The organism is Pseudomonas sp. ADAK18 (assembly GCF_012935695.1).
Taxonomy (GTDB): Bacteria; Pseudomonadota; Gammaproteobacteria; order Pseudomonadales; family Pseudomonadaceae; genus Aquipseudomonas.
On the sequence record NZ_CP052859.1, the window covers coordinates 1,015,950 to 1,072,107 of the forward strand.

The 56,158-nt window shown below is 59.5% G+C and carries 52 protein-coding genes and 4 tRNA genes (1 of these 56 running past the window's edge); 34 read left to right on the top strand and 22 right to left on the bottom strand.

From position 1 onward, the window contains the following. Positions 1-62 precede the first annotated feature (62 nt). On the bottom strand, positions 63-314 hold the full coding sequence (locus HKK55_RS04695) for a hypothetical protein (protein WP_155583227.1): 252 nt from the start codon (positions 312-314) through the stop codon (positions 63-65). 157 nt (positions 315-471) lie between these two features. On the opposite strand from HKK55_RS04695, the gene HKK55_RS04700 reads away from it, so the two are divergent. The 4 genes from HKK55_RS04700 to HKK55_RS04715 all read left to right on the top strand — a co-directional run bounded on the left by HKK55_RS04700 (position 472) and on the right by HKK55_RS04715 (position 4,186). After that, the gene (locus tag HKK55_RS04700) at positions 472-948 is read left to right on the top strand and encodes a PaaI family thioesterase (RefSeq protein ID WP_169353576.1); all 477 of its coding nucleotides are present in this window, start codon (positions 472-474) and stop codon (positions 946-948) included. Then, positions 945-1,397: a PaaI family thioesterase gene (locus HKK55_RS04705; RefSeq protein WP_169353577.1), complete on the top strand. Its 453-nt coding sequence runs from the start codon at positions 945-947 to the stop codon at positions 1,395-1,397. Before HKK55_RS04700 ends, HKK55_RS04705 begins: the two co-directional genes overlap by 4 nt. Before the next feature lie 89 nt (positions 1,398-1,486). Continuing rightward, positions 1,487-3,391, top strand: a complete 1,905-nt coding sequence (gene htpG, locus HKK55_RS04710) for a molecular chaperone HtpG (protein WP_169353578.1) — start codon at positions 1,487-1,489, stop codon at positions 3,389-3,391. A 66-nt stretch (positions 3,392-3,457) separates the two neighbouring features. Beyond that, positions 3,458-4,186: a dienelactone hydrolase family protein gene (locus HKK55_RS04715; RefSeq protein ID WP_169353579.1), complete on the top strand. Its 729-nt coding sequence runs from the start codon at positions 3,458-3,460 to the stop codon at positions 4,184-4,186. A 116-nt stretch (positions 4,187-4,302) separates the two neighbouring features. On the opposite strand, the gene HKK55_RS04720 is transcribed toward HKK55_RS04715, so the two are convergent. Further along, positions 4,303-5,175, bottom strand: coding sequence for a pirin family protein (locus tag HKK55_RS04720; protein ID WP_169353580.1), 873 nt, complete (start codon positions 5,173-5,175; stop codon positions 4,303-4,305). Between the two features lie 62 nt (positions 5,176-5,237). Next, positions 5,238-5,654, bottom strand: a complete 417-nt coding sequence (locus HKK55_RS04725; protein ID WP_155583221.1) for an OsmC family protein — start codon at positions 5,652-5,654, stop codon at positions 5,238-5,240. Between the two features lie 150 nt (positions 5,655-5,804). Here HKK55_RS04725 and HKK55_RS04730 point away from each other — a divergent pair, with 150 nt between their 5' ends. Both HKK55_RS04730 and HKK55_RS04735 read left to right on the top strand, forming a co-directional pair. Next, positions 5,805-6,269: a DUF3859 domain-containing protein gene (locus HKK55_RS04730; RefSeq protein WP_169353581.1), complete on the top strand. Its 465-nt coding sequence runs from the start codon at positions 5,805-5,807 to the stop codon at positions 6,267-6,269. 136 nt (positions 6,270-6,405) lie between these two features. Further along, entirely contained in the window at positions 6,406-8,031 is a 1,626-nt protein-coding gene (locus HKK55_RS04735; RefSeq protein ID WP_169353582.1) for a methyl-accepting chemotaxis protein, read from the top strand. A gap of 159 nt (positions 8,032-8,190) precedes the next feature. Here HKK55_RS04735 and fabB read toward each other — a convergent pair whose 3' ends face one another. The 5 genes from fabB to HKK55_RS04760 all read right to left on the bottom strand — a co-directional run bounded on the left by fabB (position 8,191) and on the right by HKK55_RS04760 (position 15,135). Beyond that, on the bottom strand, positions 8,191-9,411 hold the full coding sequence (gene fabB, locus HKK55_RS04740) for a beta-ketoacyl-ACP synthase I (protein ID WP_155583218.1): 1,221 nt from the start codon (positions 9,409-9,411) through the stop codon (positions 8,191-8,193). Between the two features lie 11 nt (positions 9,412-9,422). After that, positions 9,423-9,938, bottom strand: coding sequence for a 3-hydroxyacyl-[acyl-carrier-protein] dehydratase FabA (fabA, locus tag HKK55_RS04745; protein WP_003210552.1), 516 nt, complete (start codon positions 9,936-9,938; stop codon positions 9,423-9,425). Between the two features lie 248 nt (positions 9,939-10,186). Further along, a complete protein-coding gene (locus HKK55_RS04750; protein WP_169353583.1) occupies positions 10,187-12,088 on the bottom strand; it encodes an ATP-binding protein in 1,902 nt (633 codons plus the stop codon). After that, on the bottom strand, positions 12,085-13,017 hold the full coding sequence (locus HKK55_RS04755) for an ABC transporter substrate-binding protein (protein WP_169353584.1): 933 nt from the start codon (positions 13,015-13,017) through the stop codon (positions 12,085-12,087). Before HKK55_RS04755 ends, HKK55_RS04750 begins: the two co-directional genes overlap by 4 nt. After that, the gene (locus HKK55_RS04760) at positions 13,018-15,135 is read right to left on the bottom strand and encodes a TonB-dependent siderophore receptor (protein WP_169353585.1); all 2,118 of its coding nucleotides are present in this window, start codon (positions 15,133-15,135) and stop codon (positions 13,018-13,020) included. 195 nt (positions 15,136-15,330) lie between these two features. On the opposite strand from HKK55_RS04760, the gene HKK55_RS04765 reads away from it, so the two are divergent. The 9 genes from HKK55_RS04765 (at position 15,331) to HKK55_RS04805 (ending at position 23,958) form a co-directional block, all read left to right on the top strand. Next, entirely contained in the window at positions 15,331-16,356 is a 1,026-nt protein-coding gene (locus HKK55_RS04765; protein WP_169353586.1) for an NAD(P)H-dependent glycerol-3-phosphate dehydrogenase, read from the top strand. A 7-nt stretch (positions 16,357-16,363) separates the two neighbouring features. Beyond that, positions 16,364-16,714 (top strand): DUF4389 domain-containing protein, encoded by a 351-nt coding sequence (locus HKK55_RS04770; protein ID WP_178123297.1) that lies wholly within the window; start codon positions 16,364-16,366, stop codon positions 16,712-16,714. Next, positions 16,711-17,160, top strand: a complete 450-nt coding sequence (gene sixA, locus HKK55_RS04775; RefSeq protein WP_169353587.1) for a phosphohistidine phosphatase SixA — start codon at positions 16,711-16,713, stop codon at positions 17,158-17,160. The genes HKK55_RS04770 and sixA overlap by 4 nt, the downstream gene beginning before the upstream one ends. Positions 17,161-18,000: 840 nt before the next feature. Then, on the top strand, positions 18,001-19,668 hold the full coding sequence (locus HKK55_RS04780) for an AMP-binding protein (RefSeq protein ID WP_169353588.1): 1,668 nt from the start codon (positions 18,001-18,003) through the stop codon (positions 19,666-19,668). Between the two features lie 30 nt (positions 19,669-19,698). Further along, positions 19,699-20,142, top strand: a complete 444-nt coding sequence (locus HKK55_RS04785; protein ID WP_169353589.1) for a hotdog fold thioesterase — start codon at positions 19,699-19,701, stop codon at positions 20,140-20,142. 97 nt (positions 20,143-20,239) lie between these two features. Continuing rightward, on the top strand, positions 20,240-21,049 hold the full coding sequence (locus HKK55_RS04790) for an alpha/beta fold hydrolase (protein ID WP_169353590.1): 810 nt from the start codon (positions 20,240-20,242) through the stop codon (positions 21,047-21,049). Then, positions 21,046-21,900: an alpha/beta hydrolase gene (locus HKK55_RS04795; protein WP_169353591.1), complete on the top strand. Its 855-nt coding sequence runs from the start codon at positions 21,046-21,048 to the stop codon at positions 21,898-21,900. Before HKK55_RS04790 ends, HKK55_RS04795 begins: the two co-directional genes overlap by 4 nt. 102 nt (positions 21,901-22,002) lie before the next feature. Continuing rightward, positions 22,003-22,821, top strand: a complete 819-nt coding sequence (locus tag HKK55_RS04800) for a DUF4892 domain-containing protein (RefSeq protein ID WP_169353592.1) — start codon at positions 22,003-22,005, stop codon at positions 22,819-22,821. 72 nt (positions 22,822-22,893) lie between these two features. Next, on the top strand, positions 22,894-23,958 hold the full coding sequence (locus HKK55_RS04805; protein WP_169353593.1) for an AI-2E family transporter: 1,065 nt from the start codon (positions 22,894-22,896) through the stop codon (positions 23,956-23,958). A 41-nt stretch (positions 23,959-23,999) separates the two neighbouring features. On the opposite strand, the gene HKK55_RS04810 is transcribed toward HKK55_RS04805, so the two are convergent. Then, entirely contained in the window at positions 24,000-25,037 is a 1,038-nt protein-coding gene (locus HKK55_RS04810; RefSeq protein ID WP_169353594.1) for a cell wall metabolism sensor histidine kinase WalK, read from the bottom strand. Beyond that, positions 25,037-25,801 carry a response regulator gene (locus HKK55_RS04815; RefSeq protein WP_169357782.1) on the bottom strand — a complete coding sequence of 255 codons (765 nt, stop codon included), beginning with the start codon at positions 25,799-25,801 and terminating at the stop codon, positions 25,037-25,039. The genes HKK55_RS04810 and HKK55_RS04815 overlap by 1 nt, the downstream gene beginning before the upstream one ends. A 281-nt stretch (positions 25,802-26,082) precedes the next feature. On the opposite strand from HKK55_RS04815, the gene pyrF reads away from it, so the two are divergent. After that, on the top strand, positions 26,083-26,781 hold the full coding sequence (gene pyrF, locus HKK55_RS04820; protein WP_149411479.1) for an orotidine-5'-phosphate decarboxylase: 699 nt from the start codon (positions 26,083-26,085) through the stop codon (positions 26,779-26,781). A 72-nt stretch (positions 26,782-26,853) separates the two neighbouring features. Here the strand turns inward: pyrF and HKK55_RS04825 are convergent, their stop codons facing one another. Further along, entirely contained in the window at positions 26,854-27,861 is a 1,008-nt protein-coding gene (locus HKK55_RS04825) for an NADP-dependent oxidoreductase (protein WP_169353595.1), read from the bottom strand. 226 nt (positions 27,862-28,087) lie between these two features. On the opposite strand from HKK55_RS04825, the gene HKK55_RS04830 reads away from it, so the two are divergent. From HKK55_RS04830 to HKK55_RS04840, 3 genes are all read left to right on the top strand, one after another. Further along, positions 28,088-28,849, top strand: a complete 762-nt coding sequence (locus HKK55_RS04830) for an SDR family oxidoreductase (RefSeq protein WP_169353596.1) — start codon at positions 28,088-28,090, stop codon at positions 28,847-28,849. Positions 28,850-29,053: 204 nt separating this feature from the next. Then, positions 29,054-30,478, top strand: a complete 1,425-nt coding sequence (locus HKK55_RS04835; RefSeq protein ID WP_169353597.1) for a PLP-dependent aminotransferase family protein — start codon at positions 29,054-29,056, stop codon at positions 30,476-30,478. A 115-nt stretch (positions 30,479-30,593) separates the two neighbouring features. After that, positions 30,594-32,561 (top strand): methyl-accepting chemotaxis protein, encoded by a 1,968-nt coding sequence (locus HKK55_RS04840; protein ID WP_169353598.1) that lies wholly within the window; start codon positions 30,594-30,596, stop codon positions 32,559-32,561. Positions 32,562-32,597: 36 nt separating this feature from the next. Here HKK55_RS04840 and HKK55_RS04845 read toward each other — a convergent pair whose 3' ends face one another. After that, entirely contained in the window at positions 32,598-33,410 is an 813-nt protein-coding gene (locus HKK55_RS04845; RefSeq protein WP_169353599.1) for an alpha/beta fold hydrolase, read from the bottom strand. Positions 33,411-33,548: 138 nt separating this feature from the next. Further along, entirely contained in the window at positions 33,549-34,307 is a 759-nt protein-coding gene (locus HKK55_RS04850) for a hypothetical protein (RefSeq protein ID WP_237151315.1), read from the bottom strand. Positions 34,308-34,677: 370 nt separating this feature from the next. Between HKK55_RS04850 and HKK55_RS04855 the strand changes: the two genes are divergently transcribed. The 4 genes from HKK55_RS04855 to HKK55_RS04870 all read left to right on the top strand — a co-directional run bounded on the left by HKK55_RS04855 (position 34,678) and on the right by HKK55_RS04870 (position 35,090). Beyond that, positions 34,678-34,753: transfer RNA gene (locus tag HKK55_RS04855), tRNA-Glu, on the top strand. 2 nt (positions 34,754-34,755) lie between these two features. After that, a tRNA-Gly gene (locus HKK55_RS04860) sits at positions 34,756-34,831 on the top strand. A 104-nt stretch (positions 34,832-34,935) separates the two neighbouring features. Next, a tRNA-Glu gene (locus HKK55_RS04865) sits at positions 34,936-35,011 on the top strand. A 3-nt stretch (positions 35,012-35,014) separates the two neighbouring features. After that, positions 35,015-35,090: transfer RNA gene (locus HKK55_RS04870), tRNA-Gly, on the top strand. 125 nt (positions 35,091-35,215) lie between these two features. Here HKK55_RS04870 and HKK55_RS04875 read toward each other — a convergent pair. The 5 genes from HKK55_RS04875 to HKK55_RS04895 all read right to left on the bottom strand — a co-directional run bounded on the left by HKK55_RS04875 (position 35,216) and on the right by HKK55_RS04895 (position 40,237). Continuing rightward, positions 35,216-36,955 (bottom strand): dipeptidase, encoded by a 1,740-nt coding sequence (locus tag HKK55_RS04875; protein WP_169353601.1) that lies wholly within the window; start codon positions 36,953-36,955, stop codon positions 35,216-35,218. A gap of 179 nt (positions 36,956-37,134) precedes the next feature. Continuing rightward, complete coding sequence (locus HKK55_RS04880; RefSeq protein WP_169353602.1) at positions 37,135-38,373, bottom strand: phospholipase D-like domain-containing protein; 1,239 nt, start codon at positions 38,371-38,373, stop codon at positions 37,135-37,137. 50 nt (positions 38,374-38,423) lie between these two features. Beyond that, the gene (locus HKK55_RS04885) at positions 38,424-39,071 is read right to left on the bottom strand and encodes a MotA/TolQ/ExbB proton channel family protein (RefSeq protein WP_169353603.1); all 648 of its coding nucleotides are present in this window, start codon (positions 39,069-39,071) and stop codon (positions 38,424-38,426) included. A 36-nt stretch (positions 39,072-39,107) separates the two neighbouring features. Then, entirely contained in the window at positions 39,108-39,827 is a 720-nt protein-coding gene (locus HKK55_RS04890; RefSeq protein ID WP_169353604.1) for an energy transducer TonB, read from the bottom strand. A 2-nt stretch (positions 39,828-39,829) separates the two neighbouring features. Next, positions 39,830-40,237: a biopolymer transporter ExbD gene (locus HKK55_RS04895; protein WP_169353605.1), complete on the bottom strand. Its 408-nt coding sequence runs from the start codon at positions 40,235-40,237 to the stop codon at positions 39,830-39,832. A 188-nt stretch (positions 40,238-40,425) separates the two neighbouring features. Here HKK55_RS04895 and HKK55_RS04900 point away from each other — a divergent pair, with 188 nt between their 5' ends. Together HKK55_RS04900 and HKK55_RS04905 are read left to right on the top strand one after the other, a co-directional pair. Further along, positions 40,426-40,980: a GNAT family N-acetyltransferase gene (locus HKK55_RS04900; protein WP_169353606.1), complete on the top strand. Its 555-nt coding sequence runs from the start codon at positions 40,426-40,428 to the stop codon at positions 40,978-40,980. Then, entirely contained in the window at positions 40,977-42,563 is a 1,587-nt protein-coding gene (locus HKK55_RS04905; protein ID WP_169353607.1) for an alkaline phosphatase, read from the top strand. Before HKK55_RS04900 ends, HKK55_RS04905 begins: the two co-directional genes overlap by 4 nt. Here the strand turns inward: HKK55_RS04905 and HKK55_RS04910 are convergent, their stop codons facing one another. Further along, positions 42,564-43,190, bottom strand: a complete 627-nt coding sequence (locus HKK55_RS04910; RefSeq protein ID WP_169357783.1) for an alanyl-tRNA editing protein — start codon at positions 43,188-43,190, stop codon at positions 42,564-42,566. A gap of 90 nt (positions 43,191-43,280) precedes the next feature. Between HKK55_RS04910 and HKK55_RS04915 the strand changes: the two genes are divergently transcribed. Continuing rightward, positions 43,281-44,213: a LysR family transcriptional regulator gene (locus HKK55_RS04915; protein ID WP_169353608.1), complete on the top strand. Its 933-nt coding sequence runs from the start codon at positions 43,281-43,283 to the stop codon at positions 44,211-44,213. A 70-nt stretch (positions 44,214-44,283) separates the two neighbouring features. Here the strand turns inward: HKK55_RS04915 and HKK55_RS04920 are convergent, their stop codons facing one another. Both HKK55_RS04920 and HKK55_RS04925 read right to left on the bottom strand, forming a co-directional pair. Then, on the bottom strand, positions 44,284-44,691 hold the full coding sequence (locus tag HKK55_RS04920) for a PA2817 family protein (protein WP_169353609.1): 408 nt from the start codon (positions 44,689-44,691) through the stop codon (positions 44,284-44,286). 74 nt (positions 44,692-44,765) lie between these two features. Further along, positions 44,766-47,213 carry an acyl-CoA dehydrogenase gene (locus tag HKK55_RS04925; protein ID WP_169353610.1) on the bottom strand — a complete coding sequence of 816 codons (2,448 nt, stop codon included), beginning with the start codon at positions 47,211-47,213 and terminating at the stop codon, positions 44,766-44,768. Positions 47,214-47,415: 202 nt separating this feature from the next. Between HKK55_RS04925 and HKK55_RS04930 the strand changes: the two genes are divergently transcribed. The 4 genes from HKK55_RS04930 (at position 47,416) to HKK55_RS04945 (ending at position 50,598) form a co-directional block, all read left to right on the top strand. Continuing rightward, positions 47,416-48,075 (top strand): transglutaminase family protein, encoded by a 660-nt coding sequence (locus tag HKK55_RS04930; protein ID WP_169353611.1) that lies wholly within the window; start codon positions 47,416-47,418, stop codon positions 48,073-48,075. Positions 48,076-48,130: 55 nt separating this feature from the next. Then, positions 48,131-48,754, top strand: a complete 624-nt coding sequence (locus HKK55_RS04935; RefSeq protein WP_169353612.1) for a glutathione S-transferase family protein — start codon at positions 48,131-48,133, stop codon at positions 48,752-48,754. A 135-nt stretch (positions 48,755-48,889) separates the two neighbouring features. Next, positions 48,890-49,822 (top strand): ABC transporter ATP-binding protein, encoded by a 933-nt coding sequence (locus HKK55_RS04940; protein WP_169353613.1) that lies wholly within the window; start codon positions 48,890-48,892, stop codon positions 49,820-49,822. Next, a complete protein-coding gene (locus tag HKK55_RS04945) occupies positions 49,819-50,598 on the top strand; it encodes an ABC transporter permease (protein ID WP_169353614.1) in 780 nt (259 codons plus the stop codon). The genes HKK55_RS04940 and HKK55_RS04945 overlap by 4 nt, the downstream gene beginning before the upstream one ends. An 823-nt stretch (positions 50,599-51,421) precedes the next feature. Here the strand turns inward: HKK55_RS04945 and HKK55_RS04950 are convergent. Beyond that, positions 51,422-51,967 (bottom strand): TetR/AcrR family transcriptional regulator, encoded by a 546-nt coding sequence (locus tag HKK55_RS04950; protein ID WP_169353615.1) that lies wholly within the window; start codon positions 51,965-51,967, stop codon positions 51,422-51,424. Between the two features lie 90 nt (positions 51,968-52,057). On the opposite strand from HKK55_RS04950, the gene HKK55_RS04955 reads away from it, so the two are divergent. The 4 genes from HKK55_RS04955 to HKK55_RS04970 all read left to right on the top strand — a co-directional run. Continuing rightward, positions 52,058-53,251: an MFS transporter gene (locus tag HKK55_RS04955; protein WP_169353616.1), complete on the top strand. Its 1,194-nt coding sequence runs from the start codon at positions 52,058-52,060 to the stop codon at positions 53,249-53,251. A gap of 48 nt (positions 53,252-53,299) precedes the next feature. Then, complete coding sequence (locus tag HKK55_RS04960) at positions 53,300-53,611, top strand: cupin (protein WP_169353617.1); 312 nt, start codon at positions 53,300-53,302, stop codon at positions 53,609-53,611. 106 nt (positions 53,612-53,717) lie between these two features. Continuing rightward, positions 53,718-54,872 carry a TDT family transporter gene (locus tag HKK55_RS04965; RefSeq protein ID WP_169357784.1) on the top strand — a complete coding sequence of 385 codons (1,155 nt, stop codon included), beginning with the start codon at positions 53,718-53,720 and terminating at the stop codon, positions 54,870-54,872. A 67-nt stretch (positions 54,873-54,939) separates the two neighbouring features. Continuing rightward, a protein-coding gene (locus HKK55_RS04970) for an MFS transporter (RefSeq protein WP_169353618.1) crosses the window boundary here: on the top strand, positions 54,940-56,158 show its 5' portion. Its footprint extends 656 nt past the window's final position; the window shows 1,219 of its 1,875 coding nt (coding positions 1-1,219); the start codon lies at positions 54,940-54,942; the stop codon falls past the right edge of the window.

A 56,158-nucleotide genomic window follows, 5' to 3' on the forward strand; every position in this document is an offset into this window, starting at 1 on the left:
CTACTTGAGCGGGCTTTCTTTTGCAACACGGTTGTTAAACCACGGCATTCAAGTCGTCAGACTCAAGAACCGGTTGCAGGTGTTGCAGGTGCTGCTTCTTTTACTGCTGCTTCGTTCGATTCTTGCTGGGCTTTGGCAGCATCAGCGTTTTCTTTTGCAGCTTCGTTCACTTTATCCTGAGCTTCGCTCATTTTCTGTTGAGCTTGTTCAGCATGTTGGTTGGCATCCTGAGCTTTGTCCTCGGATTTTTTATCGCAGGCAGCGAGGCCCAGAGCGGCGGCCAACATCAAGGAAATAGCTAAAGTCTTGCGCATGGGGTGTTTCTCCTTATTGAAGATATCTACTGGCCTTTCGAGCCTGTGGTGAGCGCTTAGTTCCTTTAATCCCACAGATATATAAGCGTTTTCGTCATGGAACTTTCATCCGGGATTACAACTCATCCAGATTAACACTAATAAGAGTCGCTATCGAATGACCGAAAACCTTCTTTTAGAGCGTGCCATGCGCTTTGTTTCAGCGTTGCGCCACTGCCAGGTACTGGGAATCCAGGTTCACGATGCCGGCGGGGAGGGCATGACGCTGGTCCTGCCGTACAGCCAAGATATCGTAGGTGATCCGCAGACCGGCGTGATCCATGGTGGCGCTCTGACGTCGTTGATGGACACGGCCTGTGGCATGGCCACCTTGTGTGTGTTGCCGGAGTTCGAGGTCTGTCCGACCTTGGACTTGCGGATCGACTACATGCACCCCGCAGAACCCCATAAGCCGGTGTTTGGCTTCGCCCAATGCTATCGGGTGACCACTGACGTGATCTTCACCCGCGGCTTTGCCTATCAGGATGACCCACAACAACCGATTGCTCACGTGGTGGGCACGTTCATGCGCATGGGCAAGCGGCTCAAGGGGGCGCAAGGATTGGGCCGCGCCATCAAGGGGGAGCAGGCATGACGCATCAATTCAGGAGCCGGCTGGAGCAAGCCCACAGGCGCGGTGACTATGAGGCGGTACTCAACTTGATTCCCTATGCAAAATTGATTGGCATCGAGTGCACGCGCCAGGGAGACGAGTTGCTGTTCCGCATGCCTGCCAACAAGGACAACATTGGTAACCCCATATTGCCGGCGATCCACGGCGGAGTAATCGCAGGCTTTATGGAATTGTCGGCTGCGTTGCATTTGCTGGTGTTCACGGGCGCGCCGGGCGTTCCTAAAATCATCGACTTTTCCCTGGATTACCTGCGGGCCGGGCAGTTTCGTGACACTTACGCCAAATGCCAGGTGTGGCGCCAGGGGCGGCGGGTAGCCAACGTGGCGATCACCGCGTGGCAGAGCACCCAGGCGGAACCCATCGCCACCGCCCGAGCCCATTTCAAAATCCAGGAGCATGCCCGCCCTTGAAATCCTGGTCTTAGCCCCCAACTTTGATGACAACCCGCCGCCAACCCTCAAGGGCGCGGCCACTGCCATCCAATTGGAGTTTGATGACCATGAGTGTGGAAACTCAAAAGGAAACCCTGGGCTTCCAGACCGAGGTGAAGCAACTGCTGCACCTCATGATCCATTCGCTGTATTCCAACAAGGAAATCTTCCTTCGCGAATTGATCTCGAACGCCTCTGACGCTGTCGACAAATTACGTTTCGAAGCCCTGTCCAAGCCTGAGTTGCTGGAAGGTGGCGCGGAACTGAAAATCCGTGTGAGCTACGACAAAGACGCGAAAACCGTCACCCTCGAAGACAACGGTATTGGCATGAGCCGCGACGATGTGATCACCCATCTTGGGACCATCGCGAAATCCGGCACCGCTGATTTCATGAAAAACCTGTCGGGCGACCAGAAAAAAGATTCACACCTGATCGGTCAGTTCGGTGTGGGCTTTTACTCGGCCTTCATCGTTGCCGACGAGGTTGAAGTGTTCAGCCGCCGTGCCGGCCTTGCTGCCAGCGAAGGTGTGCACTGGTCTTCCAAAGGCGAGGGCGAGTTTGAAGTCGCTACCGTTGAAAAGGCTGATCGCGGCACCCGTATCGTCCTGCACCTGAAATCCGGTGAAGACGAGTTCGCCGATGGCTGGCGTCTGCGCAACATCATCAAGAAGTACTCCGACCACATCGCGCTGCCGATCGAGTTGCCGAAAGAACAAACTGCGGCTGAAGGCGAAGACGCTCCAGCCCAGGAATGGGAAGTGGTCAACCGCGCCAGTGCCCTGTGGACTCGTCCTCGTACCGAAGTCAAAGACGAGGAATACCAGGAGTTCTACAAGCACATCGCTCACGACTACGAGAACCCGCTGAGCTGGAGCCACAACAAGGTCGAAGGCAAGCTGGAGTACAGCTCGCTGCTCTACGTACCGGCCCGTGCTCCGTTCGACCTGTATCAGCGCGAAGCGCCAAAAGGTCTGAAGCTCTACGTACAGCGTGTGTTTGTCATGGATCAGGCGGAGTCGTTCCTGCCGTTGTACCTGCGTTTCATCAAAGGCGTGGTTGACTCCAATGACCTGTCGCTGAACGTGTCGCGGGAAATCCTGCAGAAAGACCCGATCATTGATTCCATGAAGTCGGCGCTGACCAAGCGCGTGCTCGACATGCTGGAAAAATTGGCGAAGAACGAGCCTGAGCAATACAAAGGCTTCTGGAAAAACTTCGGCCAGGTCATGAAAGAAGGCCCGGCGGAAGATTTTGCCAACAAGGAAAAAATCGCCGGCCTACTGCGTTTTGCTTCCACCTTGGGTAATGACGGCGAGCAAGTCGTGTCCCTGGCCGAATACCTGGCACGCGCCAAGGAAGGTCAGGACAAGATTTACTACCTGAGCGGTGAAACCTACGCTCAGGTCAAGAACAGCCCGCACCTGGAAGTCTTCCGCAAGAAAGGCATCGAAGTGCTGTTGCTGACCGACCGTATCGACGAGTGGCTGATGAGCTACCTCAGCGAGTTCGACGGCAAGAACTTTGTCGACGTGGCGCGTGGTGATCTGGACCTGGGTAACCTGGATTCGGAAGAAGACAAGAAAGCCGCCGAGGAAGTGGCCAAGGCCAAAGAAGGCCTGGTTGAGCGGATCAAGACTGCCTTGGGCGATGCCGTCAGCGAAGTGCGGGTTTCCCACCGTCTGACCGATTCCCCGGCGATCCTGGCCATTGGTGAGCAGGACCTGGGCATGCAGATGCGCCAGATCCTGGAAGCCAGCGGTCAGAAGGTTCCGGACTCCAAGCCGATCTTCGAATTCAACCCGGCTCACCCGCTGATCGAGAAACTCGACAGTGAACAGAGCGAAGAGCGTTTTGGCGACCTGTCGCACATCCTCTTCGACCAGGCAGCCCTGGCTGCTGGTGACAGCTTGAAAGACCCGGCCGCTTATGTGCGCCGACTGAACAAGTTGTTGGTTGAACTGTCGGTTTAACACCGTTGTAGAAAAACCCGCTTCGGCGGGTTTTTTCGTTCTAGTGCTACTCAACTGGAGTAAATGATGAGCCAAGTCACTGTGCGTTCCGTGGTCTATCAGATTGATGGCCAATCTTATGAAAGCCGCCTGGCCTTTGATGCCAGCCACAAAGGTCCGCTGCCAGGGCTGTTGATGGCGCCGAACTGGATGGGTATCAGTGCGGGTGCCGAGGACATTGCCAAGGCGGTGGCTGGCAAGGGCTACGTGGTGCTGATCGCCGACCTCTATGGGCAGCGTGTTCGTCCATCCAATGGCGACGAAGCCGGCGCGGCGATGATGCCGTTGAAGAATGACCGGGCCTTGCTGAACAAACGCATGCAAGCGGCGCTTGAGCAACTGCAAGGCCAGACCGAAGCGGCCGTTGATACGTCGAAACTGGCGACCTTCGGTTTCTGTTTCGGTGGTTGCTGCTCCCTGGAGCTGGCCCGTACCGGTGCGCCATTGAAGGCTGCCGTGTCGTTCCACGGTACCCTCGATACGCCAAACCCGGCGGATGCGAAGAATATCAAGGGTTCAGTACTGGTATTGCATGGTGCTTGCGATCCGCTGGTGCCGAAAGAGCAATTGCCGGCGTTTGAGGATGAGATGAACGCTGCCGGTGTGGATTGGCAGTTGCTCAGCTATGGCGGTGCGGTGCATTCCTTTACCGACCCGCATGCCAATGTGCCGGGCAAGATGATGTATGACGCGAAGACTGCTGGCCGGGCGTTTGTGTCGATGCATAACTTGCTGGATGAAGTGTTCAAGGGCTGATAACCAGGTTGCCTGGGCCGGCCCATCGCGGGCAAGCCCGGCTCCCACAGGGGAACACCAGTCAACTGTGGGAGCCGGGCTTGCCCGCGATAGCTACCTGGTAGGCGATAAATCTCTCAAGCCTTGCTGCCCGGCAACTCAATCCGCTCACTTTCCCCCGGCACCGTCGGCCAATCCCCGGCCGCCCAACGCCGCCGAGCCTGGTCGATCAATAGCGGATCACTGGCGACAAAATTCCAATTGATCCGCCTCGGTCCATCCAACGGCGCACCGCCAAACACCACCACATGGCAATCGGTTTCGGCAAACAGTGCGATGCTCTGGCCTGCGGGCAACACCGCCAGGTTGCGGACCTCCAGCGGTTCACCGTCCAGTTGAGCATCACCGGCCAGCACATACACCGCGCGTTCCTGATGCTCGTCAGGGATCAGCAGCGTCGTGGCCGTCTGCATCTCTATCTCGGCATACAGCGTCGGTGACAGTACCGGTACCGGCGACTCCAGGCAGAAGCCGCTGCCGGCGATCAGGCGAATCTTCACCCCAAGGTTGTCACTGACCGGCAGGCTCGCGGCGGGATGATGGCTGTAGTGCCCAGGGCCTAGTTCCTGCTCCTTGGGCGAGGCCAGCCACACTTGCAACCCGTGCAGGTTGAAACCGCTGGCCTTGAGGGCTTCTGGCGTGCGTTCGACGTGGGCGATGGCGCTGCCGGCTGTCATCCAGCTGACGTCTCCGGCCTTGACCACCTGGTCGGAGCCCAGGCTGTCCTTGTGCATGAGTTCGCCTTCAAACAGGTAGGTCAGGGTGGACAGGCCGATATGGGGATGCTGACGGATGTTCATGCCGGTGCCCGGGGCGTAGCGGGTTTCGAGCATATGGTCGAAGAACACGAACGGTCCGACGCTACGGCATTCCCTTGAAGGCAGTGGGCGCAGGATCGGTTGGCCTTCGACATCTTCGGCGCGAGGGCGGATCACGGTCACAGTGGTCATGGTGCGTCCCAATCTGAGCGGGTTAGGCTTGGGAGCATAACCCGCTCGATGGGATGTTGCCGCTATTGGCTGAAGGCACCTTCCGAAAGCCGGGTCTCGATAGTGACCTCAGCGGTGGTCATCAGCTTGTGTACCGGGCAGCGGTCGGCCACGCGGTGCAACTCATCGCGCTGGGCATCGGTCAGCACACCCTTGAGGGTCAACTTGACGTTGAGCTTGTATTTGCCTTTCTGCTCTTCGCTGCTGTCATGGGTGACTTCAACGGTAACGCCCGTCAGCGGGATGTCCTTTTTCTGCGCGTAAAGCTTGAGGGTCAAGGCCTTGCACGAAGCAAGGGCTGCATCGAAGTAATCATGAGGCGAGGGCGCCGAGTCGTCGCCACCGAGACTCTTGGGCAGGTCGGTAAACAACTCGTGTTTATTGACATGAACGCTGTGGCGGAAGTTTTCGTTGTTCAGCGTGTTGACGGTAACAGGCATGGAGAACCTCACAAGGTGGCAGGACAGGAGTGATGCAGTTATAGAGCATGCTGGCACGTTGGTGTTCCCACAATGTTGCCCTATCGTGTTTGTCATCCTCCCGTCACACCGGCCTCATAAGCTCCCGCCATCTCAAACAAGGAGCGAACCATGCACTTCACCCGTTCAGGCGCCCTGGTAGCGCTGATGATGATCAGCGGCCTGGCCAGTGCCGAAGTCCGTATCGATGGCCCGGTGGAATACGGTGTGTTTGATGGTCCGAACGCCGAGCTGCAATCGGGTGAGCGCGTACTGCGTCGCAGCAATGAGCACATCCAGCCGACTGAAATGGTCCCGGCCAAACTGGGCACCAAGTTCGGCCTGCGTTATCAATTGCTCGGTAAGGTCGCCGAGGGTACGCCGCTGACCTTGCTCTATTTCACGCCAGGCATTCGTACTCCGGATGGTGCGCGCCACGACAAATTCGAAGTCACTCAGAAACTGGTACCCGGTGCGCCTCAAGACGTAATGGCCTACGAGTTCACCGAAAGCCACGAAGTGGTGCCGGGGGAATGGCGTTTCATGGTGTTCCAGGGTGACCGGCTGCTGACCCAAAAGAGCTTTACCGTTCGCTGAATCGCTAAGCTCCGGACCGGGCGATGAGAAGGCATTTTGATATCGCTTTTTCGTCTTACATAAAATGAGCAAGACGCCGATACCTTTCAGGAGCCTCGCTGCAGGTGATGCAGCGTTTTTGGAAGGAGCCGAAGCAATGAGTATCAGAAGTCTCAATATCGCCCCCCGAGCGGGACTGGGGTTTGGTCTGCTGGCGTTGATGGTGTTTGCCCTGGGAGGCTTTGCCTTGCTGCAGATGGGCAATATGCGCCAGCAGTCGGACCAGGTGGAAAACAACTGGCTGCCCAGTGTGATGGCGGTCGGCGAGATGAATCAGGATCTGTTGCGCGTCCGCGCCCTGACCTTGCGTCTACTGCTCAATCGCGATCCGCAGGCGTTGGCGCTGAATGAGCAGAAAATCACCGATATAAAAAATGGTTTGCATAGCGCGCAGTCTTTGTATGAAGGGCTGATTGTCCTGCCTGAGGAGACGGTGCTGTTCAACCGCTTTAAAATCGAACAGCAGCAATACTTGCAGCGCCAGGAGCAAGTCATGGCGTTCTCTCGGCAAAACCAATTGGAGGACGCCCTCAAGGTGGTCAATGGCGAGATGAATCAATTGGCTGACGCGATGGCCGGCACCCTTCATGAGTTGGTTATTCTCAACAAAGTCAGTGCCAATCAGGCGGCGACGCTCGCGCAGAGTGTGTTCAGTCGATCCCGAAGCTGGGTGATTGGCATGATCGCGGTGACGGCCCTTATCACCATCGGCTTGGCTTTGCTGTTGACTCGCAGCATCGTGCTGCCCCTGTCCCAGTCGTTGAAAGTGGCCCAGGGCGTGGCCAGCGGCGATCTGACGGGTGAGATCACTGTCAGCGGCAAGGATGAGCCGGCGCGCCTGCAGCAGGCGCTCAAAAGCATGCAGGAGAGCCTGCGTGAAACCATCCGGCGTATTTCCGACTCCTCCAACCAGTTGGCATCTGCTTCTGAAGAGCTCAGTTGCGTCACCGAAGATGCCACCCGTGGCCTGCATCAGCAAAGCCAGGAGATCGAACAGGCCGCCACGGCGGTCAACCAGATGACCGTGGCGGTGGAAGAGGTCGCGAGCAACGCAGTGGCGACTTCCCAGGCATCCCGGGAATCCGATCGCATTGCCCAGCACGGTCGCGAACAGGTGCACCAGACCGTGTTATCCATCGAATCCCTGGCTGAAGATGTGACGGCCAATGCGACACAGGTCGAGGACCTGGCGCAAAAAGTCTACGGCATCAGCAAGGTGCTGGATGTGATTCGCTCGATTGCCGACCAAACCAACCTGCTGGCTTTGAACGCGGCGATTGAGGCAGCGCGGGCTGGTGACGCCGGGCGCGGTTTTGCGGTGGTGGCGGATGAAGTGCGGGCCTTGGCCCATCGCACTCAGCAGTCGACCCAGGAAATCGAACAGATGATTAGCGGGATCCAGCAGGGCACTGATCAGGCGGTCAGTTCTATGCAACAGAGCAACACTCGGGCGCGTTCGACGCTGGATGTGGCTAAGGCGGCCGGTACGGCATTGGAGGAAATTGCTTCGGCATTTACGCTGATCAACGAGCGTAACCTAGTGATCGCCAGTGCTTCGGAAGAGCAGGCGGCGGTGGCCAGGGAGGTGGATCGTAATTTGATGAATATCCGCGATCTGGCGCAGCAGACATCGGCGGGAGCCACCCAGACGAGTGCGGCGAGTCAGGAGTTGTCGCGGTTGGCGGTGGATCTTAATACGATGGTGGCGCGATTTTCGGTGTAGGGCTTGAAATCGAGTTGGCCCATTCGCGAGCAAGTCGAATCGTCGCACCGCCGCTCCCACACTTGACCGTGTACATCCTGAAGGAATGCGGTCGAAATGTGGGAGCGGCGGTGCGACGATTCGACTTGCTCGCGAAGCAGGCGACTCGGTTTGCGAGGCTTACTTGCCCTGCCAGCGTTTCAGCACCAGGGTGGCATTGGTGCCACCAAAGCCGAAGCTGTTGCTCATCACGGTGTTGATGGTCGCATCTTCACGGGTCTTGGTCAGGATCGGCATGTCAGCCACTTCCGGATCCAGTTCCTCAATGTTGGCAGAACCTGCCATGAAGTTGCCTTCCATCATCAGCAAGCAGTAGATCGCTTCGTGAACGCCGGCGGCGCCCAAGGAGTGGCCAGACAGGCTCTTGGTAGAGCTGATCGCCGGTGCCTTGTCGCCGAATACTGCACGTACGCCTTCCATTTCCTTGGAGTCGCCGACCGGAGTCGAGGTGCCGTGGGTGTTCAGGTAGTCGATCGGGCCGTCAACAGTGGCCATGGCCATCTGCATGCAGCGGATCGCACCTTCGCCGCTTGGCGCAACCATGTCGTAGCCGTCGGAAGTAGCACCGTAGCCGACGATTTCCGCGTAGATCTTCGCACCACGAGCCAGAGCGTGTTCCAGCTCCTCGACTACCACCATGCCGCCACCGCCGGCGATGACAAAACCGTCACGCTTGGCGTCGTAGGCGCGGGAGGCCTTTTCCGGGGTTTCGTTGTATTGGGTGGACAGGGCGCCCATGGCGTCGAACAGGAACGACTGGCTCCAATGTTCTTCTTCACCACCGCCAGCGAACACGATGTCTTGCTTGCCCAACTGGATCTGCTCGACTGCGGTACCGATGCAGTGAGCACTGGTGGCGCAAGCGGAGGAGATCGAGTAGTTCACGCCTTTGATCTTGAACGGCGTGGCCAGGCAGGCGGAAACGGTGCTGCCCATGGTCCGCGTGACGCGGTACGGGCCAACACGCTTGACGCCTTTCTCGCGCAGGATGTCCAGCGCTTCCATCTGGTTCAAGGTCGACGCGCCGCCGGAGCCGGCGATCAGGCCGGTACGCGGGTTGGACACCTGGTCGTCGGTCAGGCCGGAATCAGCGATCGCGTCCTTCATGGCCAGGTAGGCGTAGGCGGCTGCGTGGCCGACGAAGCGATAGATCTTGCGATCGATCAGCTCTTCGAGGGGCAGGTCGATGGAGCCGGAAACCTGGCTACGCAGACCCATTTCGGCATATTCCGGGTTGAAGCGGATGCCAGGGCGACTTGCACGCAGGTTAGCGGAGACGGTCTCTTTGTCATTGCCCAGGCACGAAACGATGCCCAGACCAGTGATAACGACGCGGCGCATGCGGATAACCCTTAAAAGTTGTCAGTGGAAGTGAATACGCCGACCCGAAGGCCTTCGGCAGTATAAATCTCGCGACCGTCGACAGTCACCGAACCATCGGCAATGGCCAGGTTCAGCTTGCCCTTGAGGACGCGCTTGATTTGAATGTTGTAAGTGACTTTCTTGGCGGTCGGCAAGACCTGGCCAAAGAACTTCACTTCGCCCGAACCCAGGGCCCGGCCACGGCCCGGCAGGCCTTGCCAGCCGAGGTAGAAGCCGACCAACTGCCACATGGCGTCGAGGCCCAGGCAGCCCGGCATTACCGGATCGCCTTCGAAATGGCAGGCAAAAAACCACAGGTCAGGGGTGATATCCAGCTCGGCGACCAATTCACCTTTGCCGTACTTGCCACCCTCTTCGCTGATATGGGTGATGCGATCCACCATCAGCATGTTCGGGGCGGGCAGTTGCGCGTTACCTGGGCCGAACAGCTCACCGCGACTGCAGCGCAGCAGATCTTCCCGAGTAAAGGCGTTTTGTTTGGTCATGCGAGCTCCTCAATAGTCCCATGCGGCAGGGTAGGGCAAATCTTCCCGACCGACTGAAGCGTTCATGCCTCATATCGGCAGCCTACACATAGACTATTGCGTTGTAGTGAAAGTCACAGCGTCAAGGGCATGAATGTACACTTGTGCACTGAAATTATAAACCGGGCCGATTTACAGGCCCGTTCGGGTGCCTAAGACTGCCGCACTTTCGCCTTTCACGCCAGTCGCAGTTGGCCGATGGTGTCCATCTACTGAACCCAGCGTTGTAGGATTTGCTGCAAATCCGTACGTTTGAACGGCTTTGCCAGGTAGTCGTTCATTCCGGCGGTCAGACAGGCTTCGCGGTCGCCCTGCAAGGCGTTGGCGGTCAGGGCGATGATCGGCAGATCGGCGCAGCCGGGCAGTTGGCGAATCTGCCGGGTGGCTTCGTAACCGTCGATCAGTGGCAGCCGGCAATCCATCAGGATCGCGGTGAAAATCAGGCTTTCGGCACTGCGAATCGCCTCGGCGCCGTCGGTGGCGATGCTGACCTCGAACCCCAGGCTGCGCAGCATGGCTTCAACTACCGTGCGGTTGACCGGGTTGTCTTCCACCAACAAGACGTTGCGTCCCTCGCCGGCACTGGCTTTACCTTGGGTGTCCGGTGCGATGACCGGCAGGCTCTGCTGGTAGATCGCCAGGGGGATTTCCAGGGTAAATACCGAACCTTGGCCTTCCTCGCTCTGGGCACGCAAGGTTCCGCCCATCCGTTCGGCCAGAGTGCGCGCGATGGGCAAGCCCAGGCCAGTGCCGCCGTAACGTCTTGAGATAGAGCTGTCGGCCTGTTGGAACGCGTCGAACATCAGCTCCAGGCGCTCGGCCGAGATGCCTATCCCGCTGTCGCGCACGGTGCAGGTGAACCACAGCAGTTCATGGTCAAGCGTCTGCCAGTGAGGCTCGACGGTGACGGTGCCACGCTCGGTGAACTTCAGGGCGTTGCCAATCAGGTTCACCAGAATCTGCCGGATCCGCGTCGGGTCACCCTGAACCTGCAACGAGTCCATGCCCCGCGGTATCGATAACTCCAGCACCAGCCCGCGTTGTACGGCGCTGTGCTGGAAGGCCTGGGCGCAACTGTTGATCAACTCGACCAGATTGAACGGGATGTGCTCAAGCTCCAGGGCCGCGCGCTCGATGCGTGAGAAGTCGAGGATATCGTTGATGACTTTGAGCAGGTGCTCGGTGGACTCGGAGGCCAGCGCCGCATATTCGGTTTGCTCCTCGGTCATGTCGGTGGTTTCCAGCAGTTGCAACATACCCAGCACGCCGTTCATCGGAGTGCGCAGTTCGTGGCTCATCATCGCCAGGAAATCTGACTTGGCATTGTTGGCCCGCTCGGCCTCTTCGCGGGTCTGGATCAGTTGGGCCATGGCCTGGTGCTGTTCGCGGCTGGCCTGGTTGAGGCCTTCGGCGAGGTTGTTGATGTGACGGGACAGGTCGCCCAGTTCCGAGTCATCGACGATGGGCAGTGGCGTTTTGTAGTCGCCCTGCTGAATGGCCTTGACCGCATGCCCCATGGCGCTGATTGGCTGCGACAGGCTGGCGGCCAGTCGCCGCGCCAGCAAGAAGGTAAACAGCAGGGCAAACAACGCGAGGATCCCGGCCTTGAACAGAATCTCCTGCTGGCGCTGGCTGAAGGCATCGTTGGACATGCCGACGATCACTCGGCCCAGATAGTCCGCTCGGGGGGCCTTGGGTTGCGCGCTGTTGTCCTGGAAGAAGTCATTGCCCAACTGGATATGTTGCAGGCGTATCGGCGCCTGGAACACTTTCACCGACAGCGAGCGGTCGTGTTTTTCCGAGGGCTGTTCGACGTAGACCAGGATGTTCTCCGTACTGTCCTGGATTTCCAGGAAGCGCACGTGGGGTGTGGCCAGGGTGGCGCGCAACAGGCTTTCCAGCACATCGTTGTTGCCGGAGATCACGCCGTACTCGGTGGCCGGGGCCAGTTGGTTGGCGATCAGTTGACCGGTGTGGTCGAGTTCCTGGCGCAGGTCCTGAATCCGCACGAAGGTGAAAAAACTGATCAGCAGCAGCGTCAGCAACAAGGCCGGGCCCAGGGTGATGATCTGGGTGCGGGTACTGATGTCCCAACGGCGACGGAAGGTCATGGGCGTTTTTCTCCTTCGGCCAATCGGACTGCGACTGCGGCTTCGTCCACCTGTTCGATCCCCAGTGAGCGCGCGACTTGCGGGTTGCCCACGACTTTGAAGTGTTCCGGGTACAACGAGCGTGGCCAACTGGACGGCGAGTGATCCAGCAGGCGGTCGAGTACGTCCAGCCAATCGCTTTGATCGCTGTAGGTGCTGGCCAGGCTGCCGGCCTTGACGAAGCCTGCGTTGGGCCCGATCAACGGCAATTGCCTGGCATAACTACTTAGCAGCAGGTTCTTTGCGGTTTTCGGGTTGTACAGCTGGGGATCGTCCAGGCCTAGCAGAACATCACTGCTCTTGAACAAAGTTTGCAGCGGGCGGCTGTCATTAATGTTGTCCCAGGGCTGGGAGACGATTTCCAGTCCCATGGACGAGGCGTGCTGGCGCAGTTCGTGGAGCAGGAATTCACTGTCGATGCCGTACAGGACACCGATGCGCCGCGCCTGGGGCAGGATGTCGGCGATCAGGCGTAGTTGGCGCTCCAGCGGTGGGTCGCTCCATAACAGACTGATCCTTGGCGGCACGTTATGCCCCAGGTGCTGGCGGGCCTGAAGGCGGCTGATGCGCAGCACCAGGGTCGGCGGGCCCTGATTGTCCTGCAAGCGCCAGTCGAGGCTTTTCAGGTCCAGCAGGATCAGGCGGGTAGTGTTCGGCAAGTGAGCGGGTGCGGGAAGGTCTCTGAGTGGCGTGAATGTCACACTGTCTTCCGGGCGCTGTTGGCCCAGGGCCTGTACGAAAGCCTGTACTCCAGGGCCATCCTCGGCAGCGGTCAGCAGGATCTCGGCCGCCCATGTCGGGGTGGCGAACAGCAGGCTTGCGAGCAATAGGCAGCGCCGCCAGACGCGGGCGGCGAAGAAGCGGGTCATCCGTGACGGAGGGTGGTTCATCTAGAACTCTAACTCCGCACTGAAGTAGAGCACGTGGCGCTGGTCGTAGTTGTTGTCGGCCCAGGTGGTGGGCTGGTTATCGAGCCGTTGCTGCAACATGCCGGCCAGCTCCAGGTTGGCTTTGCCCAAGGCAATGCGCTTGGCTACCCGCATATCGACCCGTTCGAAGCGATATTGGTTGAGGGCGTCGTCGCCATAATAGAACAGCGCACTGGACCAGCCTTGGCCCCACTCGCGCAGCCAGCCGACGGAGCCGCTGTTGCGGGCGGTCTGCTGTTGGTCGAGCGGATTGGTGGCACTGGCATCGACATAAGCATAGGTCAGGCGCAGCCGGTCGGCCGCGCTCACGCGCCAGTCGAGCTGGGTTTCGGTGCCGGTAAAGCGTGAGCTGTTGGCGTTGCTGGCGATGTACTGGTTGTTGCGCAGTGGCTCGCTGATCATGTCGGTGATTTCGTCATAGAACAGCTTCACGTCGACGTTCAGCCCGATATCAGCAAAAAAACCGTTGTAGCCCAGCTCCCGGGAGCGCATCAGTTCTTTGTCGAGGTTACCCGGGCCACGGGTCTTGACGAAGTACTGGCCAGAGTTCTGTCCGTAGGCCGGCGAGCTGAGATTGGTAACCCGATAGCTCCAGTTGACGTTGTTCTCAAACATGTCAGGGGAACGGATGGCTTCGGAGTACACCGCCCGCAGGCCATGGCGCGGGTTGATCAGGTAGTTGACGGCGACCCTTGGGGTCAACGAGTTGCCGCTCAGGCGGGTGTCCTCGAACATCGCGCCACCCTGTAGCAGCCAGTGTTCGCTGGCCCGCCATTCCAGATGACCGAACAGGCGCCAGGTGTTGTCGTCCAGGGTGCCGTTGAAGTAGGTGTCGGAGTCGGCGCGGTCGTAGCGGTAATTCATGCCGCTGACCAGGCGCAGGCTGTCGGTGAGGCTGAGGGTGTCCTGCAGCTCCAGGTCGTAGCGGCTTTCCCGGGTGCTTTGGTCGATGTTGCCGCAGACGCTGTCTTTGCCGCCACCGTTCTTCCATTGGTCCAGCACCTGGTTCGCCAGGGCCTGTTCGGCAGCGCTGCCCGGCGGTGCGCTGGTGTAGTTATCCATGTGCCGCGCCAGTTTCTCGGCGTAGTTGGAATTGAGTTGCCACAGTTGCGTCAGCTCAGGGCTGAACGAGACCTTGGCGTCGCAGGCTTTCCATATTTGCCGGCGATCCCATTGCTGGGCCGACCCTTGGATGTACAGGCTGTGCTCGGGGCTGAAGTCGAAGTTCCAGCGTAACGAACCCGCGTAGTCCTTGGCGGAGACGTCGGAATTGGTGCCGCCTTCGGTAATCCCATCGAATACCGGCTTGTAGGTATAAGGGCGCTGGTTGCTTCCTTCCTTGGCGTTGAATTGCCAGTCGATACTCTGTTGCTGATTCAAGGTCTGGCTGACGGCCAGGCTGAAGCGGTTCAGACGGCGACTGTCGCGCCGATCGGCGCCGAGGGCATCGCTGTCGAAACCATCATCCTGCTGGCCGGAAACTGACAGCCGCAGGTTGCCGGTTTCCCAGCCCACACCTTGGCTGGCGTAGTAGTCATTGATTCCCCGTTCGCCTTGGGTGATTTTCATCCGCGTGCCCTGGCTGTTGGCCGGTGAGCGGGTGAGGATGTTGACCACCGCCATCAGCGCGTTGGCGCCATAGCTGACAGTGTTGGGGCCTCGAAAGACTTCGATGCGCTCGATGTCTTCCATGGCCACCGGGATGTCGCTCCAGTCCACGGTGGCCAAGCCTGCGCGATACACCGAGCGGCCGTCGATCAGGACCTGCATGCGCCGCGCGTCGCTGGCGTTGGTGCCGTGGTAGTTGACGGCCGCCTGGTTGCCGGTGGTGTAGCCGACCATCATCCCGGGCACCAGCCGCAGCAATTCAGCAATGTCCCGCGCGCCGCTGGCCTTGATCAGCTCGCTGTCGATCACCGTCATGCTGCCGGGCACGGCGGCGGCCGACTGCTTGAGCCGAGTGGCGGTCAAGACCTGCGGCAGCGGCTGGCTGTCGAGGAAAAGATCGTCGGCCAGCAACGGTCCGCTGAACAGCAGCGCCAGAACGAGGGATGAACGAGGAGGAGGGCCCAAATACACGGCACGGCCTTGATAATATCGAATAGCCGCCCATGTTAACTGAGGCGAGGGCTTTTGCCAGTCGTCGCCCTTGCAATTACCGCGTGTAAACACGCCATTTTCCGACAAACGCGGGAATTTACGCGGGGGCTGGCCGCAGGCGGGTCGCCCCGTATAATGTCGCCATCGCCACTGGTATGGATTAACGGATTGCATATGACTGAACAGCGCCCTATTGCGGTCCTGGGAGGCGGAAGTTTTGGTACCGCCGTGGCTAACCTGTTGGCTGAGAACGGCCATCGGGTACTCCAGTGGATGCGTGATCCCGAACAGGCCGAGGCCATTCGGGTCAATCGTGAAAACCCTCGCTACCTTAAAGGCATCAAAATTCACCCGGCGGTCGAGCCCGTCACCGACCTGTTGGCGACCTTGACCGCCTGCGACTTGTGCTTCGTCGCCCTGCCGTCCAGCGCCTTGCGTTCGGTGCTGGCGCCCCATGCCGAGCGTCTGGCCGGCAAGCAACTGGTCAGCCTGACCAAGGGCATCGAAGCCCACACCTTCAAGCTGATGAGCGAAATCCTTGAAGAAATCGCCCCCCAAGCCCATATCGGTGTGCTGTCCGGGCCTAACCTGGCGCGGGAAGTGGCCGAGCACGCCTTGACCGCCACGGTGGTGGCCAGCGAGGACGAGGCTCTGTGTGAACGGGTCCAGGAAGTGCTGCATGGCCGCACCTTCCGGGTCTACGCCAGTGCTGACCGCTTCGGTGTGGAGTTGGGCGGAGCGCTGAAGAACGTCTACGCAATCATTGCCGGCATGGCTGTGGCGTTGGGTATGGGGGAAAACACCAAGAGCATGTTGATCACCCGTGCACTGGCGGAAATGACCCGCTTTGCGGTCAACCAAGGCGCCAACCCGATGACCTTCCTGGGCTTGGCCGGGGTGGGCGACCTGATCGTCACCTGCTCGTCACCGAAAAGCCGTAACTATCAGGTCGGTTTCGCCTTGGGCCAGGGCCTGAGCCTGGAAGACGCCGTGACGCGCCTGGGGGAAGTGGCCGAAGGCGTCAACACCCTGAAAGTACTGAAGGCCAAGGCCCAGGAAGTCGGGGTCTATATGCCGCTGGTTGCAGGCCTGCACGCGATCCTGTTTGAGGGGCGTACCTTGAACCAGGTAATCGAGTTGCTGATGCGGGCCGAGCCGAAAACCGATGTCGACTTTATTTCCACCAGTGGTTTCAACTGAGGAACGCGTGATGAACGATCCGAAAGCAGCACCCAAGTATGAGTCCATTGTTCTGCGTGTCCTGTGGATGCTGGTGTTTGCCCTTGTGTGGCAAGTGGCGCAGTTTCTCTTGGGCGCGCTGGTGGTGGTGCAACTGATTTACCGTCTGGTTTACGGGGCGCCGAACCTGGGCCTGATGAACTTTGGTGACAGCCTCAGCCAGTTCCTGGCGCAGATCGGCCGTTTTGGCAGCTTCCACAGCGAGCAAAAACCCTGGCCGTTCGCCGACTGGCCAACCCCGCGCGCGCCGGAAGGCGAAGCCGCCCACAGCGTGCCGCCTGCGCCGCATCCGGTGCGTGATGAGGAACCGAAGCTATGAAGGTGTGGGTATTGCGTCACGGCGAAGCCGAAGGGCATGCCCGCACTGATGCCGAGCGCAACCTTACCGAGCATGGCCGTGCAGAAGTGCTGCGCAGTGCGGCTCATCTGATTGGCCAGCCGATCAAGGCGATCATCGCCAGCCCTTATGTGCGGGCGCAGCAGACGGCGCAGTTGGTGCGTGAGGCGTTGGGGTTTGAACCGGAGATTCGCACGGTGTCCTGGTTGACGCCGGAGAGCAGTCCGCTGCAGGTGCTGGATCATCTTGATACGGATGACACGGTGCTATTGGTCAGTCATCAGCCGCTGGTGGGGAGCTTGATCAGCTTTATGCAGCATCGCCATTTGCGTGAGCCGCAGCCGATGAGTACTGCGAGTTTGGCGGAGCTGGAGGGGGACTTTCCGTTAGCGGGGTTGATGAGCCTCAATAGTGTCAAGAGTTTGTAGAAGACCCGTTGGTTTGGGCGCGGCTCTGTTGGGGTGGGGGGCAGATCCGTTGTTGCGGTAACGGCCGCTATTGGTTCCGCCCTTACGGCGGGTCACTTTGCAAAAGCGGCAAAGTAACCAAAACGCTCTTGCCCCACCACTCGGTGCCTCGCTCTGGCTCGGCATGCCTGAACGTAGGCATTGCTCCGTGGGCCGCCGCAATGGGCCATCCATGGCCCAGTGCGGCTAAACCGGCGTCCTGCCGGTTTACCCACGGACCAATGCCTACGTTCAGCCAGCGTGGTTTAACGGGGCGCCTACGATCAAAAACAAAGCGAGGCGGCCTAGTAGCCGACCTAATCTTTGAAACGTATGCGTTCCTTCCTCCCCACCCTCGCGTAGCAGCTGTCGAGCGCCAGCGAGGCTGCGTGCTCTTGATCTTGATCTTGATCTTGATCTGAGGCGCCCCGTTAAACCACGCTGGCCGAACGTAGGTATTACGCAGTGGGTAAACCGGCAGGACGCCGGTTTAGCCGCGTTGGGCCATGGATGGCCCGTCGCGGCGGCCCACGGAGTAATGCCGGAGTGCGGGCACACCGAGCCTAGGCGAGGTGCCGAGTGGTGGGGCAAGAGCCCTTTTGGTTACTTTTGGCTGGGCCGGCATTCCGGGCTCTTTTCCAAAAGTGACTCGCTGTAAGAGCGAGACCATAAGAGGCCGTTACCACAACAACGGATATGTACCCCCCAAAAAAACGCAGAACTTGAATCTTGTTCCCCCATAGAAGCCCCCTCCGTGTGTGCTATATAGTCACCCAAGCAAGTGCTTGGTTGGCTACCATCGCAACACACAGGAGCGCCCCCATGTCTGTCGCTTTTCGTTTGCCGCTGCAGGTCTTCTTCGAACGTGAAGCGCGTCACCCGCGCCAACGCTTCATGGTCCAACCCATGGGCGGTGACGAGGTACAAACCCTTACCTGGGCCGACGTCGGCCATCAAGCACGTTGCGCCGCACACTGGCTGCGAGCGCGGGAACTGGCCCCAGGCTCCCATATCGCCCTGATCTCGAAAAATTGCGCCCACTGGATCATCGCCGACCTGGCGATCTGGATGGCCGGGCACGTCTCTGTACCGCTCTATCCCAACCTCACCGCCGATTCCGTCGCCCATGTGCTGGAGCATTCCGAGGCAGCCCTGGTCTTTATAGGCAAGCTGGACGACTGGCCCTCCATGATGCCCGGGGTCAAGGCGAGCCTGCCCACCATCAGTTTGCCGCTGTGCCCGGCCGGCGACTTCGATTACACCTGGGCCGACCTGCAAACCTGCTCACCGATCCAGGACAACCCGGCGCCAGCCCCATCAGACCTGGCCACCATCATCTACACCTCCGGCACCACCGGCTTGCCCAAGGGGGTGATGCACAGCTTCGGCGCCTTGGGTTTCGCCGCCGTACGTGGTACCGAATTGTTTGGCCTGGGGGAGGGCGACCGATTGCTGTCCTACTTGCCGCTGTGCCACGTGGCGGAGCGCATGTTTGTCGAACTGGCCTCGATCTACACCGGGCAGACCGTCTTTTTTGCCGAAAGCCTCGATACATTTCTGGCTGACCTCCGGCGGGCGCGGCCGACGGCGCTGTTCGGTGTGCCACGGATATGGACCAAGTTTCAGATGGGTGTGTACAGCAAGATTCCAGAAAAGCGCCTCGATACCCTGTTGCGCTTGCCGTTTATTGGCAAGCGGGTGGGGCACAAGGTGCTCGCCGGGCTGGGCCTGGATGCGTTGCGCATCGCACTCTCCGGGGCGGCGCCGGTGCCTGAAGCGCTGTTGCGCTGGTACCAGAGACTGGGGCTGGATGTGCTGGAGGTCTACGGCATGACTGAAACCTGCGGTTACTCCCATGTTTCTCGTCCCGGCCAACAGAAAATCGGTTGGATCGGCCTACCGTGTCCGGAAGTCGAGGTGCGTATCGATCCGTCGGGTGAAGTGCAGGTGCGCAGTGGCGCGACCATGCTCGGTTACTTCAAGGACCCGCAGAAAACCGCCGAAACCGTCACCGAAGACGGCTTCCTGCGCACTGGCGACAAGGGTGAGCAGGACACCGAGGGCCGTTTGCGGTTGACTGGGCGCCTCAAGGAAATCTTCAAGACCAGCAAAGGTAAATACGTGGCTCCGGCCCCCATCGAAAACCGCCTGGCCGAGCATGCACGTATCGAACAAGTGTGCGTGGTGGGTGATGGCCTGACCGCGCCCATGGGACTCTGTGTGTTGTCCGCCGTGGGGCTGCAAGATGCGTCGGGCTCGGCCCGCAATGCCTTGCACGGTAGCCTTGAACGCTTGCTGGAGGAGGTTAACCTGGCTCTGGATAAACATGAGCGCTTGCGCCAACTGGTGGTGGTGAAAGACAGTTGGTCGGTGGAAAACGGTTTCCTGACCCCGACCTTGAAGATCAAACGGAGCGTTATCGAATCCACGTACGGGTCACAGTTCCAGGCCTGGAGCGAACGCTCCGAGGCCGTGCTGTGGCAGGATTGAACCCTTCACAACACCAATAAGGACACGTTAATGAGCCTGTGGCGTACCCAACCTGATATCGAACGACTGAACTCCAGCCAGAAAAACACCATCGGTGAAGTGCTGGATATTCGTTTCGAAGCCTTTGATGATGAGTCTCTGACCGCGAGCATGGTGATCGACCATCGCACCCATCAACCTTATGGCCTGCTGCACGGCGGGGCATCGGTGGTGTTGGCGGAGACTGTGGGTTCCATGGCCAGCTACCTGTGCATCGACGCCAGCAAGTTCTACTGCGTAGGCCTGGAAATTAACGCCAACCACCTGCGGGGCTTGCGTTCGGGGCGGGTGACGGCGGTGGCCAAGCCTATTCATATCGGGCGTACCACCCATGTCTGGGATATTCGCCTGACCAGCGATGAAGGCAAGGCCAGCTGTGTGTCGCGCCTGACCATGGCAGTGGTGCCGCTGGGTGAAAATCCACCGGCTCGATAGTCATGGCGTGAGTGTCATCATTCCTGGCAGTTACAGTCATTGCTGTGGCAGCCGGGCTTGGGGACAATAAATTTCTGTTTTCGGTGATAGGTCCGGTATGTCGCAACACGTGTTTTTCGCTCACGCCAATGGCTTTCCTTCGGCGACCTACGGCAAATTGTTTGCCGCACTGGCCCCGGAGTATTCCGTTGCGCACTTGCCACAGCACGGCCACGACCCCCGGTTTCCCGTGGATGATAACTGGCAGAATCTGGTGGATGAGCTGATCCATCACCTGGAGCAGCAACCGGAGCCGGTATGGGGTGTGGGCCACTCCCTGGGTGGTGTGTTGCACCTGCACGCCGCCCTGCGTTGCCCGCAGCTGTATCGCGGCGTGGTGATGCTGGACTCCCCGGTACTGACCGTGACCGACCGCTGGGTGATCCGTGCCGCCAAGCGCTTTGGCTTTATAGACCGCCTGACTCCGGCGGGCCGCACCCTCGGTCGGCGTGAAGAGTTCGCTGACCTGGACGCCGCGCGTCAATACTTCGCCGGCAAGACCCTGTTTCGTGGCTTCGATCCCGAGTGTTTCGATGCCTATTTGCAACATGGTCTGCAACAGGTTGGGGATCGTCTGCGTCTGCGCTTTGACCCTGCCACCGAAATCAGTATCTACCGGGGCGTGCCCCACACCAGCCCCGGCCAGGCGCGGCAATTGAAAGTGCCGCTGGCGGTGGTGCGTGGGCGGCAGAGCCGGGTGGTCATGCGCCACCATGCCAGCAGCGTCGGGCGCATGCCCATGGGCGAAATGCTGACCATGCCCGGCGGCCACATGTTTCCCCTTGAGCGTCCTCAGGACACCGCAACCTTGATCAAGAACCTGTTTGCCCGTTGGGAAGCCCGCCAGTGCGAGCCTGACTGCGCATGACCGCGCCCGTCGAAGAGGTGCGCCTGAGCCTGCCGCATATCGAACTGGCGGCCCATTTATTCGGCCCTGAGGACGGTTTGCCGGTCATCGCCCTGCATGGCTGGCTGGACAACGCCAACAGCTTTGCGCGCCTGGCACCGAAACTCAGTGGTCTGCGCATCATTGCCTTGGACATGGCCGGGCACGGTCACTCGGCCCATCGACCGATTGGGGCCGGTTATGCCCTGTGGGATTACGTCCACGATGTGCTGCAAGTGGCAGAACAACTGGGCTGGAAACGTTTTGCATTACTTGGTCACTCCCTTGGCGCCATCGTTTCTCTGGTGTTGGCCGGCGCCTTGCCCGAGCGGGTGACGCACCTGGGATTAATCGACGGTGTGATCCCGCCGACCGCCACCGGCGAGAATGTCGCCGAGCGCTTGGGTATGGCGTTGCAGGCGCAATTGAGCTTGCAAGACAAGCGCAAGCCGGTGTACACCACGCTCGACCGCGCCATTGAGGCGCGAATGAAGGGCGTGGTGGCGGTCAGCCGCGAAGCCGCAGAACTGCTGGCCCAGCGTGGCCTGATGCCGGTACCGGGTGGTTACACCTGGCGCAGCGACAGCCGCTTGACCCTGGCCTCACCGATGCGTCTGACGCAAGAGCAGGCCATGGCTTTCGTGCGTCGAGTGTCCTGTCCGACGCAATTGGTGGTGGCTGAAGACGGCATGTTGGCGAAACATTCCGAATTGCTTGCACAACTTCCCTTCAACCTGGCAACGCTACCCGGTGGTCATCATTTGCACCTGAATGACGAGCTTGGCGCGGTCCTTGTTGCAGACTGTTTCAATCGGTTCTTCACCACGCCTTGACTTGGCGGGGGCAACTGCCGAGGCTGGGCGGATCGAAAGGGAGTCAACCATGAACAATCTCAACACCGCTGCGACCTCATATGGCCAGGGCTCGCTGACCCAATGAGTATGCCGAAAGGATTTATCCGTATTCTGGGCCTGTTCTGTTTCAGCCCTCTGGTGTTCGCTGCCGACGTGCCGGGTAGCCAGGATTTGCCTGCCGTGGCACGTCAGGTCGACGCGCAGATCGTCGATTACCGCCCGACTGAAGACAAGGAGCGCATCTACCCGATGGGGGCGATCCGCAAGATCAGCGGCCAGTTGCGCTATGAAGGCCAGGCTACCGCCCGCGGCCAAGCGACTGCCATCACCTATGAACTTCCTGCCGAACACACCTCCAGCGCGGCTTTTACCGCCACCCGCGAAGCGTTGCAGGCCCAGGGCGCGCAATTGCTGTTCTGGTGCCAGGCCCGCGATTGCGGGGAAAGCAGCCTGTGGGCCAATGAAGTCTTCGGCAACGCCAAACTGGTGGGCGCCGATGGCCAGCAGGAATATCTGCTGCTGCGTCTAGCCGCTCCGCAAGACAACTCGCTGGTCGCGCTATATGGCATCACCCGGGGCAATCGTCGGGCTTACCTGCATGTCGAGCAACTCGACGCCAGCGCCCCCCTGGGAGATTTGCTGCCAACGTCGGCCACGCTCCTGCGGGAACTGAAGAGCACTGGCGAGTTGGACTTCCCCAAGCTCGGCGCCGAACCTGATGCCACCTGGCTGACCTTGATTTCCCGTGGATTGAACCTGGACGCGACTTTGCGGGTCAGTTTGACCGGGCCCAATGCCGAAGCCTGGCGTCAGGGCCTGATCGAGCAAGGCGTGCGTGCCGCGCGCTTGGAAACGGGCACTGCCGAGGCCAAGGGCCTGCACTTGCATCTGATACGCTGACCGTTCCAGGGCGAACGGACCCGCGCCGTTCGCCTAAGCTCTCCTTCTACAGACTTCTTTTCGAGAAACCACATGCTCAACAATGATCGCCTGCTGGTGCAGATCCTGCTCCTGGTGCTGTTTGGTGCCAGCTTCTGGGTGATGGCGCCGTTCTGGTCGGCGCTGTTCTGGGGCGCGGTGCTGGCGTTTGCCAGTTGGCCGCTGATGCGCCTGCTGACCCGCTGGCTGGGTGGGCGTGAATCCCTGGCCGCCGGCATCCTGACCCTGGTCTGGATGCTGTTGGTGGCGGTGCCGCTGGTTTGGCTGGGCTTTAACCTGGCAGACCATGTGCGCAGCGCCGTGGTGCTGATCAAGGATATTCAGGTCGACGGCTTGCCTCATTCGCCAGCCTGGCTGGGCTCCATCCCCTTGGTCGGTGAGCGGCTGGTGGGCATGTGGGACAGCATCGACCAGCAGGGGACGGCACTGATCGCCAGTCTGAAGCCCTACCTGGGGCAGGTCGGCAACTGGTTGTTGGCCCGTAGTGCACAGATCGGTGGCGGTATCCTCGAACTGACACTGAGCCTGGTGTTCGTGTTCTTTTTCTATCGGGACGGGCCGCGTTTGGCGATGTTTGCCCATCGTCTTCTGGAGCGCCTGATCGGTGACCGCGCCGGCTACTACATCGAACTGGTGGCGGGTACGGTGCAACGGGTGGTCAATGGCGTGATCGGCACGGCAGCTGCCCAGGCGTTGCTGGCGTTGATCGGGTTTCTGATTGCCGGCGTCCCGGGGGCGCTGGTGCTGGGGATCGTGACGTTCCTGCTCAGCCTGATTCCCATGGGCCCGCCGCTGATCTGGATTCCTGCCACGGCGTGGCTGGCGTGGAAAGGTGATTACACCTACGCGGTGTTCCTTGGGGTGTGGGGGACGTTCATCATCAGCGGCGTGGACAACGTGCTCAAACCGTACCTGATCAGCCGTGGCGGCAACCTGCCGTTGGTGATCGTGCTGCTGGGGGTGTTTGGTGGGTTGATTGCCTTTGGCTTTATCGGCTTGTTTATCGGGCCGACGCTGCTGGCAGTGGCTTACAGCCTGTTGATCGACTGGAGTAACAGTCAGGCCCAGGCTCGTCGGGAAGACAAGACGGGTCAATAATCAGGGCGGCATGATCGCTCCCGCATGGAGCGATCAGCACTTTACGCCCGGGGTAGCCACATGACGGCAGTCAACCCGCCCCCCGGTGTTTCCTCCAGGCTCAACTTGCCACCGAGCCGCTCCACTGCTTCCTTGGCAATGGTCATCCCCAAACCCACTCCACCGGAATTGCGGTTACGCGAACCCTCCAGCCTGAAAAAGGGCTCGAACACGGCTTCACGCTTATCTGCGGCAATCCCCGGCCCATGGTCGATCACCCGCACCACCAGCACCTGAGGGCTATCGGCCAGTTCAATACGCGCAGTGCCGGCATACCGCAGTGCATTATCGATGAGGTTATTGAGGCTTGAGCGCAGGGCCATCGGCTGCACCTGCAACGGTGCGCACTGTCCGCTGCATTGCACGTCCGAACCCCGGTCCTGGGCGTTTTCGGCGAGGGACTCCACCAACGCCTGCACATCCAGCCAATGCCGGGTTTCGCTGGTGCGTTGCTCGTGCAGGTAGCTGAGGGTGGCGTCGAGCATGCCGATCATGTCGTCCAGATCCTGACGCATCTGGCCCTGCAGTTTGGTGTCTTCGATCTGCTCCAGGCGCAGTTTGAGCCGTGACAGCGGGGTACGCAGGTCATGTGAGACGGCCCCGAGCATGCGTGCCCGCTGTGTAACCTGCTCGCGGATGCGTTTTTGCATCAAGTTGAAGGTCGATGCTGCCTGGCGTGCTTCTCGGGGGCCGGACTCATCCAGCGGCGGGCTATTGAGGTCGACGCTCAAGCGCTCGGCCGCCGCGCTCAGGCGCTGGATCGGCCGGCTGAGCAGTTTGGCACCGTACCAGGCGGCGATGATCAACGAGATGAATTGGAACGTGAGCGGCACCACTGGGCCGCCGAACCAGGGGCGATGATGCTCCCGGGGCAGCGGCGTCAAGGTGCCATCAGCTTGCTCGACAAACGTCTCGCGGGGTGGCGGCGGCGGCGGGCCATAGTGGTGAAACCAGAAGAAGGCGAGCACATGGGCCAGGACAATGGCCACCAACAACACACCAAACAACCGGCCGAACAGCGTGTTAAAGGCGTTGCGCATTAACCGATATCCCGGGCGTCGAACAGGTAGCCTTCGCCGCGCACGGTTTTGATCAGCTGCGGTGCTTTAGGGTCATCCCCCAGTTTTTGCCGCAGGCGCGACACCAGCAGGTCAATGCTGCGATCAAAGGCTTCTATAGAGCGACCCCGGGCCGCGTCCAGCAATTGCTCGCGGCTCAATACCCTGCGCGGGCGCTCGATAAACACCCACAACAAGCGAAACTCGGCATTGGACAGTGGCACTACCAGGCCGTCATCGGCGACCAATTGGCGCAGTACGCTGTTCAGGCGCCAGTTATCGAAACGGATATTGGCCCGCTGTTCGGTCCGATCGTCGCGTACCCGGCGCAGGATGGTCTGGATCCGCGCCACCAGCTCACGGGGTTCGAAGGGCTTGGACATGTAGTCGTCGGCCCCCAGTTCCAGGCCGATGATGCGGTCGGTGGGTTCGCAACGGGCGGTGAGCATCAGGATCGGGATGTCCGACTCGGCCCGCAGCCAACGGCACAGCGACAGGCCGTCTTCACCGGGCAGCATCAGGTCGAGTACCACCACGTCAAAGGTTTCGGCCAACATGGCGTGGCGCATGGCGGCGCCATCGGTCACGCCGCTGGCAAGAATGCCGAAGCGGGCCAGGTAATCGATCAGCAGTTCGCGGATCGGCACATCGTCGTCGACAATCAGCGCGCGAGTGTTCCAGCGCTTGTCGTCGGCGAGACCAGTACCTTTTTGATCGTCATTCAGCGTGGCGGTTGTGGTTTGCATGGTGCGATCATCTGCCTGGTTGGCCGCTGGGCCCAAGGGCGGCGGCAAGGTTGTCACGTTCAGCATAGGCGCCCAATCCTGTGGCTGGAAGTGCTGGCCGCTCGGGTCATGGGGCGAGGCTAGTCTTCAGGCGTGTTGTAGACATGTCGTGAATGTATCAACTTTGAAATATTTGCTGGCCAATGCCCGAATCCTGAGGATTTACCGATCATCGGATCCCGCAACGGCGCTGCTTGCGCTACAATCCGCGCCGATTTCGACTTGCCTGAGAGCCCATTCCAATGTCCGTCTGCCAGACTCCTATCATCGTCGCCCTGGATTACCCCACTCGTGACGCCGCACTGAAGCTGGCTGACCAGTTGGACCCGAAACTATGCCGGGTCAAGGTCGGCAAGGAACTGTTCACCAGTTGCGCCGCGGAAATCGTCGGCACCTTGCGTGACAAAGGCTTCGAGGTGTTCCTCGACCTGAAATTCCACGACATCCCCAACACCACGGCCATGGCGGTCAAGGCCGCTGCCGAGATGGGCGTGTGGATGGTCAACGTTCACTGTTCCGGCGGTTTGCGCATGATGGCGGCCTGCCGTGAGGTGCTGGACCAGCGCAGCGGTCCCAAGCCCCTGCTGATTGGCGTGACTGTGCTGACCAGTATGGAACGTGAAGACCTGGCCGGCATCGGCCTGGATATCGAGCCACAGGAGCAAGTGCTGCGTCTGGCGGCATTGGCGCAAAAGGCGGGCCTGGATGGCTTGGTGTGTTCGGCGCTGGAAGCCCAGGCGTTGAAAGCCGCCCATCCGTCCCTGCAACTGGTCACCCCGGGGATTCGCCCGGCGGGCAGCGCCCAGGACGACCAGCGTCGCATCCTGACTCCGCGTCAGGCACTGGACGCCGGTTCCGACTACCTGGTGATCGGCCGTCCGATCAGCCAGGCGGCCGACCCGGCCAAGGCGTTGGCGGCGGTGGTTGCCGAGATCGCCTGATAGCGCTGAATCTGAAGCCAACACTTAAAAAAGTGGGAGCACCGCCGCTCCCACATTTTGTGCAGCAGTGTGTCAGTTGACCTTCAACACCAACTTCCCGAAGTTCTCCCCGTTGAACAACTTCATCAACGTTTCCGGGAACGTCTCCAGGCCCTCGACAATATCTTCCTTGCTCTTGAGCTTGCCCTGCGCCATCCAGCCGCCCATCTCCTGCCCGGCGCTGGCAAAGTTTGCCGCATGGTCCATCACCACAAAGCCTTCCATGCGTGCCCGATTGACCAGCAGCGACAAGTAGTTGGCCGGCCCTTTTACCGCTTCTTTGTTGTTGTACTGGCTGATCGCACCGCAAATCACTACCCGGGCCTTCAGCGCCAATCGGCTCAGCACCGCGTCGAGAATGTCGCCGCCGACGTTATCGAAATACACGTCGACGCCGTTGGGGCACTCACGCTTGAGGCCAGCGTGTACGTCTTCGTTCTTGTAATCGATGGCGGCGTCAAACCCCAACTCATCCACCAGGAACTTGCACTTGTCGGCGCCCCCGGCAATCCCCACCACTCGGCAACCTTTGATCTTGGCGATTTGCCCGGCAATGCTGCCGACCGCACCGGCCGCGCCGGAAATAACCACGGTTTCCCCAGCCTTCGGCGCACCGGTGTCGAGCAGGGCGAAGTAGGCGGTCATCCCCGTCATCCCCAACGCCGACAGATAACGCGGCAGCGGCGCCAGTTTTGGGTCGACCTTGTAGAAACCTCGCGGCTCACCGACGAAATAATCCTGCACGCCCAGGGCGCCATTCACGTAGTCGCCCACTGCAAACTTGGGGTTGTTCGATGCAATAACTTTGCCCACGCCCAGTGCGCGCATGACTTCGCCGATGCCGACCGGTGGAATGTAGGATTTGCCCTCATTCATCCAGCCGCGCATCGCCGGGTCCAGTGACAGGTACTCATTGCGCACCAGAATCTGCCCCTCCTGAGGCGTGCCCACCGGCACTTCCTGATAGGTAACGGTGTCCCGGGTAGCCGCGCCGACCGGGCGTTTGGCGAGCAGGAATTGGCGATTGGTCTGGGCAGTCATGGCAGGGACTCTGAAGAAGTGAACCTTGAGTGATAGTCCCTCTTGGCGCTGGGGGCAAGCTGCTCCGACGGGTGCGAATGCCCGTCGATAGGCTGTGATGATAGTGAGCTCGGCAGGCTTATCACTGCCACTCATGGAGCGCTAACCGGCCTTTTGATAGTGCTGACGTGCACGTGTTGCCAGTGGCTAGACTGGGTCAACGGGCATTCCATCCAAGGATCTAACCATGAGTATGACGTTTTCCGGCCAGGTCGCCCTGGTCACTGGTGCGGCTAACGGTATTGGCCGCGCCACGGCATTGGCTTTTGCCGATGAAGGTTTGAAAGTGGTCGTCGCCGATCTGGATGTGGTGGGCGGCGAAAGCACGGTGGCATTGATCCATCAGGCCGGTGGCGAAGCGATTTTCGTGCGCTGCAACGTCACCCTGGAAGCGGATGTACAGCAGTTGATGCAGCAAATCGTGGCCACTTATGGGCGGTTGGACTATGCCTTCAACAACGCCGGGATTGAGATCGAGAAGGGTAAACTGGCCGATGGCAGCCTGGATGAATTCGACGCCATCATGGGGGTCAACGTCAAGGGCGTGTGGTTGTGCATGAAGTACCAGTTGCCGTTGCTGCTGGCCCAAGGCGGCGGGGCGATCGTCAATACGGCGTCGGTGGCCGGATTGGGCGCAGCGCCGAAGATGAGTATTTATGCGGCTTCCAAGCATGCGGTCATTGGCCTGACCAAATCGGCGGCCATTGAGTATGCGAAAAAGAAAATCCGGGTTAACGCGGTCTGCCCGGCGGTGATCGACACCGACATGTTCCGCCGCGCCTATGAGGCGGATCCGAGAAAGGCCGAATTTGCCGCTGCCATGCACCCGGTCGGGCGTATTGGTACGGTTGGGGAAATCGCCAGTGCTGTGCTCTATCTGTGCAGCGACGGCGCTGCCTTCACCACGGGGCAAGCGTTGGCCGTGGACGGTGGCGCCACCGCTATCTAGGACCGCAAGCCCTTACCCGATCAGAATACCTTCGAGGCGCTGTGAGGCGTTTCCGTAGGTGGCCAGATGCCGCGTTCGAATGTGTTTCATTAGGTAAATAATTCAATAAAATCAATGATTTAATAAATATTATGAGCGGCGCTCATCAACGTCTGTGCTTAACTGTTTTGGGTTTAAATGACAAACAGTTGAAGTGAGTGGCTCATGGATTTAGGGATCGATCGACAAGCCCTTGTACCGGTAGTTCAGCAGATCGTCAGTGCGGTTGCCGAGTGGATTCGAGAGAGCGGGGTAGGCCCTGGGACGCGCCTGCCTCCCATTCGACAATTGGCCCGTGACAACTTGCTCAGTCAGTCCAGTGTCATCGAAGCATTCGAGCGGATGGTGGCGCAAGGACTGCTGGCGTCAAGACAAGGCTCGGGTTTTTTCGTCGCCGAGCAACCTGTCGCCAGCGGCCCCAAGAGCGAAAACCAGTGGTATGAGGGCGCGGAACAAGGATGGGGACGCTTCACCGATAACCCGCTGGGCGAATTGAAACTGGGGTGTGGCTGGTTGCCGGACACCTGGCGTGAAAGTGATGACATCAGCTATGCCATTCGCGAAGTCACGCGCACCAATACTGCAGGGCTATTCAACTACAGCACGCCGCTTGGGCTGCCGGCGTTGCGCGAGCAACTGCTCAGGCGCCTGAACCATATCCGGATTGCCACCAGCCTTGACCGTATCCTGACCACTCAGGGCGCCAGCCATGCCCTCGACCTGCTGATACGCACGTTGCTCAAGGCGGGTGACACGGTGATGGTTGAAAGCCCGGGGTACGCCAACCTGTACCGTTTATTGGCGTTTCACGGCGTCAAATTGCTTGAAATCCCCAGGACCCGTGGCGGTCCGGATATTGCTGCACTGGAGGAGTTGTTGCAGGTACATCGTCCCAAGTGCCTGTTCATTAACAGCCTCTATCACAACCCGACAGGTACCAGCCTGACCCTAGTGGTGGCGGAGCGTTTGTTGCAACTGGCTCACGCCCAGGACTTCTTCATTATAGAGGAAGACGTCTATGGCGACCTGCAACATGCCACCTGCACCCGACTCTCGGCGTTGTCCCACGAAGATCGGGTCATCTATGTCTCGAGCTTTTCCAAGACCCTCAGCAGTGCCTTGCGGGTGGGCTATCTGACCGCCAGTGCGGCAATCATTGGGCAACTGGTCAAGGTCAAGACCCTGACCGGCATCGGCACTTCGCGATTTGCCGAGGCGGTGGTGGCAACCTTGTTAGTCAATGGCACTTATCGCAAATGGGTGCAGCGACTACGCAAGCGCCTGAGCACCGAAATGGCCATGACCCTGCAGGTGCTGGAGGACGAAGAGTGGGAAGTTTTTGCCGTGCCGGCTGGGGGCATGTTTGTGTGGGCCAGGCCTTGCGTGGACAGCCGCCCGCAGTTGCAGGCCAGGGCTCGTAAACTTGGGGTTTTGTTGTCGCCGGGCTCGCTGTTCAATCCGACGGGGGCGCACAGCGACTGGCTGCGTATCAATGTGGCCTATGCTGCTGATCAACGCGCGCTGGCGCTGTTCAAAGCCGTAGGGCCTGCAGGATCGACCTCTACCATTCTGAAAACGACGGGTATGTAGCTTTTTGCCATTATTGTGGCGCCAGTGTCTTGTGTTCGATGCCTTGTCGTTGCGAATCTCCCTTCATGGAAAGTGGGCTTGATGGCATTCGCCACTCCAAGAGGACTCAAGTGCAATGATTTCGGCCGTGCAACGACGTTTTGCCAACCTCGGTATGGCGAAGAAACTGGGTCTGGGCTTTGCCTTGGTATTGCTACTGACGGCGCTGGTGGCCGCCATTGGGGTGTGGTCACTGCAAACCGTCGGCCAGCGTTTTGAAGGCCTGAAGAGCATGTCTTCGCTCAACAGCGGCCTGTTGAAAGTGCGCTTGATCGAGCAGGACTATGCGCTGCATGCCGATCCAAAATCCGTCGACGCCTTGCATGAAAGCGTCGATGCCTTGTCCGCTTTGGCCGCCAGTCTCAAGGCCGGTTCTGCCGCCAATGTGCCGGTGATGACGGATGTGGAGCAGGCCCTCATCGCCTATCGCAAGGCGTTCGACGAGTTTGTCGAACTGACCCAAGCTAAGGACCTGGCGCTGGAAATGGCCAGTTGGTCGGTCTCCAGTGTCTCCAACAACCTCGACGTGTTGCAGGCAGGTCTGGCGGATGACGGTGCCTACGGTCTCAAGGAAAGCCAAGGCAAAGACGGCGCCGAGTTTATCGAGCAGGCGGGGCAGGTCAGCCAGGTTTCGCGGCTGATGTTGCAAGCCATGAACGAGGCTCGGCTGCGTCTGGATCAAAGCCGCAAGGGCGATGACGAAAACGCCGGGCAAGGCAAGATTGAGCAGGCCGATCAGGCGCTGGCCCAGGCCGAACAACTGAAAACCACAGTCAAGGATCCTGGCTACCAGACGGTGCTCAATGAAGTCGCCGGGCATATTGCGGCGTTCAGCGAAAAGCTCGGCGAATACACCGGCCTGCTGGCACAGGAAAAGACCGTCTACAAACAACTGCATGAGCGCGCCGATCAAGTGGTGACCCGGGTCAACCAGGCCTATGCCGCAGAAGATCAGTCGATGCAGGCACAACTGAAGAAAAGTACCTTGCTGATCATAGGCTCTTCAGCCCTGGCCTTGCTGGTAGGGTTGATTGCCGCATGGGTCATTACCCGGTTGATCGTCATGCCATTGCGCAGTGTGATTGGGGTGGCCCAACAAATTGCCGCCGGTGACCTCAGTGGCCGGATGGAGGTCAGCCGTCGCGATGAAATTGGCCAACTGATGCAGGCCATGCAACAGATGGGTACGGGCTTGAGCAGCATGGTCAGCGGGTTACAGGCGGGTATCGAGCAGTTGGCAAGCTCCGCCCACTCACTGTCCAGCGTGACCGAGCAGACCAATATTGAGGTCAGCAGCCAGAAGGAAGAAACCGAGCAAGTCGCTACCGCCATGAACCAGATGACCGCAACGGTACATGACGTGGCGCGTAACGCTGAAGAGGCAGCCCAGGCGGCGCAAACAGCGGATGACAAGGTCGACAGTGGCCAGCAGGTGGTGCGCCAGAGCTTGCAGCGCATTGAGTTGCTGGCGACTTCGGCGACTTCCGCGAGTACCAGCATCGAAAGCTTGAGCGCAGAAATCCAGAACATCGGCACCGTCCTGGAGGTGATCAAGAGCGTGGCCGAACAGACCAACTTGCTGGCCCTGAACGCAGCGATCGAAGCGGCGCGGGCAGGAGAGCAGGGGCGTGGCTTCGCCGTGGTGGCCGATGAGGTGCGAGCGTTGGCCAGGCGGACCCAGCAATCCACCGAGGAAATCGAGCGACTGGTCAGTACCTTGCGCAGTGCGGCGCAGTCTTCGGTGCAGCAGATCAAGCAGAGTGGGGAATTGGTCAAGCTGGCGGTCAGCGACGCGCTGGAAACCGAAAGTGCCTTGGGCAGCATTGCGGCAGCGGTGTCGTTGATCCAGCAAATGAACCAGCAGATCGCCGCAGCCGCCGAGGAGCAAAGCTCGGTGGCCGAGGAAATCAATCGCAGTGTCACCAGTATTCGTGCCAGTGCCGATCAATCGGCGTTGAGCATGCAAGGCAACGCGGCATCCAGTATCCAACTGGCGCAGTTGGGGGCAGAGCTGAAAGGGATGGTCGGGCACTTCCGCCTTTGATCGCCGCTTGATCGCGGCGCTCAAAAGGGGGAGGGGTCAGGCGTGGTTGGCCAGGAACGTCAGCAGTGCTTCATTGACGAAATCAGGGTTTTCCCGGCTGGAGATGTGCCCTGCATCTGGAATCAATGTTAGTGCGCAACCGATCAAATCAGCCATTTCTTCGGATTCGGCTGGTGGCCGTGGCTTGTCCTGCTCGCCGCACATCACCAGCGTGGTGTCGGCGTCCAGGCGTGGCAAGTGTTCCAGGACATTGTCGCGGCTGAAGATGAGCCGGCCCAACGGCACGATGCTGTGCAGCAGGCGCTCCTTGGGGAAGGCCTTCAGCGCATTGCGAAAGTCTTGGTACAAGGCCGATTCGCGGTCAATGCCTGGACGGAAGAAGATCGGTGCGACCACATCCAGCAAGGGCTCCGGGATGGCACCGGCATCCTCGATCATCTTGAACAGCGAGAAGTAATACTGGCGAGTGGCCTCGGGCTCGGCGCCCAGGTAAGTGTCCATCAGTACCAGGCTGTTGACTCGCTCCGGCGCCTGCAATGCCAGGCGCGCGCCCCACATGCCACCGACCGAAAGACCCACCAGGTTGATTTGGGTAATGTCCAAGTGATCCAGCAGGGCCAAGGTCTGGCGTGCCAGGTCATCCATGGATGCTGTTTTCTGCGGCAGCTGGCCGGACTCGCCATGGCCCCACAACTCGGGGACGATCACTCGGTACTGTTGGGAAAGGGCTTCGATCTGCGGCGCCCACATACGGCGGTCCCAGAGATAACTTTGGCCTAGCAGGACGACGGGGCCGCTGCCTTGATCCAGGTAGTGCAAGGGTTGTCCATCAATCACGGCGACAGGCATGGAGGAGCCTCTTTCGTTAACAGAGTGAGGGGCACTTTTTTACGCTAGTCGCGGGCGGGAGGATAGATGCAGGATGATGGCACGGGAAGATCATGTAGGAGCGAGGGAGACGCCTAGCTCCTACAGAGGGAGAGGGGATCAGTCGTAAATCGCTTTCTTCTTCCAATCGGCATCCGCATCCACGACTTTCAAGCCTTCGCTCAATTCATTGACCTCATCGGCAGCCGGCTGAGTGTTGGTCAGCACCATTGCGTTGGCGCGGGCCAGTTGTTTCTCCAGCCACTGCAACTGTTCGCTGTAGAGCACCGGCTCTGCCTGTTTGCGCAAATACTGGACGCCACGCTCGAATGCCAGGCGTGCCTGGCCTGGCTGAGCCTGCTGCAAGGCATGCTGGCCGAGGTTGTTGAAGAACTCGATGTGCAGCAGCACCAGGATGTGGCGGATTTCCTTGATCCAGTGCTTGGCCTCGTTGGTCGGCAAGAAACCGTCCTGGGCCGCGCGGGTCACCTGGCCGTGCAGCGCTTCCAACAGGAAACGCACGTCCTTGGCCTTGGCTTCGGTCTGGATCGGGCCAGGAGGATTGGTCACCGGAATCGACTCGCCCTGGGCGATCAGTGCGTTGAGCTCGGTGATTCGCGCTTTAATGGGCGCGCTGGATTTGTTCAGGTTCAACAGGCGCTGGTTGACGTTGAGTTCCAGGCGGGTCAGCAACAGCTTGAGCGCGGGGGTCATCAATTGGCCCGGGAAGGTCTCGGTGATTTCGCCGCATCGACGCAGTCGGTCATTGAGCTCGATCTGGGTCCTGGCCTTTTCCAGTTTGTTGTTTTCCACCACATGGTTCATGTAGCCAATGGCGATCAGTATTACGATCCCGGCTATTACCAGCAGGGTGATCATGAGTGGTGTCACCGGTGAGACCTCTTTATTGGGTTTGCGTTGGAGTGTAGTGACTGGGGCATTGGGCGGATAGGACTGATCGACGAGTTGATCCGGTACTTTCCTCTATATAGGTAGGCGGTCTCGGCATGGATGCACATTGCCATCATTCGCTGATGTGAACTATAGCGCCTTGTCGGACGCCAGAATATAGGCGCCAAACACTGGACGTCGAGAATGCCCGAGAAGCTCGGTAAAGCGCATCGAAGTCATTGATTTAAATAAATTTATAGTTGGGGGTTGACGACCTCTCAATCCATCCATAGAATGCGCGCCACTTACAGCGTAAAGCACACAGCGAAACGCGGTAGGGAGTGAATGTTGTACGTGTGTCCCCTTCGTCTAGTGGCCTAGGACACCGCCCTTTCACGGCGGTAACAGGGGTTCGAGTCCCCTAGGGGACGCCATTGCGGGAATAGCTCAGTTGGTAGAGCACGACCTTGCCAAGGTCGGGGTCGCGAGTTCGAGTCTCGTTTCCCGCTCCAATTTTAAACAGTGTTGCTTTCGGGCGGCACTGAGTGAAACCAGGACCAAGTCTTCGGGCTAGGGTCTGGGCACTGAAATACACACCATGTGTTTCAGTTAGCGTGTCCCCTTCGTCTAGTGGCCTAGGACACCGCCCTTTCACGGCGGTAACAGGGGTTCGAGTCCCCTAGGGGACGCCATTTGCGGGAATAGCTCAGTTGGTAGAGCACGACCTTGCCAAGGTCGGGGTCGCGAGTTCGAGTCTCGTTTCCCGCTCCATATTTAACAAAAACGCCGCTCAGCAATGAGCGGCGTTTTTGTTTGTGCGTTATTGATGCCTGGCGGTTCGAGTGTGCACTGGGACCAAAGCCGGGCCCGCCGCAACAGCGGGCCCGAAAGGAGAATCAGAGCTTCGGCAGTTGCCCGATGCGGCTCATCATCTCGGTCACGACCTGCAGGTCCAGCAGGAACTGCTCCACTGTCTTGAACTCGCTGTCGGTGTGGCCGGTGTACTTGACGTTTGGCATCGCCAGACCGAACTGCACGCCATTGGGCAGGTTATGGACCGAAGTGGCGCCGGCGGAGGTGCCGAACTTGTGTTCCATACCCAGGTTTTCAGTGGCCACGGCCAGCAGCGCCTTGACCCACTCACCCTCTGGGTTGCGGTACATCGGTGCCGCGATCGAGTAGTCGAAGGTCGCTGCAATGCGAGTCTTTTTGCTCCAGGCAGCGATCTTGTCGGCAATTTCGGATTTGAGCGCTTCTGGCGACTTGCCCTTTGGCACCCGCAAGTTGACCGCGAGCTTGAAGGTTTTGTCATCCATGGCGACATAGGTCAGGGACGTGGTCAGCGGGCCCATAAAGGCATCGGAAAAACCGACCCCCAATTTGCCCCCCAGATAATCCAGGCCCCAGTTGTCGGCTGCATAACGGGCAGCGTCAGTAATGTGGTTGTGCTTGAGTGCGACTTTTCCGTCCAGGCTGTTGATAAAGTCCAGCATCCGGGCGACCGGGTTCACACCGGATTCGGGCTCCGAAGAGTGGGCGGAAACACCAGTGACAGTCAGCTTGACGTCGTTACCGTCGACCTTGGTGGTGATCGTGAAGTCGCCGCCATTACGCTTGGCGTACTCACTGCCGGCCTTTTGCAGGCTGGCGGCCAGTTCAGCGGGTTTGTCAGTGATCAGGGTGGCAACCGAGGCCGACGGAATCTGGTTGGTGGCCAGGCCGCCGGTCATCGAGGTGATCTCGGCGCCTTTGCCCTCAGCTTTGCGCCGGGCAAAGTTCGCCATGACCGTGCCATAGCCTTTTTCGGCAATCACTACAGGGTAGCCACCGTCCAGTGCCAGGTTGTAGTTGGGAACCGGGTTGCGTTCAAAATAGTAAGGGATGGCGTCGCCAGTGGTTTCTTCGGTGGTGTCGACCAGCAGCTTGAAGTTGCGCGCCAGAGGCAGCTTCTCTTCCTTGATGACCTTCATGGCGTAGAGCGTTACCACGATACCGTTCTTGTCATCCTCGGTGCCCCGGCCATACATACGGTCGCCGATCAGGGTGACCTTGAACGGATCAAGTTTGGTGCCGTCCGGCAGGACCCAGTTTTCCGGCGTCACAGGCACTACGTCGGCGTGAGCATGAACGCCCACCACTTCATCGCCAGCGCCTTCGAGAGAGATTTCATAGACGCGGTTGTCGACGTTGCGAAAGTTCAGGTTGAAGGCCTGGGCAAGGTTCTTGATCTTATCGGCGATCTTGATGAACTCAGGGTTGTCGTGCTGGGCAACGCCGTCCACGCGGAAGGTCGGAATGGCCACCAGCTCACGCAGGGTCTCAAGGGCCGCATCGCCGTATTTCACCCGTGTATAAATGCCTAGAAGACGATAGATCTCGTTCTGCTGTTCGGCGGTAAGGGTCTTGTTGCCTTGAAACGCACTGATTGCCGCGCCGAGATCATCGGTTTTGGCCAGGTCGCTCTTGGCCAGGTTTGTCAGGAACTGCCTGAAATCCGTGACCGACGTATCGCTGAAGGTCTTGAGGATGGTCGCACTCTGTTGCGGGGTAATATTGGCGAGCGCGGGCGTGGCGAGCGACGAAAGGCTGGCCAGAATCAGGGTCGTTGCAGCCAGGTGCTTGAATGAGAAATCCATTGCTGGGGGCATTCCTTTGCAGGTGGTGGGTAAGAAATGTCTGATCGGTAGATCAGAAATATTTCCACACACTAACACCATGAAGGAAGGGTAAGGGAGCCCCTGAAGTGGGATGTGTCCTACATAAATACAAAAACGCCGCTTGGAAATAAGCGGCGTTTTTTTATGGGGGCTTGTCCTCAAGGCTTGCCTGGATGTGGGGCCGGGTATTCACTCATGACCTCCAGCGGTTTCGCATACGGGCCATCCCACAATTGCTCATGCAGCTCACCAATGCGTTTGGCCATCGCAGCATCACGCATCACCACTTCCAGATTGCGCGAATTATCCAGGTAGCCGCCGAGCCAGTTGCTGGTACCCACCCAGGCCACCTGCCCATCAATTTCCATGGTTTTGCTGTGGATCACTCGGGCATAGGGGATAAACCCCTCGGGCGCCTGAGGCAGGGTGACGATCTTGACCTGGATATTGGGCAGTACCGCCAGGCTTTTCAGGTAGGGCAACTCCAGCTTATCGGTGTTCCAGTTGGACACCATCAACTTGACCGAAACCCCGCGCGCCGCCGCAGCTCGCACGGCATTGTCGATCACCGCGTAATACGGCCGGGTTCTATCAGGCCCGTAGGACAGTGGTGCATAGTCCAGCAACTGCACCCGTACTTCGTTCTTCGCTTCGGCCAGCAGGCGCGGCAACTCCAATTGCGAGTCGCCCACCCCAGGCGGGTTGTAGCGTTGCGGGCTGGCGACCAGGTAGTTGCCGGTGCGTGCCGGTTCCTTGCCAGCAGCGGGCAGGGGTACGGGCTTGTTTTCCGCCAGGGCTGCCTGGGCCTGCCAATCCTGTTCAAAGATTGCCTGCACCTGGGCAACCACGCGTTCATCGCTGATGCGAAGCCCGGTTTCGTGGATGTGTTCCAGTGAGCGCCAGTCGAAATTCTGGCTGCCGATAAACGCCTGCTTGCCATCTACCAGCATGTATTTGGCATGGATAATCCCACCGCTCACTTGCGCGTAGGGCAGTACCCGGAACGTCAGGTTGGGAATGGCTTTCAGCCGTTCGAGAGTGGCGGGATCCGACAGCTTCAGGCCCTTTTCCTCTAGCAGGAAGCGAATCCTCACCCCACGTTTACCGGCGGCCTCAAGGTGTTCGATCACGGTGTCCATCACCGATCCGGGATGATCCGCCGCATAGAACTGACCAATATCGATCTGGCTTTTCGCCCCATCGAACAGCTCGATCCATACGAGCCCTGGTTGACGCAAATCCGCAGTCCCCAGCGTGGTGGCCACCGGCACGGTGTGTACTAATTCAAACCCCGGAATGGAAAAATCCGCCTGAGCCAGCGGACTGATCAGCAAGCCAACCAGGCCTGCAATACGAACGCCGAGTAGCGCCCGTGGGAACTTCATGCATGCGGACATAAACGTCTCATATAAAAGAAAGGCGAGCGCACCCAGCGCTCGTCTTGGGGTCAGGCGGTACGACTGTGCATCGGGTTTGGCACCAGGTGCGGCACTTCGCCTTGCACGCGGGCACCGGTGGCGGCGCGGATCAGCAGCATTTTAAGTTGATCATTGATGCGCTCCAGGCTGTCCTGGAAAAAGTTGTGGAACACCACACAGAACAGGGCGATGGCGATACCCAGCCCGGTGGCGAACAACGCCGTCCCGATACCACCGGAAATCTGGCCAGGGTCGGACACGCCAGCACTGGCCAGGGCCTTGAAGGTGTCGATGATCCCTAGGATGGTCCCCAGCAAGCCTAGAAGCGGCGCGGCGGTGGTGATGGTTTCAATGATCCAGAGGCTGCGGGCCAGCGGGGCTCGGGTCGACAGGTATTGGGTTTCGATCACGTCATCCAGGTCCTTGCGCGAACCATGGGACGCCTTTTGCGCCAGCACCGGCCGCACCATGCTCAAGGGCAGGCTATCGCGATGGATCGCGCTTTCCGGTAGATCACGCTCGCTGTGAACGGCGGCGCCCAGGGCGTCCATCAACGATCGGGCCTGGCGCCGTACATAGGCGAAGTAGATGCCGCGTTCGATGGCAATGAAGATCGCGATGGCCATTGCGGCATACATCACATAGAAGGTGATGTCGTGAAGCAGGTTCATGTCCATGATTGTTTACCTCTTGGGTGAAGATCAGAAATTCGCTTACTGCACGCTGTAGTTGAAGGTGGCGGTGAAGCGTTGTTCGTTGCGTCCACCGAAGGCTTGTTCGGGGAACGGCTTGACCTGCTTGATACGCCGCAGGCTGTTAGTGGCGGCCCGATTGAGCAGCATGCTCGACGCCTGGGTCTGGATCCCGGAGTCGAGGACGCGGCCTTGGCGGTCCACCATCAACCAGACCACCACCTCGCCATTGGGGCGTTCGAGGGAAGCCTGTCGTCCGGTGGGGTACTGCTTGTAGGTGTCCAACTCGTTGCGCAAGCCTTTGAGGTAGCCGCCTTCAAGGGCTTGGCCATCGACTTTCGGTGGCGCCGGCGGGGCGGGCGTCGGGGCAACAGCGGCCTGCACGGGCTTGGCGGCGACCGGAGCTGGCATGGGCGTCGGGGTTGGCTTGGCGGCCACGGCCATAGGTTTTGGCAGCGGCTTTGGCTTGGGTTCAGGTTTTGGCAGCGGTTTTGGCGGCGGTGGAGGAGGGGCCGGCTCGGCTTCTTCGTTCTCGATCACCGGTGGTGGCGGCTCTTGTTCCACCATGGGTTCGGGGACCACTTCGGGCTCTGGTTCGACCAAGGCAATTTCAACCGCGGACTCGTCATACACCGGCTGCACTTTCAGGGTTTGGGACTGGATACCCAGTGCAATCAGCACCAAGGCGATGATGGCCGGGACGCCGCCCAGCAGCTGACGCGCACGAAACAGGGCATACATGATCAGGACTTACGCGTGGCGATGGAGATGGAGGTAAAGCCACCCAGGCGCAGGGTGTCCATGACCTCGACCAGGCGGGACACTTCCACCCCCTTGTCGCTGTTGACGATGATTGTCGACTTGCTGTCAGGCTTTTCGGCGGCCTTGAGCACGGGCACCAAGGCCTCGACGGTCAGGTCTTTGCCATCCAGTTGCAGTTGGCCTTCCAGGCCCAGGGTGAGGATGAATTTGTTCTGCGGCTTGAGCTGTTGCGAACTGCTGGCGCTGGGCAATTGGGTCTTCATGCCCAGTGCCGGAATCACGTTCAGGCTCACGAGTACGAAAAACACCAACAGGAACATCATCACGTCGATCATTGGGATCAGCTCGATGTGCGCCTTGCGTTTTTTGGGTTCGTCCCAGGTTCTCATTCCGTTACCCCGTAGTGGATTAGGGGCGACACGTTAGCAACCAAAAATGACCGAATGGTTAACTTTAATTTAAGCTTTTAAGTGTCTAGGACGCGTCTTGCAGAAGACCGTGCAGTCTGTTTTGTGACGTAATGAAACTGACACGATGTGGGTACACTCTTGGAAAATTTACCCGGCGAGCTACCGATATGAGCGCTGCACTCCCTCACCTATTCACTGCGCGGCTGGTGTTGAAACCACTGCAAAAGCACCTGGCCGAGACACTCTCCGAGCTGGCCAACGGGCCTGAGATTGCTGACAACACTGCTGCTATTCCGTCGCCTTACACTCTGGATACGGCGCACTCTTTTATCGACGCTCAGCAGGAGAACTTCCGTTCGGGGCACTCCCTGGGGTTGGGCATTCATCTGCGGGAGACCGACGAGTTGATCGGCGTGATCAGCCTCAGATTGTCGGCGGCGCATCGAAGCGGTCATTTGGGATATTGGGTGGCTGCGCACCAGCGCAACCTGGGTTACACCACTGAGGCGGCTGCCGCGATAATGGCGTTCGGCTTTGCCGAGCTGGCGCTGCACCGTGTCGGCAGCCAATGCTTTGCCCGTAACACAGGCTCGGCTCGGGTGATGGAGAAGATTGGCCTGCATTACGAAGGGCGCATGAAAGGTGCGTTCCTCAAGAACGAAGTGCACGAGGATCTGTTGCTGTACGGGCTGTTGCGGGCCGATTGGCAGCCTGCGTCATGAGTGACGACACTCGCAAGTCGGTAGATCTGGATCGCCGCCGAGTGCTGTCGGGCCTGGCGGTGGCGACGGCCTTTTCGATCCTCAGCCCCTTTGCCCGCAGTGCCGGCATCGACTACCCGTTCACATTGGGCGTCGCCTCGGGTGACCCGTTGCCGGATGGCTTTGTCATCTGGACCCGCTTGGCACCGCTGTTCAACGCCGTCGATGGTCGTGGCGGATTGAGCCGCGCGGTGCCGGTGCGCTGGCGGGTGGCCAGTGATGCGTTGATGACGCGGATTGTGAAGCAGGGCGAAGTCATGGCCTCTGAACGCTTCGCTCATTCCGTGCATGTCGAGGTCGCGGGATTGGAGGCCGGCCGGCCTTATTGGTTTCAGTTTGAAAGCCTCGGGGCACAGAGCCCGACGGGCCAGTCGCGCACGGCGCCGCCGCTGCATGCGATGGCGTCGGCGCGGCTGGGCTTCGTGTCCTGTTCGCACTGGGAGCGAGGATATTTCAGTGCCTATCGTCACTTGGCCGCCGAACAACCTGACTTGGTGTTTTTCCTCGGTGATTACATCTACGACTATTCCTATCCCACAGGCTCCAGCAAAATCATTCGTCCTCATGGCAGTGGCGATGCCGAAGACCTGGCCGGCTATCGCAATCGCTACGCCCTGTACAAATCCGATCCCGATTTGCAGGCGCTCCATGCTGCGGCGCCCAGTGTGGCCACCTGGGACGATCACGAAGTGCAAAATGACTACGCCAACCAATGGTCCCAGGACCCGAACGTCACGGTAGAGCGTTTTCTCAAGCGCCGAGCGGCCGCTTATCAGGCCTTCTACGAACACATGCCTTTACGCGCCACCAGCCTGCCTCGTGGGCCGGATATGCGCATTTACCGGAACCTGGACTACGGCCGACTGGCTCGTTTCCATGTACTGGACGGTCGGCAGTACCGTTCAGTACAGCCGTGCATTGAGGCCAATGGCAGCCGTAAAGGACATATCGCTGCCGATAGCTGCGTAGACCTGAGCAATCCCGAGCGCACCATGCTCGGTTGGAAGCAGGAAGCCTGGCTGGATCAAGGTTTTGCCGAATCCCGTGCACAATGGAATGTGATCGCCCAGGACCTGCTGGTGGCGCCGCTGATCCAGCATGATCCGGCGAGCCAGGCGTTGGGCCACTGGACCGACGGTTGGGACGGCTATAGGGCGACCCGCGAACGCGTGCTGGCGTCCATCGAGCGCAGACGCGCCCGTAACCCGGTGTTCTGGGGCGGGGATATTCATTCGTTCTGGGCCACGGACCTGCACGCCGACGCCAACGACCCAGACTCGCGGATCGTCGCCACCGAGTTTGTCGGTACGTCAGTCACCTCCGACGGTCCGCCGTTTGATGCCTTCAACTCGATCCTGCCACTCAATCCCCATGTACGTTTTTTCGACAGCCGCCAGCGGGGGTATGTGTCGGTGGAGCTGGAAGAGCAGAAGATGCTGACGAACTTTCGGGTGATTTCCGATCCTCGGGATCCGAATGCCAGTGTCTCGACCCTCAAGTCCTTCGTGGTGGAACCGGGGCGGGCGGGGGCGATTGCGGTGTAGTCAGTCCAGGCTATAACGCACCGATAGCGCGCCCTTTTTTTCGGACAGGGCCAGGATCGTCACCTGGCCCAGCGCACCCAGCGTCTGTACATGCGTACCGCCACAGGCGTAGGCCGGCAGGTCACCAAAGCCGACTTCACGCACGCCTTCCTCAAGCGCCAGGTGACGCGGCAAGTCGGCGGCGATCCACTGATTGACTTGGTGTTGGATCGCCTCGGCGTCCATGGTTTGCGCCGACTCCCCACGTATGAAAGTAATCTTTCCTTCGCCTGGCCAGTGATGAGCCTTGATTGGCATCCAGCCCAGGGTTTCGCCGACATTGCCGATCAGATGCCCGGCGGAATGCAGTCGTGTATTCAGGGTGCGACGTGCCTCATCGACCCGCGCATCTATCAGCCCCGGCTCAACCGGCTGATCCACGTAGTGCACGATATGATCTGCTTCCTGGATCACCTTGATCACCTGGCTACCTCCCAGCCAGCCGGTGTCGAAAGGCTGGCCGCCGCCCTGGGGGTGGAAAATGGTCGATTGCAGGGTCACGGCAAAGTGGCCCTCGTGAGGTACGCATTCCAGCACTTCAAGCTCGGCTGTCAGGTGGTCGTGGGTGAAAAACAGGCGTTGGGTCATCATCTACATCCGCATCAGGGTTCTACCTGGCAGTATAAATAGTGCGCCGATGGGTGATAATCCGTTCAACTCTCAATGGACTTGTGCGTCATGAGCATCAATCTTCCACTACCACTGCTGGGTGAAATGGCGATCTTCGTCAAAGTGGTGGAGACCGGCAGCTTCTCCGAAGCGGCGCGGCAACTGGGGGCTTCGCCGTCATCGGTGAGTCGCAGTATCTCGCGTCTGGAAAAGTCCCTGGCGATTCGTCTGTTGCAGCGCACGACCCGTAAGTTACGTCTCAGCGAGGGCGGCGAAGAAGTATTCAAGCGCTGCCAGGAGATGGTCAGCGCCGCGCGTTCGGTGATGGAGATCAGCGGCCAGTACACCCATGAAGCCGAGGGGTTGGTGCGGGTCAGTGTGCCCAAGGCGGTCGGGCGGTTTGTGGTGCACCCGCATATGCCTGAGTTTTTGCGGCGCTATCCCAAGGTCGATGTGCAGTTGATCCTTGAAGACCGGCACGTGGATCTGATTGATGACAACGTCGACCTGAGCATTCGCATCACCGACAGCCCGCCGCCGGGGTTGGTGGGGCGGCAGTTGTTGCCTATCGAGCACCTGGTCTGTGCCACGCCGCAGTATCTGGCCGAGCATGGCACGCCGAGTCATCCCCATGATTTGCTGGAGCACAGCTGTATCTATCTGGGGGAAACCACGGGGGATGCGCGTTGGAAATTCCGCCAGGGCAGCAAGGCGGTAACAGTCGGTGTGAGCGGGCGATATGCGGCCAATCACACGGGTGTGCGGCTGGATGCGGTGTTGCAGCATGTGGGAATTGGCAGCTTGCCGTATTTCACGGCGCGCCATGCACTGGAGGAGGGAGCGTTGGTGCAGGTGTTGCCGGCGTGGGACTTTATTGCGTCCTACCACGGTGATGCATGGTTGCTGCACTCGCCCACGCGTTATCTGCCGCCGAAGTTGCGGGTGTTTATTGATTATCTGGTGGAGTGCATGGCGCGGGAGCCTACGTTGCGCAGGCGATAGCCTGATCAGGAGGGCTGTTGTGGCGAGCGGACAAGCCCCCTCGCCACAGGTCAGCGGTCAGCCTGTCTGATCAGTGTTTGCTCTGGTCGTTGGACATGGCCAACAACTGTTTTTCCTGGTTCCAGTCGAACGGTTCGTCGTTCTGTTCGGCTTCGAAGCGACGTTCTTCCAGGGCCTGGTACAGGTCCAGTTCGTCGTCCGGCATGAAGTGCAGGCAATCACCGCCGAAGAACCACAGCAGGTCACGTGGTACCAGGTGGGCAATTTGTGGGTAGCGCAGGATGACCTGGCTCATCATGTCCTGGCCCAGGTACTGGCTTTCGATCGGGTCGATGGGCAGCAGGGCGCGCAGCTCATCGAAGCGCTCCAGGAACAGGGCGTGGCTTTCCTCGGGCACCTGTTCGGCTTCGCCGACGGCAACCAGGATGCTGCGCAGGTGGTCGAGCAAGACGAGATGATCGGCAACGACGTTGGACACGGAATAAGTCCTCAAGAGCAAAACGGGCGCGAGAGTATATAGTCCTCGCGCCCGTATTTATATCACCGCAGGGATCAGCGGACTTTTCCCTTGGCCTGGCTCAGTTCCTCTTTGCTGAAGTCATCCACGTCGATCACCTTGCGCCGTGCCGCTTCGGCGTCACGCAAGGTCTGCGCTTCGGCCGGTTGCAGCACGCCAGCCTGCAGCGCGGCGTCGATCGCATGTTCGCCAGCGGCAGGCTTGACCTGGCCGCTCTTGAGGCTTTCGTGGAGTTTTTTCTGCAAGGGATGGCTGTCAGCCAACAGGTCGTAGGCATGTTGCAGGGCGCCCACTGGATCGTCGGCCGATTGCGGGCGATAGCAACCCGCCAGCACGGCTTCGAGGGCTGGATCGCCTTTGGCACGGCCAATCACTGCTGCAACTTCAGCATCCAGTGCATCGGATGGGCCCTTATGACGACGCCCGAACGGGAACACGATTACCCGCATCAAGCAGCCCAGCACTTTGTTCGGGAAGTTGGTCAGCAGTTCATCCAGCGCTCGTTCCGAATGGCCGAGGCTTTCTTCCATGGCCCAGGCAAATAGCGGCTCCAGGTGATCGGGCGAATCCAGGTCGTGATAACGCTTGAGCGCTGCCGACGCCAAGTACATATGGCTCAGCACGTCTCCCAGGCGCGCCGACAGTCGTTCACGGCGCTTCAACTCGCCACCCAGCAGCATCATGCTCAAGTCTGCGAGCAGGGCAAATGCTGCTGCCTGACGGTTGAGGGCGCGGAAGTAGCCTTGGCTCAAACGGTTACCTGGGGCCTTTTCGAAATGCCCCAGGCCGAGGTTCAACACCAGGGTGCTGGCGGCGTTGCTGACGGCGAAACCGATGTGTTGCAGCAGCAGCCCGTCGAACTCTTTCAGCGCCTGGTCGTGGTCTTCGCGGCCGGCCAGGGCCATTTCCTTGAGCACGAACGGATGGCAGCGAATGGCGCCCTGGCCGAAGATCATCAGGTTACGCGAGAGGATATTCGCGCCTTCCACGGTGATGAAGATCGGCGCCCCTTGCCAACTGCGGCCCAGGTAGTTGTTGGGGCCCATGATGATGCCCTTGCCACCGTGTACGTCCATGGCGTGGCTGATGCACTCGCGACCACGCTCGGTCAGGTGGTACTTGAGGATGGCCGAGAGCACCGAGGGTTTTTCCCCAAGGTCCACGGCGTTAGCGGTGAGCATTCGTGCGCTGTCCATCAGCCAGGCGTTACCGCCGATACGGGCCAGGGCTTCCTGGATGCCTTCGAAGGCCGAGAGCGGCACGTTGAACTGCTCGCGCACCTGAGCGTATTGGCCAGTCACCAGGCTGGTGAACTTGGCGGCACCGGTGCCCACGGCGGGCAGGGAAATCGAACGGCCCACTGACAGGCAATTCATCAACATCATCCAGCCCTTGCCGAGCATTTCCTGGCCACCGATCAGGAACTCCAGGGGAATGAATACGTCTTTGCCCGAGTTCGGGCCGTTCATGAAGGCGGCGCCCAACGGTAGATGGCGACGGCCGATCTCCACGCCGGGGGTGTCGGTGGGAATCAGCGCGAGGCTGATACCCAGGTCTTCCTGATCGCCCAGCAGGTGGTCAGGGTCATGGGCCTTGAACGCCAGGCCGAGCAAGGTCGCTACTGGGCCGAGGGTGATGTAGCGTTTTTCCCAGTTCAGGCGCAGGCCAAGGGTTTCCTTACCTTCCCATTCGCCTTTGCAGATGATGCCGGTATCGGGCATGGAGCCGGCATCGGAGCCAGCCAACGGGCCGGTCAGGGCGAAGCATGGGATATCGTCTCCACGCGCCAGGCGGGGCAGGTAATGGTTACGTTGTTCGTCGGTGCCGTAGTGCAGCAGCAATTCGGCTGGGCCCAGGGAATTCGGGACCATCACGGTGGAGGCCAGGTCACCGCTGCGGGTGGCCAGTTTCATGGCGACTTGAGAGTGAGCGTAGGCGGAGAAGCCCTTGCCACCGAATTCCTTGGGGATGATCAGGGCGAAGAAACCGTGTTGCTTGATGTGTTCCCAGGCAGCCGGCGGCAGGTCCATGGCCTGGCCGATTTCCCAGTCTGTGACCATGGCGCAGAGTTCTTCGGTGGGGCCATCGATAAAGGCCTGCTCTTCCTCAGTCAGTTGCGCCTTGGGGTAGGCCAGCAGCTTGTCCCAGTCAGGGCGACCGCTGAACAACTCGCCGTCCCACCACACGGTGCCGGCGTCGATGGCGTCGCGTTCGGTCTCGGACATTGGCGGCAGGACTTTCTGGAGCCAGTTGAACAGTGGCGCAGTGAAGTACTGGCGGCGTAGGTCCGGCAGCAGCAAAGGCGCGGCTACCACGGCAATCAGTACCCAGAAGACCAGCAGCAACCAGCCCGGTGCATGGCTGAAGGCACCCATCGCCAACAGGTAGACGGCGACCACACCCAGGGCGGGCAGGGGCGCGGTGCGGCGGTGTGCCAGGTAGGCAATGCCGACCACCAGAACCAGTATCCACAACAACAGCATATTCAATCCTCCGTGAAACCAAGGGCAAAATCACCTCAGAGCTTAGTCGGCATCCGAAAAAGCGGGTGACGAGCGTGTTACGTGTTGTGCCGGGAAGCGCTTTTTAATCACCGGGTCTCAGGCGCCGACATTTGGCCGAATCGTCGTTATCGCTGGGGCGGGCCTGTGGTTAGACTCAGGGCTCGCCTCGGAGATTGTGCTCATGGATACGTATTTGAATCCCAGCCGCTTCATCGATAGTGACCACCCCGCGGTGGTGGAGTTCGCCGAAAAACACCGGGGTTCGAGCCCCGACCTCCGTGACCAGGCGGTCAGTCTCTATTACGCCGTGCGTGAGGCAGTGCGCTACAACCCCTACACTTTCAGCCGCGACCCGCAAACCCTGAACGGCAGCTACGCCCTGGCTGCCGGCGAGAGTTATTGCGTGCCCAAGGCGACCTTGTTGGCCGCTTGCGCACGGCACTGCGGGATCCCGGCGCGCATTGGCCTGGCCGACGTGCGCAATCACCTCTCGACGCCACGTTTGATCGAACTGCTCAGAAGTGACGTATTTGCTATGCACGGTTACACCGAACTATATCTGGATGGCCGCTGGGTCAAAGCCACGCCAGCGTTCAACCAGCAACTGTGCGAACTGTTCGATGTGCCGCCGTTGGAGTTCGACGGTACTCACGACAGTGTTTTCCACGCCTTCAACCGCAAAGGCCAGCGGGCCATGGAGTACGTAGTGGACCATGGGCAATTTCCCGACATCCCCGAGGACTTCTTCTTCGCCCACCTGGAGAAATGTTACCCGCACCTGTTCGGCGAGCAGATGCCGAGTCTCCTGGGGGATATGCAGAGTGATTTAAGCCGCCCGTGAACCGGCGTATGCTGCCTCGGCATTCATCCACCATATTCATCACATCGGGGCGGTCATGCTGAAGATCTGGGGTCGTAAAAATTCGTCAAACGTCAGGAAAGCACTGTGGTGCGCCGAGGAGCTCGGTCTGGACTATGAGGCAATTGATGCGGGCGGGGCTTTTGGGGTGGTCGACACGCCGGGTTATCGGGCGTTGAACCCCAATGGCCGGGTGCCGATGATCGAGGATGGGGACTTTGTGTTGTGGGAATCCAACACCATCGTGCGCTACCTCAGTGCCAAGCATGCCCCGGACTCGGCCTGGTATCCGAAGGACCTGCAGGCCCGGGCCAACGCGGAAAAATGGATGGACTGGACCACCTCGACTTTGGCCGACCCGTTCAGGACCGTGTTCTGGGGCGTGCTGCGTACCCCTGCAGACCAGCAAAACTGGGACAATATCCACGCCGGGCGCAAAGCCTGCATTGATGTGCTGAAAACAGTGGATCAGGCCCTGGCCACGCAACCCTATCTGTCAGGTGCCGAGATCGGCATGGGCGATATCCCTTTGGGTTGCTTTATTTACGCCTGGTTCGAAATGCCCATCGAGCGGCCGTCGATGCCTAATCTAGAGGCCTGGTATCAGCGTTTGCGCCAGCGCCCTGCCTACCAGAAAGCGGTCATGACTGCGTTGACTTAATACTGACTATTAATACAGGTGACTGTACTTGTGCGGCGCGGACAAGCACCATGCTTGTCATGCGCAGCCGTTGTATTCCGCGCGGTCAGCCCACATGTAACAATTCTATTCCTCTTCTTTGGTGCGTAATCCGATATGAGTTCCGCTCTGTCCATCCGGCAGCTAACCAAAACCTACGGCAACGGTTTCCAGGCCCTGAGTGGTATCGATCTGGATGTCGCCGAAGGTGATTTCTTCGCCTTGCTCGGCCCCAACGGCGCCGGAAAATCCACCACCATTGGTATCCTCTCGACCCTGGTCAACAAGACCAGCGGCACCGTGAATATCTTTGGCCATGACCTGGATAAATCCCCGGCCGCGCTCAAGCGCAGCATTGGCGTGGTGCCCCAGGAGTTCAACTTCAACCAGTTTGAGAAGACCTTCGACATCGTTGTGACCCAGGCGGGTTACTACGGTATCCCGCCGAAGATCGCCAAGGAACGCGCCGAGCAATACCTGACCCAGTTGGGTTTGTGGGACAAGCGCGACGTGCCTTCACGCTCCTTGTCCGGTGGCATGAAACGTCGCCTGATGATCGCCCGTGCCCTGGTTCACGAGCCGCGCCTGCTGATCCTCGACGAACCGACGGCAGGGGTGGACATCGAGCTGCGCCGTTCGATGTGGACCTTCCTCACCGAGCTGAACCAGAAAGGCATCACCATCATCCTCACCACCCACTACCTGGAAGAGGCTGAGCAGCTGTGCCGCAACATCGGCATCATCGACCATGGCACGATTGTCGAAAACACCAGCATGCGTTCGCTGCTGAGCCAGCTGCACGTCGAGACCTTCCTGCTGGACCTGAAAAACGACATGACGGTGCCACCGCAACTGATCGGCTACCCGAGCCGCCTGGTGGACAGCCATACCCTGGAAGTCCAGGTGGATAAAGCTGTAGGTATCACTGCGTTGTTCGGCCAACTGGCGACTCAAAACATTGAAGTGCTGAGCTTGCGTAACAAAACCAATCGCCTTGAGGAGTTGTTCGTGTCCCTGGTGGAGAAAAATCTGGCGAAGGTGGCGGTATGAGTTCTGAACTGCAACCCAACCTCGTCGCGCTGCAGACCATCGTCTATCGCGAAGTGAAGCGCTTCACCCGGATCTGGCCGCAAACCCTGCTGCCGCCGGCGATCACGATGGTTTTGTACTTCGTGATCTTCGGTAATCTGATCGGCCGGCAGATTGGCGATATGGGCGGTTTCACCTATATGGAATACATCGTGCCGGGGTTGATCATGATGTCGGTGATCACCAACTCCTACGGCAACGTGGTTTCCAGCTTCTTTGGCAGCAAGTTTCAGCGTTCCATCGAGGAATTGATGGTGTCGCCGGTATCGCCTCACACTATCCTGATCGGCTACACCTTGGGTGGCGTGCTGCGCGGGCTGATGGTGGGTGTGATCGTGACGCTGCTGTCGATGTTCTTCACTCAACTGCAGGTGCATCACCTTGGGGTGACCATTTTGGTGGTGGTGCTGACGGCGACGATCTTTTCGTTGTTGGGTTTTATCAACGCGGTATTTGCGCGTAACTTCGACGATATTTCGATTATTCCGACGTTTGTGCTGACGCCGTTGACGTATCTGGGTGGGGTGTTTTATTCGATCACCTTGCTGCCGCCGTTCTGGCAGACGGTGTCGTTGGCTAACCCTGTATTGCATATGGTCAACGCCTTCCGCTATGGCATCCTGGGCGTGTCGGATATCAAGATCAGCGTGGCGATCACCTTTATGCTGGTGGCGACGGTGGTGCTGTATGTCGGTTGTGCGCGGTTGCTGGTGAGCGGGCGTGGGATGCGTACGTGATTGTTGGTTTTTAGAGAGTAAGACGGCCTCTTGATGAGGCCTTTTTTTTGGGTGTACATCGATCAAATGTGGGAGTTGTCGAGCTTTAGCGAGGCTACGATGGCGGGCTGATAGCCGACTGTTTTCTGGGGCTCTGTGTGTATATCCGTTGCTGCGGGAATGGCTGCTGTTGGTTCCGCCCTTACGGCGGGTCACTTTTGGCAAACGCCCCAAAAGTAACCAAAAGGGCTTTGCCCCACCACTCGGTGCCTCGCCTAGGCTCGGGATGCCTGAACGTAGACATTGCTCCGTGGGCCGCCGCAATGGGCCATCCATGGTCCAGTGCGGCTAAACCGGCGTCCTGCCAGTTTACCCACGGACCAATGCCTACGTTCAGCCAGCGTGGTTTAACGGGGCGCCTAAGATCAAAAACAGAGCGAGGCGGCCTAGTAGCCGACCTAGTATCTGAAGCGTATGCGTTTCCTCCTCACACCCTCACGTAGCAGCTGTCGAGCGCTAGCGAGGCTGCGTGCTCTTGATCTTGCAGTTGATCTGCTTTTGATTTTGATCTGAGGCGCCCCGTTAAACCACGCTGGCCGAACGTAGGTATTACGCAGTGGGTAAACCGGCAGGACGCCGGTTTAGCCGCGTTGGGCCATGGATGGCCCGTCGCGGCGGCCCACGGAGTAATGCCTGCGTTCGGGCACACCGAGCCTGAGCGAGGTGCCGAGTGGTGGGGCAAGAGCCCTTTGGTTACTTTGGGGCTTTTCCAAAGTGACCCGCCGTAAGGGCGGAACCTTAGGTTGCCGTTACCCAAAAAACGGATATGTACCCAAACCCCCCATCACCCCCGCAACGCAACCTCAATCAACTCATGCAACTCCCCAACCCCCAACGGCGCACTGGAAAACAGAATCCGAAACACGGTCGGTGCCACTACCAGATTCAGCAGTCGATCCAGATTGGGCAACACATCTCCACTGTCCCGGTAGCGATCCAGGATGATCTGCAACTGCCCTCCGAGAATGTTCACGCAATACCCAGGCGTCTGTGTGGATTGCACATCGCGCATCATATTACGCCCAGGCTCTGAACTCATTTCATCCAGATATTGCTCGGCCCAGGCGCGTATATCACCCCGCAGGCTGCCGGTGTTGACAGGCTCGCTGTCCGGCCGCATACGGGCCAGGGCCACATCGGCGAGCAGGGCGGACAAGTCACCCCAGCGGCGGTAGATCGTCGAGGGCGTCACGCCTGCGCGAGCAGCAATCATCGGCACGGTAACGCTGGAACGCTCATGAGCTTCCAACAATTCACGCACGGCAGAGTGCACTGATTCTTGTACCCGGGCACTGCGGCCTCCCGGGCGAAGGCCTTCTTTTATCGCCATGACCAAACCTTAACACAAAGAATTTGCTTTAAGCGGCAGGCAGTAGCACACTCCGCAAAAGCAAAATATTAGCTTTAGCGGAGCGTGCTCATGTCCAGCGTCACTTCACATCGATCCAGCCTGGCGTTTCTGGCGATCACCTTGCTGACCTTTCTCGCCGCGTCCAGCGCGCCTACGCCGCTGTATCACCTCTATCAGGAAGGCCTGCACTTTTCCGCAGCTACACTGACGCTGATTTTCGGCGTGTATGCCATCAGCCTGTTGGTGGCGCTGTTGACCGTCGGGTCGCTGTCGGATTACCTGGGGCGCAAACCGGTGATTTTTGCCGCATTGGTCCTGGATGTGCTGGCGATGCTGCTGTTTATCAATGCCGACAGTGTCGCCTGGTTGATCGCTGCCCGGACGATGCAAGGATTTGCCACCGGCATGGCTACGGCTGTACTGGGGGCGGCGCTGCTGGATACCGATCGCCAGCAAGGTCCGTTGGTCAACAGTGTGGCACCGTTGCTGGGCATGGCGTGTGGCGCCATGGGCAGCAGTTTGCTGGTGGAGTTCGCACCGTTGCCCACCCAATTGATTTACTGGACGTTGCTGGCGCTGATGCTGATGCAGGCGCTGTATGTCTGGCGTTTGCCGGAGACTGTGAGTCGGATACCTGGCGCGCTGGCGTCGTTGCGGCCGACGTTGCATGTACCGCCCCAGGCGCGTCGGGCGTTGTGGTTGTCGCTGCCGGTGGACATCGCGGTGTGGGCCGTGGGTGGTTTCTACCTGTCCCTGGCGCCGTCGCTGGTCAGGGCAGCGACCGGGTCCACCTCCAATCTGATTGGTGGCAGCCTGGTGGCGGTATTGACCTTGAGTGGCGCGGTGATGATCTTCAGCCTGCGCAATCGTCCGGCCCAGAAAGTCCTGCGTTTGGGTGCAAGCCTGTTGGTCGTGGGCGTGGCGCTGATCCTAGTGGCTGTCCACACTGCCAGCTTGCCGCTGTTTTTTATCGCGACGCTGATCGCCGGCAGCGGCTTCGGTGCGGGATTCCTGGGGGCGTTGCGCAGCGTCGTGCCGCTGGCCTTGCCTCATGAGCGGGCCGGGCTGATGTCGGCGTTCTACGTATTGAGCTACCTGGCGTTCTGCCTGCCGTCGCTGTTGGCGGGCAATCTCACCCGCACCTTTGGGTTGATTGCCACCACCGATGGCTATGGCGCGGTGCTGATTGTGTTGGCCCTCAGTGCCTTGTTCGGCTTGATGATGCAAGGTTCGGCCAAGGTTGAGGCGACGCCTGGCAACTGATTCGGTAATAATCAGCCACCCGCGTTTAGCACGCTTTGAGATTCAAGTATGAAGATCATCCGCAGCAAGGATTTCACCGGTAGCCGCGCCTGGGAGGCGTTGGATATCGCCAGCATGAACGGCATCACCACACGCCTGCACTGGACCGACCAGCCTTACCGCTGGCACGTCAACGACGGTGAAGAAGTCTTCGTGGTCCTTGATGGCCAGGTGCAGATGCACTACCGGGAGAAGGGTGAGGAGCAGATCGTGCTGCTTGAGGTCGGTGACATCTTTTACGCCAGTGTCGGCACCGAGCATGTGGCTCATCCGCTGGGTGTGGCGCGGGTGTTGGTGGTCGAGTCGGAGGGCAGTGTTTAGCTGTATATCTACAAAGCAGATAACAGTTAGAGATATTACCCGTTATATAGATATTCGATACGGTTCTATCATGGGCTCAACCTCATACGAGGAAGAGGATGACACCATGACCTGCCCCAACAGCACCACTCCCAGCTTCAAGCCATTCAGCCACTTGGCCCGTCCACGGGAAGTGATTCGCCAGTTCACCCCCAATTGGTTTGCCGCCACCATGGGCACCGGGGTGCTGGCGTTGGCATTGGCGCAACTGCCGTTCAACCTGCCGGGGTTGCATGCCTTTGCTGAGGGGCTGTGGTTGTTCACGATCTTTCTGTTTGTGCTGTTCAGTGCCTTGTACACCGCGCGCTGGGTGATGTTTTTCGACGAAGCACGACGAATCTTCGGGCATTCCACGGTCTCGATGTTTTTCGGCACCATCCCCATGGGCCTGGCGACCATCATCAATGGCTTCCTGCTGTTCGGCGTGCCGCGCTGGGGCGAGGGCGTGGTACCGCTGGCCGAAGTGCTGTGGTGGCTGGATGTGGCAATGGCCCTGGCCTGCGGTGTGTTGATTCCATTCATGATGTTTACCCGTCAGGAACACAGCATCGACCAAATGACTGCCGTCTGGCTGCTGCCAGTGGTGGCCGCTGAAGTCGCCGCCGCCAGCGGAGGCCTGTTGGCGCCGCACCTGGCTGACGCCCATTCGCAACTGGTGATGTTGGTGACCAGCTACGTACTGTGGGCATTTTCCCTGCCGGTGGCGTTCAGCATCCTGACCATCCTGATGTTGCGCATGGCCCTGCATAAACTGCCTCACGCCAACATGGCCGCTTCGAGCTGGCTGGCTCTGGGCCCCATTGGCACCGGTGCGCTGGGCATGTTGCTGCTGGGCAGCGATGCGCCGGCAATCTTTGCCGCCAACGGGTTGCCGGGCGTAGGTGAGATGGCCAACGGCATCGGCCTGGTGGCTGGCATCACTTTGTGGGGCTTCGGCTTGTGGTGGATGTTGATCGCGGTGTTGATTACCCTGCGCTACCTGCGCGCCGGCATTCCGTTCAACCTCGGCTGGTGGGGTTTCACCTTCCCGTTGGGGGTTTACTCGCTGGCTACGCTGAAACTGGCGAGCACCTTGCACCTGGCTTTTTTCAGCGTTGTCGGCAGCGTGCTGGTTGGTGCCCTGGCCCTGATGTGGCTGATTGTTGCCAAGCGCACCGTGCAGGGCGCCTATAAAGGAGAACTTTTTGTTTCGCCTTGCATTGCAGGACTAGGGAATAAGTAAGCGGGATTAGGTAAAGTCGTGGCCTGAAAATTAATAACAGCCTTCAGGCCACGCAGGAACACGGACGATGAGCCACCCCTCGCAATTCACTTTGCTGCGCACGCGGCGTTTCCTGCCGTTTTTCATCACCCAGTCCCTGGGAGCGTTCAACGACAATATCTTCAAGCAGTCGTTGATCCTGGCCATTCTCTACAAGTTGACCATCGAAGGTGACCGCTCGATCTGGGTCAACCTGTGTGCTTTGCTGTTTATCCTGCCGTTCTTTCTGTTTTCGGCTCTGGCCGGGCAGTTTGGCGAGAAATTCAACAAGGACGCGTTGATCCGGGTGATCAAGATCGGCGAGATCGTGATCATGGCGGTAGGCGCCACGGGTTTCATGTTCGACCACCTGGAATTGATGCTACTGGCGCTGTTCGCCATGGGCACCCACTCGGCACTGTTTGGCCCGGTGAAGTACTCGATCATGCCCCAGGCGCTGCATGAAGATGAGCTGGTGGGGGGTAACGGTCTGGTGGAAATGGGCACATTCCTGGCTATCCTCGCCGGGACCATCGGCGCTGGCATCATGATGTCTTCCACCCATTACGCGCCGGTGGTGTCTACGGCCATTGTCGGCGTGGCGGTGCTGGGTTACCTGGCCAGCCGCAGCATTCCCCGCGCCGCCGCCGCCAGCCCCGAGATGCGCTTGAACTGGAACATATTCAGCCAGTCCTGGGCCACCTTGCGCCTGGGCCTGGGGCAAACGCCGGCGGTGTCCCGCTCGATTGTGGGTAATTCGTGGTTCTGGTTTGTCGGCGCGATCTATCTGACGCAAATCCCGGCCTACGCCAAAGAGTGGCTGTACGGCGATGAAACCGTGGTGACGCTGATCCTCACCGTGTTCTCGGTGGGCATCGCGATGGGCTCGATGCTCTGCGAGAAATTGTCCGGACGTAAAGTGGAAATCGGCCTGGTGCCCTTCGGCTCCTTCGGTCTGACAGTGTTCGGCCTGCTGCTGTGGTGGCACTCCGGCGGCTTCCCGCAGAACGTCCAGCCTAATGACTGGATTGCGGTGCTCAGCTACGGCCACGCGTGGTGGGTGTTGGTCGATATCCTCGGTCTTGGGGTGTTCGGTGGCTTCTATATCGTGCCGCTGTATGCACTGATTCAGTCGCGTACACCTGAAAAAGAACGGGCGCGGGTGATTGCCGCCAACAACATTCTCAATGCGTTGTTCATGGTGGTGTCGGCCATCGTCTCAATCGTGCTGCTCAGCGTGGTCAAGCTGTCGATTCCCGAGTTGTTCC

Bases quoted from the DNA above. Each gene is read 5' to 3' on its own strand.
- HKK55_RS04695 (WP_155583227.1), bottom strand. From the start codon at position 314: ATGCGCAAGACTTTAGCTATTTCCTTGATGTTGGCCGCCGCTCTGGGC.
- HKK55_RS04700 (WP_169353576.1), top strand. From the start codon at position 472: ATGACCGAAAACCTTCTTTTAGAGCGTGCCATGCGCTTTGTTTCAGCG.
- HKK55_RS04705 (WP_169353577.1), top strand. From the start codon at position 945: ATGACGCATCAATTCAGGAGCCGGCTGGAGCAAGCCCACAGGCGCGGT.
- htpG (WP_169353578.1), top strand. From the start codon at position 1,487: ATGAGTGTGGAAACTCAAAAGGAAACCCTGGGCTTCCAGACCGAGGTG.
- HKK55_RS04715 (WP_169353579.1), top strand. From the start codon at position 3,458: ATGAGCCAAGTCACTGTGCGTTCCGTGGTCTATCAGATTGATGGCCAA.
- HKK55_RS04720 (WP_169353580.1), bottom strand. From the start codon at position 5,175: ATGACCACTGTGACCGTGATCCGCCCTCGCGCCGAAGATGTCGAAGGC.
- HKK55_RS04725 (WP_155583221.1), bottom strand. From the start codon at position 5,654: ATGCCTGTTACCGTCAACACGCTGAACAACGAAAACTTCCGCCACAGC.
- HKK55_RS04730 (WP_169353581.1), top strand. From the start codon at position 5,805: ATGCACTTCACCCGTTCAGGCGCCCTGGTAGCGCTGATGATGATCAGC.
- HKK55_RS04735 (WP_169353582.1), top strand. From the start codon at position 6,406: ATGAGTATCAGAAGTCTCAATATCGCCCCCCGAGCGGGACTGGGGTTT.
- fabB (WP_155583218.1), bottom strand. From the start codon at position 9,411: ATGCGCCGCGTCGTTATCACTGGTCTGGGCATCGTTTCGTGCCTGGGC.
- fabA (WP_003210552.1), bottom strand. From the start codon at position 9,938: ATGACCAAACAAAACGCCTTTACTCGGGAAGATCTGCTGCGCTGCAGT.
- HKK55_RS04750 (WP_169353583.1), bottom strand. From the start codon at position 12,088: ATGACCTTCCGTCGCCGTTGGGACATCAGTACCCGCACCCAGATCATC.
- HKK55_RS04755 (WP_169353584.1), bottom strand. From the start codon at position 13,017: ATGAACCACCCTCCGTCACGGATGACCCGCTTCTTCGCCGCCCGCGTC.
- HKK55_RS04765 (WP_169353586.1), top strand. From the start codon at position 15,331: ATGACTGAACAGCGCCCTATTGCGGTCCTGGGAGGCGGAAGTTTTGGT.
- sixA (WP_169353587.1), top strand. From the start codon at position 16,711: ATGAAGGTGTGGGTATTGCGTCACGGCGAAGCCGAAGGGCATGCCCGC.
- HKK55_RS04780 (WP_169353588.1), top strand. From the start codon at position 18,001: ATGTCTGTCGCTTTTCGTTTGCCGCTGCAGGTCTTCTTCGAACGTGAA.
- HKK55_RS04785 (WP_169353589.1), top strand. From the start codon at position 19,699: ATGAGCCTGTGGCGTACCCAACCTGATATCGAACGACTGAACTCCAGC.
- HKK55_RS04790 (WP_169353590.1), top strand. From the start codon at position 20,240: ATGTCGCAACACGTGTTTTTCGCTCACGCCAATGGCTTTCCTTCGGCG.
- HKK55_RS04795 (WP_169353591.1), top strand. From the start codon at position 21,046: ATGACCGCGCCCGTCGAAGAGGTGCGCCTGAGCCTGCCGCATATCGAA.
- HKK55_RS04800 (WP_169353592.1), top strand. From the start codon at position 22,003: ATGAGTATGCCGAAAGGATTTATCCGTATTCTGGGCCTGTTCTGTTTC.
- HKK55_RS04805 (WP_169353593.1), top strand. From the start codon at position 22,894: ATGCTCAACAATGATCGCCTGCTGGTGCAGATCCTGCTCCTGGTGCTG.
- HKK55_RS04810 (WP_169353594.1), bottom strand. From the start codon at position 25,037: ATGCGCAACGCCTTTAACACGCTGTTCGGCCGGTTGTTTGGTGTGTTG.
- HKK55_RS04815 (WP_169357782.1), bottom strand. From the start codon at position 25,801: ATGCAAACCACAACCGCCACGCTGAATGACGATCAAAAAGGTACTGGT.
- pyrF (WP_149411479.1), top strand. From the start codon at position 26,083: ATGTCCGTCTGCCAGACTCCTATCATCGTCGCCCTGGATTACCCCACT.
- HKK55_RS04825 (WP_169353595.1), bottom strand. From the start codon at position 27,861: ATGACTGCCCAGACCAATCGCCAATTCCTGCTCGCCAAACGCCCGGTC.
- HKK55_RS04830 (WP_169353596.1), top strand. From the start codon at position 28,088: ATGAGTATGACGTTTTCCGGCCAGGTCGCCCTGGTCACTGGTGCGGCT.
- HKK55_RS04835 (WP_169353597.1), top strand. From the start codon at position 29,054: ATGGATTTAGGGATCGATCGACAAGCCCTTGTACCGGTAGTTCAGCAG.
- HKK55_RS04840 (WP_169353598.1), top strand. From the start codon at position 30,594: ATGATTTCGGCCGTGCAACGACGTTTTGCCAACCTCGGTATGGCGAAG.
- HKK55_RS04845 (WP_169353599.1), bottom strand. From the start codon at position 33,410: ATGCCTGTCGCCGTGATTGATGGACAACCCTTGCACTACCTGGATCAA.
- HKK55_RS04850 (WP_237151315.1), bottom strand. From the start codon at position 34,307: ATGATCACCCTGCTGGTAATAGCCGGGATCGTAATACTGATCGCCATT.
- HKK55_RS04875 (WP_169353601.1), bottom strand. From the start codon at position 36,955: ATGGATTTCTCATTCAAGCACCTGGCTGCAACGACCCTGATTCTGGCC.
- HKK55_RS04880 (WP_169353602.1), bottom strand. From the start codon at position 38,373: ATGTCCGCATGCATGAAGTTCCCACGGGCGCTACTCGGCGTTCGTATT.
- HKK55_RS04885 (WP_169353603.1), bottom strand. From the start codon at position 39,071: ATGGACATGAACCTGCTTCACGACATCACCTTCTATGTGATGTATGCC.
- HKK55_RS04890 (WP_169353604.1), bottom strand. From the start codon at position 39,827: ATGTATGCCCTGTTTCGTGCGCGTCAGCTGCTGGGCGGCGTCCCGGCC.
- HKK55_RS04895 (WP_169353605.1), bottom strand. From the start codon at position 40,237: ATGAGAACCTGGGACGAACCCAAAAAACGCAAGGCGCACATCGAGCTG.
- HKK55_RS04900 (WP_169353606.1), top strand. From the start codon at position 40,426: ATGAGCGCTGCACTCCCTCACCTATTCACTGCGCGGCTGGTGTTGAAA.
- HKK55_RS04905 (WP_169353607.1), top strand. From the start codon at position 40,977: ATGAGTGACGACACTCGCAAGTCGGTAGATCTGGATCGCCGCCGAGTG.
- HKK55_RS04910 (WP_169357783.1), bottom strand. From the start codon at position 43,190: ATGACCCAACGCCTGTTTTTCACCCACGACCACCTGACAGCCGAGCTT.
- HKK55_RS04915 (WP_169353608.1), top strand. From the start codon at position 43,281: ATGAGCATCAATCTTCCACTACCACTGCTGGGTGAAATGGCGATCTTC.
- HKK55_RS04925 (WP_169353610.1), bottom strand. From the start codon at position 47,213: ATGCTGTTGTTGTGGATACTGGTTCTGGTGGTCGGCATTGCCTACCTG.
- HKK55_RS04930 (WP_169353611.1), top strand. From the start codon at position 47,416: ATGGATACGTATTTGAATCCCAGCCGCTTCATCGATAGTGACCACCCC.
- HKK55_RS04935 (WP_169353612.1), top strand. From the start codon at position 48,131: ATGCTGAAGATCTGGGGTCGTAAAAATTCGTCAAACGTCAGGAAAGCA.
- HKK55_RS04940 (WP_169353613.1), top strand. From the start codon at position 48,890: ATGAGTTCCGCTCTGTCCATCCGGCAGCTAACCAAAACCTACGGCAAC.
- HKK55_RS04945 (WP_169353614.1), top strand. From the start codon at position 49,819: ATGAGTTCTGAACTGCAACCCAACCTCGTCGCGCTGCAGACCATCGTC.
- HKK55_RS04950 (WP_169353615.1), bottom strand. From the start codon at position 51,967: ATGGCGATAAAAGAAGGCCTTCGCCCGGGAGGCCGCAGTGCCCGGGTA.
- HKK55_RS04955 (WP_169353616.1), top strand. From the start codon at position 52,058: ATGTCCAGCGTCACTTCACATCGATCCAGCCTGGCGTTTCTGGCGATC.
- HKK55_RS04960 (WP_169353617.1), top strand. From the start codon at position 53,300: ATGAAGATCATCCGCAGCAAGGATTTCACCGGTAGCCGCGCCTGGGAG.
- HKK55_RS04965 (WP_169357784.1), top strand. From the start codon at position 53,718: ATGACCTGCCCCAACAGCACCACTCCCAGCTTCAAGCCATTCAGCCAC.